43 protein-coding genes (1 of these 43 running past the window's edge) are annotated in these 57,671 nt (G+C 46.7%); 18 read left to right on the top strand and 25 right to left on the bottom strand.

Going from position 1 to position 57,671, the window contains the following annotated elements; all coding sequences use genetic code 11:
- Nucleotides 1-2,175, bottom strand: partial view of a response regulator gene (locus tag K4A83_RS01715; RefSeq protein WP_265262649.1) — the 5' portion only. It extends 1,404 nt beyond the left edge of the window; 2,175 of the gene's 3,579 nt are visible here — the first part of the coding sequence; its start codon is at nt 2,173-2,175; its stop codon lies beyond the left edge, outside the window.
- A 353-nt stretch (nt 2,176-2,528) separates the two neighbouring features.
- Between K4A83_RS01715 and K4A83_RS01710 the strand changes: the two genes are divergently transcribed.
- The gene (locus K4A83_RS01710) at nt 2,529-3,188 is read left to right on the top strand and encodes a GNAT family N-acetyltransferase (RefSeq protein WP_265262648.1); all 660 of its coding nucleotides are present in this window, start codon (nt 2,529-2,531) and stop codon (nt 3,186-3,188) included.
- Nucleotides 3,189-3,410: 222 nt separating this feature from the next.
- Nucleotides 3,411-3,887, top strand: a complete 477-nt coding sequence (locus K4A83_RS01705) for a hypothetical protein (protein WP_265262647.1) — start codon at nt 3,411-3,413, stop codon at nt 3,885-3,887.
- On the opposite strand, the gene K4A83_RS01700 is transcribed toward K4A83_RS01705, so the two are convergent.
- Nucleotides 3,850-5,013 (bottom strand): histidinol-phosphate transaminase, encoded by a 1,164-nt coding sequence (locus K4A83_RS01700; protein WP_265262646.1) that lies wholly within the window; start codon nt 5,011-5,013, stop codon nt 3,850-3,852. The two genes, K4A83_RS01705 and K4A83_RS01700, sit on opposite strands and share 38 nt — an antisense overlap.
- 375 nt (nt 5,014-5,388) lie before the next feature.
- Here K4A83_RS01700 and K4A83_RS01695 point away from each other — a divergent pair, with 375 nt between their 5' ends.
- Complete coding sequence (locus K4A83_RS01695; RefSeq protein ID WP_265262645.1) at nt 5,389-6,834, top strand: phosphoglucomutase/phosphomannomutase family protein; 1,446 nt, start codon at nt 5,389-5,391, stop codon at nt 6,832-6,834.
- A gap of 135 nt (nt 6,835-6,969) precedes the next feature.
- Here K4A83_RS01695 and psb34 read toward each other — a convergent pair whose 3' ends face one another.
- The gene (gene psb34, locus K4A83_RS01690; protein ID WP_265262644.1) at nt 6,970-7,140 is read right to left on the bottom strand and encodes a photosystem II assembly protein Psb34; all 171 of its coding nucleotides are present in this window, start codon (nt 7,138-7,140) and stop codon (nt 6,970-6,972) included.
- Nucleotides 7,141-7,231: 91 nt separating this feature from the next.
- A complete protein-coding gene (locus K4A83_RS01685) occupies nt 7,232-7,807 on the bottom strand; it encodes a 5-formyltetrahydrofolate cyclo-ligase (RefSeq protein WP_265262643.1) in 576 nt (191 codons plus the stop codon).
- Between the two features lie 18 nt (nt 7,808-7,825).
- Between K4A83_RS01685 and K4A83_RS01680 the strand changes: the two genes are divergently transcribed.
- On the top strand, nt 7,826-8,866 hold the full coding sequence (locus K4A83_RS01680; RefSeq protein ID WP_265262642.1) for a threonine aldolase family protein: 1,041 nt from the start codon (nt 7,826-7,828) through the stop codon (nt 8,864-8,866).
- Nucleotides 8,867-8,906: 40 nt separating this feature from the next.
- Here the strand turns inward: K4A83_RS01680 and K4A83_RS01675 are convergent, their stop codons facing one another.
- The 3 genes from K4A83_RS01675 to K4A83_RS01665 all read right to left on the bottom strand — a co-directional run bounded on the left by K4A83_RS01675 (nt 8,907) and on the right by K4A83_RS01665 (nt 11,987).
- The gene (locus tag K4A83_RS01675; RefSeq protein ID WP_265262641.1) at nt 8,907-10,523 is read right to left on the bottom strand and encodes an ArnT family glycosyltransferase; all 1,617 of its coding nucleotides are present in this window, start codon (nt 10,521-10,523) and stop codon (nt 8,907-8,909) included.
- 109 nt (nt 10,524-10,632) lie between these two features.
- Nucleotides 10,633-10,911, bottom strand: a complete 279-nt coding sequence (locus K4A83_RS01670) for a hypothetical protein (RefSeq protein WP_265262640.1) — start codon at nt 10,909-10,911, stop codon at nt 10,633-10,635.
- Between the two features lie 92 nt (nt 10,912-11,003).
- Nucleotides 11,004-11,987 carry an ABC transporter ATP-binding protein gene (locus K4A83_RS01665; RefSeq protein ID WP_265262639.1) on the bottom strand — a complete coding sequence of 328 codons (984 nt, stop codon included), beginning with the start codon at nt 11,985-11,987 and terminating at the stop codon, nt 11,004-11,006.
- 156 nt (nt 11,988-12,143) lie between these two features.
- Between K4A83_RS01665 and petJ the strand changes: the two genes are divergently transcribed.
- Both petJ and K4A83_RS01655 read left to right on the top strand, forming a co-directional pair.
- Nucleotides 12,144-12,479: a cytochrome c6 PetJ gene (gene petJ, locus K4A83_RS01660; protein ID WP_265262638.1), complete on the top strand. Its 336-nt coding sequence runs from the start codon at nt 12,144-12,146 to the stop codon at nt 12,477-12,479.
- A gap of 144 nt (nt 12,480-12,623) precedes the next feature.
- The gene (locus K4A83_RS01655) at nt 12,624-12,806 is read left to right on the top strand and encodes a hypothetical protein (protein WP_265262637.1); all 183 of its coding nucleotides are present in this window, start codon (nt 12,624-12,626) and stop codon (nt 12,804-12,806) included.
- Between the two features lie 69 nt (nt 12,807-12,875).
- Here the strand turns inward: K4A83_RS01655 and K4A83_RS01650 are convergent, their stop codons facing one another.
- The 6 genes from K4A83_RS01650 to K4A83_RS01625 all read right to left on the bottom strand — a co-directional run bounded on the left by K4A83_RS01650 (nt 12,876) and on the right by K4A83_RS01625 (nt 21,444).
- Entirely contained in the window at nt 12,876-13,061 is a 186-nt protein-coding gene (locus K4A83_RS01650) for a hypothetical protein (protein ID WP_265262636.1), read from the bottom strand.
- A gap of 180 nt (nt 13,062-13,241) precedes the next feature.
- Nucleotides 13,242-13,574 carry a DUF4926 domain-containing protein gene (locus K4A83_RS01645; protein WP_265262635.1) on the bottom strand — a complete coding sequence of 111 codons (333 nt, stop codon included), beginning with the start codon at nt 13,572-13,574 and terminating at the stop codon, nt 13,242-13,244.
- On the bottom strand, nt 13,571-13,903 hold the full coding sequence (locus tag K4A83_RS01640; protein ID WP_265262634.1) for a DUF6883 domain-containing protein: 333 nt from the start codon (nt 13,901-13,903) through the stop codon (nt 13,571-13,573). The genes K4A83_RS01645 and K4A83_RS01640 overlap by 4 nt, the downstream gene beginning before the upstream one ends.
- Before the next feature lie 140 nt (nt 13,904-14,043).
- The gene (locus tag K4A83_RS01635; protein ID WP_265262633.1) at nt 14,044-16,980 is read right to left on the bottom strand and encodes a tetratricopeptide repeat protein; all 2,937 of its coding nucleotides are present in this window, start codon (nt 16,978-16,980) and stop codon (nt 14,044-14,046) included.
- 131 nt (nt 16,981-17,111) lie between these two features.
- A complete protein-coding gene (locus tag K4A83_RS01630; protein WP_265262632.1) occupies nt 17,112-19,469 on the bottom strand; it encodes a response regulator in 2,358 nt (785 codons plus the stop codon).
- A gap of 67 nt (nt 19,470-19,536) precedes the next feature.
- The gene (locus K4A83_RS01625; protein ID WP_265262631.1) at nt 19,537-21,444 is read right to left on the bottom strand and encodes a response regulator; all 1,908 of its coding nucleotides are present in this window, start codon (nt 21,442-21,444) and stop codon (nt 19,537-19,539) included.
- Nucleotides 21,445-21,502: 58 nt separating this feature from the next.
- Here K4A83_RS01625 and K4A83_RS01620 point away from each other — a divergent pair, with 58 nt between their 5' ends.
- Nucleotides 21,503-22,066 (top strand): HD domain-containing protein, encoded by a 564-nt coding sequence (locus K4A83_RS01620; protein WP_265262630.1) that lies wholly within the window; start codon nt 21,503-21,505, stop codon nt 22,064-22,066.
- 10 nt (nt 22,067-22,076) lie between these two features.
- Here K4A83_RS01620 and K4A83_RS01615 read toward each other — a convergent pair whose 3' ends face one another.
- Genes K4A83_RS01615 through K4A83_RS01605 form a run of 3 tightly spaced genes read right to left on the bottom strand, consistent with a single transcriptional unit; the run spans nt 22,077 to nt 25,095 of the window.
- On the bottom strand, nt 22,077-23,405 hold the full coding sequence (locus K4A83_RS01615) for a TRAP transporter large permease (protein WP_265262629.1): 1,329 nt from the start codon (nt 23,403-23,405) through the stop codon (nt 22,077-22,079).
- Nucleotides 23,395-23,961, bottom strand: coding sequence for a TRAP transporter small permease subunit (locus K4A83_RS01610; protein ID WP_265262628.1), 567 nt, complete (start codon nt 23,959-23,961; stop codon nt 23,395-23,397). Before K4A83_RS01610 ends, K4A83_RS01615 begins: the two co-directional genes overlap by 11 nt.
- Before the next feature lie 24 nt (nt 23,962-23,985).
- Nucleotides 23,986-25,095 carry a TRAP transporter substrate-binding protein gene (locus tag K4A83_RS01605; RefSeq protein WP_265262627.1) on the bottom strand — a complete coding sequence of 370 codons (1,110 nt, stop codon included), beginning with the start codon at nt 25,093-25,095 and terminating at the stop codon, nt 23,986-23,988.
- Between the two features lie 1,307 nt (nt 25,096-26,402).
- On the opposite strand from K4A83_RS01605, the gene sbcC reads away from it, so the two are divergent.
- Nucleotides 26,403-29,429 carry an exonuclease subunit SbcC gene (gene sbcC, locus K4A83_RS01600; RefSeq protein ID WP_265262626.1) on the top strand — a complete coding sequence of 1,009 codons (3,027 nt, stop codon included), beginning with the start codon at nt 26,403-26,405 and terminating at the stop codon, nt 29,427-29,429.
- 159 nt (nt 29,430-29,588) lie between these two features.
- Here sbcC and truB read toward each other — a convergent pair whose 3' ends face one another.
- The gene (gene truB / locus K4A83_RS01595) at nt 29,589-30,518 is read right to left on the bottom strand and encodes a tRNA pseudouridine(55) synthase TruB (RefSeq protein WP_265262625.1); all 930 of its coding nucleotides are present in this window, start codon (nt 30,516-30,518) and stop codon (nt 29,589-29,591) included.
- 430 nt (nt 30,519-30,948) lie between these two features.
- On the opposite strand from truB, the gene rpaB reads away from it, so the two are divergent.
- Nucleotides 30,949-31,719, top strand: coding sequence for a response regulator transcription factor RpaB (gene rpaB / locus K4A83_RS01590; protein WP_265262624.1), 771 nt, complete (start codon nt 30,949-30,951; stop codon nt 31,717-31,719).
- A gap of 44 nt (nt 31,720-31,763) precedes the next feature.
- Entirely contained in the window at nt 31,764-32,804 is a 1,041-nt protein-coding gene (locus tag K4A83_RS01585; RefSeq protein WP_265262623.1) for an anthranilate phosphoribosyltransferase family protein, read from the top strand.
- Here the strand turns inward: K4A83_RS01585 and ygfZ are convergent.
- The 3 genes from ygfZ to bchI all read right to left on the bottom strand — a co-directional run bounded on the left by ygfZ (nt 32,791) and on the right by bchI (nt 36,175).
- The gene (ygfZ, locus tag K4A83_RS01580; RefSeq protein ID WP_265262622.1) at nt 32,791-33,780 is read right to left on the bottom strand and encodes a CAF17-like 4Fe-4S cluster assembly/insertion protein YgfZ; all 990 of its coding nucleotides are present in this window, start codon (nt 33,778-33,780) and stop codon (nt 32,791-32,793) included. The two genes, K4A83_RS01585 and ygfZ, sit on opposite strands and share 14 nt — an antisense overlap.
- 145 nt (nt 33,781-33,925) lie before the next feature.
- The gene (locus tag K4A83_RS01575) at nt 33,926-34,978 is read right to left on the bottom strand and encodes a YdcF family protein (protein WP_265262621.1); all 1,053 of its coding nucleotides are present in this window, start codon (nt 34,976-34,978) and stop codon (nt 33,926-33,928) included.
- Nucleotides 34,979-35,092: 114 nt separating this feature from the next.
- The gene (bchI, locus tag K4A83_RS01570) at nt 35,093-36,175 is read right to left on the bottom strand and encodes a magnesium chelatase ATPase subunit I (RefSeq protein WP_265262620.1); all 1,083 of its coding nucleotides are present in this window, start codon (nt 36,173-36,175) and stop codon (nt 35,093-35,095) included.
- Between the two features lie 373 nt (nt 36,176-36,548).
- On the opposite strand from bchI, the gene K4A83_RS01565 reads away from it, so the two are divergent.
- Nucleotides 36,549-37,340: a hypothetical protein gene (locus K4A83_RS01565; RefSeq protein WP_265262619.1), complete on the top strand. Its 792-nt coding sequence runs from the start codon at nt 36,549-36,551 to the stop codon at nt 37,338-37,340.
- 53 nt (nt 37,341-37,393) lie between these two features.
- On the opposite strand, the gene K4A83_RS01560 is transcribed toward K4A83_RS01565, so the two are convergent.
- The gene (locus K4A83_RS01560) at nt 37,394-39,220 is read right to left on the bottom strand and encodes a PAS domain-containing hybrid sensor histidine kinase/response regulator (protein ID WP_265262618.1); all 1,827 of its coding nucleotides are present in this window, start codon (nt 39,218-39,220) and stop codon (nt 37,394-37,396) included.
- Between the two features lie 11 nt (nt 39,221-39,231).
- On the bottom strand, nt 39,232-40,584 hold the full coding sequence (locus K4A83_RS01555; protein ID WP_265262617.1) for a hybrid sensor histidine kinase/response regulator: 1,353 nt from the start codon (nt 40,582-40,584) through the stop codon (nt 39,232-39,234).
- 552 nt (nt 40,585-41,136) lie between these two features.
- On the opposite strand from K4A83_RS01555, the gene K4A83_RS01550 reads away from it, so the two are divergent.
- A complete protein-coding gene (locus K4A83_RS01550; protein WP_265262616.1) occupies nt 41,137-43,839 on the top strand; it encodes a hybrid sensor histidine kinase/response regulator in 2,703 nt (900 codons plus the stop codon).
- Nucleotides 43,840-43,898: 59 nt separating this feature from the next.
- On the top strand, nt 43,899-45,392 hold the full coding sequence (locus tag K4A83_RS01545; RefSeq protein WP_265262615.1) for a hypothetical protein: 1,494 nt from the start codon (nt 43,899-43,901) through the stop codon (nt 45,390-45,392).
- Here K4A83_RS01545 and K4A83_RS01540 read toward each other — a convergent pair.
- Nucleotides 45,386-46,216: a CPBP family intramembrane glutamic endopeptidase gene (locus K4A83_RS01540; RefSeq protein ID WP_265262614.1), complete on the bottom strand. Its 831-nt coding sequence runs from the start codon at nt 46,214-46,216 to the stop codon at nt 45,386-45,388. The genes K4A83_RS01545 and K4A83_RS01540 overlap by 7 nt on opposite strands.
- A gap of 45 nt (nt 46,217-46,261) precedes the next feature.
- Nucleotides 46,262-47,164, bottom strand: a complete 903-nt coding sequence (locus K4A83_RS01535; protein WP_265262613.1) for a Sll0314/Alr1548 family TPR repeat-containing protein — start codon at nt 47,162-47,164, stop codon at nt 46,262-46,264.
- 145 nt (nt 47,165-47,309) lie between these two features.
- On the opposite strand from K4A83_RS01535, the gene K4A83_RS01530 reads away from it, so the two are divergent.
- Together K4A83_RS01530 and K4A83_RS01525 are read left to right on the top strand one after the other, a co-directional pair.
- The gene (locus K4A83_RS01530) at nt 47,310-47,936 is read left to right on the top strand and encodes an ABC transporter ATP-binding protein (RefSeq protein ID WP_265262612.1); all 627 of its coding nucleotides are present in this window, start codon (nt 47,310-47,312) and stop codon (nt 47,934-47,936) included.
- Between the two features lie 83 nt (nt 47,937-48,019).
- Entirely contained in the window at nt 48,020-48,946 is a 927-nt protein-coding gene (locus tag K4A83_RS01525; RefSeq protein WP_265262611.1) for an RpnC/YadD family protein, read from the top strand.
- Nucleotides 48,947-49,033: 87 nt separating this feature from the next.
- On the opposite strand, the gene pheT is transcribed toward K4A83_RS01525, so the two are convergent.
- Complete coding sequence (pheT, locus tag K4A83_RS01520; protein WP_407809779.1) at nt 49,034-51,469, bottom strand: phenylalanine--tRNA ligase subunit beta; 2,436 nt, start codon at nt 51,467-51,469, stop codon at nt 49,034-49,036.
- Nucleotides 51,470-51,869: 400 nt separating this feature from the next.
- Between pheT and K4A83_RS01515 the strand changes: the two genes are divergently transcribed.
- The 3 genes from K4A83_RS01515 (at nt 51,870) to K4A83_RS01505 (ending at nt 57,460) form a co-directional block, all read left to right on the top strand.
- Nucleotides 51,870-53,462 carry a serine/threonine-protein kinase gene (locus K4A83_RS01515; protein ID WP_265262609.1) on the top strand — a complete coding sequence of 531 codons (1,593 nt, stop codon included), beginning with the start codon at nt 51,870-51,872 and terminating at the stop codon, nt 53,460-53,462.
- An 84-nt stretch (nt 53,463-53,546) separates the two neighbouring features.
- Nucleotides 53,547-54,098 carry a zinc ribbon domain-containing protein gene (locus tag K4A83_RS01510; RefSeq protein ID WP_265262608.1) on the top strand — a complete coding sequence of 184 codons (552 nt, stop codon included), beginning with the start codon at nt 53,547-53,549 and terminating at the stop codon, nt 54,096-54,098.
- Nucleotides 54,099-54,322: 224 nt separating this feature from the next.
- Nucleotides 54,323-57,460 (top strand): transglutaminase family protein, encoded by a 3,138-nt coding sequence (locus K4A83_RS01505; protein WP_265262607.1) that lies wholly within the window; start codon nt 54,323-54,325, stop codon nt 57,458-57,460.
- Nucleotides 57,461-57,671: the final 211 nt, after the last annotated feature.

Here is a 57,671-nt window from a genome sequence, read left to right as displayed (position 1 = left end):
TTCATAGGAACGGTTGACGGAGCCTTCGGCTTGGCGGAAACGGTCGAAAAGGTAGGGGATTTGAGAGTTAGCAATGCCAATCCCAGTATCACTCACTTGTAAGTTGACATGATCCCCGGCTGGTTTGAGGGAAACGGTAATTTTGCCCCCGGGTTCTGTGAATTTCATGGCATTGGAGAGTAGGTTATAGAGTACCTTGTCGAATTTCTCACTATCCAAGTAAATGGCACGACAGGATTCTAGTTTAAGGTTTAACTGAATGCCTTTTTTTTCGCAGTAGGGGCGAAAGGTTTCTACAATTTGCTCAACAAATTCTTTTAAATCACAGGGGCGGAATTTGGGCTGCATCCGTCCGGCGTCTAATCGTTGGAGGTCGAGGAGTTGGTTGACTAAGCGTAAGAGACGGCGAGAGTTACGGAGGGCGATTTGGGCTTGATCGTAGGGTAAACCCTGCTGTTTGTTGATGGCTGATTCCAATGGGCCAATCATCAGGGTGAGGGGGGTGCGGAATTCGTGGGAGATGTTTTGGAAAAATTCGGTTTTTTGTCGATCGAGTTCGAGCAGGCGTTCGGCTTGTTGGCGGGTTTTTTGGTAGAGGCGGGATTGTTGCACGGCGATCGCCGCTTGAGAAGCCACAGCCTGAGATAATTCAATATCATCCCCCGACCAATGACGGGGGCGTTCGGTTTGGCGGAGGGAAATACTGCCAATAATGCGCCCATCCACCAACAGGGGAACAATCAGCAAAGCCCGAGCCGGGGCGCGAATGGGCAAATCTACCCCCTTCATGGAGTCTGGGGTAGCGACTACCATATCCTCCACCACAACGGGTTGTTTAGTCCGTAGAAGTTCTAGTAAAACGGGGTTTCCGACAATGGGGACGAGGGACTGGGGAAGGGAAACAGTCCCCGGACGATGGGGGGTGAGGGCGGGATCTACACTGGCATCGACTCGTTCTGAGTGGCGGTCATAGAGTCCCACACATTGTACAAACTCATCCTCTTCGGTCCACAAGGACAAGGCACAACCATCCACCCCCAAAGATGTCCCTAATTGTTCCGTAATGGCCATAAAAATCTCTTGGGGATCCAAAGTGGAACGGATGGCGGAGGTAATGGTATTGACGAGGGTTTCCCGTTTGGCCAAGGCCTGCACCTTCTCATAGGCTCTGGCTTGGGAAATGGCTAAGGCGGCTTGATCAGCTACCATGCGGGCCAGTTGGATCTCATCTTCCTCCCAGCCTTGATTTTTCCCACAACGGTGGAGTGCTAACACGGCCATTAAATCCCGTTGACAGATGAGCGGCACCATTAAGGTTGAGGTGATTTTGGCTCGGCCAAAGGCATCTAGACGATCTTGATATGGGGCGCTTGTTCCTTGAAGGTGGGGGTGAGATTGGATGTCGTTAATCACTTCCACCTGTTGGGTTTCCCAAACGGTCAGTTTTAACCAAGGGGGGGGGTCTGTAATGGTTAAGGACTGTGCATCTTCCTCACCCGAGGGGGCAATTTCTGTCCGGTGGAAGGCTTCACTCCCGCAAGGCCTCCCCAAGACTTTTTGATAAATAAAACACTCATCGACTAACTCATGATCAGCAAAGGAGCGCAATAAACAAATATCGACATTCAGGACATCCCCCACGGTATTGACTACAGTTTGTAACACCTCCCGTAGGGGAGAATCCCCCAAACGGTCAAACTGAGCATTGCGAATGGTATTGGTGACACTATTGAGCAAGGTTTCCCGCTTGAGGGAACGGGATAATTCTTCGGTGCGGATTTTGAGGACGTTGTGGGTGTCTAAGGCCTGTTTGACAATTTCCTTGAGGGTTGTGGCTTCCCAAGGTTTGGTGACATACTTAAATACCTTCCCACTGTTGATGGCTTCTACTAAGTCCTCAACATCGGTATACCCTGTTAGGAGGATCCGGATAATATCCGGATATTGCATGGCCGTTAGACTGAGGAATTCTGTCCCCGTCATGATGGGCATCCGTTGATCGGAAATAATGACCGAAATATTGGACTCTTGTTCCAATATTTCTAAGGCTGTTGGTCCACTGGTTGCCCGTAAAACCTTATACTCTCGATGGAAAGTCCGATAGAGCAAATCGAGATTATCCGGCTCATCATCCACCACCAGAATTTTAGGCTTCTTCTTTGCTTGGGACTTCATCCACCGCTCTCCTACCGTTGCTGACGGGACGCGCTAGGCACGTCCATAGCCATCGGGACAGTATAAGTCATTTACTCCTCTGGCTGGGCGCATTGATATCGCCTTGATCATAGTCGCTTTTGCACCCCCCAACATCAGTTACGACCTTTCTTCTTCTCTAGTCGTTGGCTGACAACGGACTTGTTTACAATCTTATCGGAAATTCTCGGTCTGAACTACTCCATCGGGCTAGAGGTCATAGCCAGTTTGCTCTGATTCTGCTAGAGTACGGCTAAGAGAAACAGGGAATAGGGTTTAGGGGTTCGGGTTTAGTCTATCCCCCATTTTCTATTCCCGCTTAAAGTGGGGTGGCCGTGGACTACTCTTTTTTGGGGTTTAAAAATCAACCCATTGTGCGGGAACGGTATCCAGAAAAATCACTCACTCAAGATTCAGATCCTCCTTGGGAGTTGACGGTTCGTTCGGCTCAATTCCGGGACTTGAAATCTTTGGCGGATATTTTGACCACTAGCTTTCATTCTTCTGAGGGCTGGTTGACGGGGTGGTTGTATCCGTTTTTGAGTTTTGGCATTTATGAAGACCTGCGCAGTCGCTTCCGTGGGGCTTCGCCTCACTATCATTGTTTTACGGCGATTCTCGTTCCGGGATGCTCGGCGATCGCATCAAATCCTACCCCCACTGGACTACAGGAGGAAATCACCGGAACGGTGGAAATTGCCCTGCGGTCTTTGCCCAGTGGGGGTAACAGTCCCCAATATCCCTACATTTCCAATTTGGCGGTCAGTCCGAATTTTCGACGGCGGGGGATTGGCCGCCAATTGCTCTTAAGTTGTGAACCGATTGCTCTAGAATGGGGGTTTAAGGAGATTTATCTCCATGTGTTAGAGAATAATGACCAGGCGAAACAACTCTATTGGTCTTTAGGTTATCGCATCAAACGAATAGAATCAGGGTGTTTCTTTGGGTTGTTTCAGCAGCCTAGACGGTTGTTGCTCCAGAAGTCTCTTCGTTGAGGGTGTGGGGCTTCTCTCGACCGACATTTAAGCTAAAATGTTGACACAACCTTTTAGGGAGTAAGATTTAGGGGCTAGGGTTTCGCCCAATCCCCCATCCCCGATCGACTTGACCTTCTCTTAATCTTAATTTTTGGTCTTCAGGACTGGTTCCCTTGGAGTTAAGAGACTTCTCAACCCATTGGATTAAATGGATTAAACAACGATATTCTGAATCAAGACGTGCCGAATCTGGATAAAGACGTGCCGAATTTGAATAAAGACGCGAATGATCAGGCTCAGTTACTGGCTCAACTCCAGAACAAGGAGCTTTTGATTGTCAATAGCCGTCGAAAAAATGGGCTAATTATTTATAAACGCTATCATGCTGAATTTGCTGGACCTGGCTCTGTGGTTGGCAGTGTGTTTGATTTAGATGCCATAGGGGTTTTGCCTGTGGGCAATTGGTCTTTAGTCCCCCCTAAAAATGCTGAGGAACGCCACCGGGCTTATTTAATCCGTCGCCAGTGGATTAAGTTAGTGCGTCAAATCACGGTGAATCCTGCCCCCCTCCAACGGGCGCAAATTATATTGAACCAGTTTGAGAACTGGTTTGATGAGGAGACGGTTTCCTGTGTTCCTGATGAGGCATTTGCCCGTTTGGTGGGGGTTCTTCCCCAAACTATGATAAGAGGTCGTCGGGCTGATGCTCGTTTGTAAGGAGGCCGTTAGTTAGGAGCATGATCATTCTCTGGCAGGTGCGTTGATTTTCTGGGGGACTGCCAACGGTAATGCGCAATCCGCCCCCGGTGTGCCGGATCAGGGTGCCTTGGGTTTTTAGGGTGGTGACGAGGTGGGCTAGGGCTTCCTCGCTTTCGGGGATGTCTTTTAAACGAGCATAGATGAAGTTAGCATCTGTGGGCCACAGTTTGAGGCGGGGGATTTGCTCTAAGTTGTGCCACAGTTGGGTTCGTTCTTGTAAGAGTTGGGGGATAACTTCGAGTAGGCTGTCTTGGTGGGCGAGGGCGAGTTGAGCGGCGGCTTGGGAAAATGTGGGGAGGTTGTAGGGGAGGCGGATTTTTTCGAGGGTGGTGATGAGTTGGGGATGGGCGATCGCATACCCTACCCGTAAGGCGGCTAAACGGAAGGCTTTAGAAAAGGTGCGCAGGACGACCCAATTGGGATGTTCTGCCAGTTCCCCGACCACTGAAGTGCGACTAAATTCAAAATAGGCCTCGTCAATCACCACTAACACCTGTTGGGGAATCTCCCGTAACCAGGCTAATTCTGCCTCGGTGAGGGCGTTGGCGGTGGGGGAGTTGGGATGGACGACAAACACTACCCGAATGGGGGGCTTTTGGGTTTGTTCTAGGGCCTGTTGGGCGGCGTTGAGGTCGATTTCAAAGGTATCTGGGGAGCGTCCGACGGAAACCACACCAATCCCTAGGGTTTTCGCCAAAATGCCGTACATGGAAAAGGTGGGATGGGCGACTAAAATCTGGCCTTCTTGACCTAAACAGGTGGCAATGAGTAGGGATCTAATCAGTTCATCTGAACCATTGCCCACGGAAATTTGATGGGGGTCAATGGGGGAGGTGGGGAGATGGGCGGAATGATTCACATATTGTGCGATCGCCTCTTTCAATGCGCTATGACTGCCATCGGGGTAGCGATTGGAGGCCATTTCCATCTGATAGAGACGCGCTAGTTTTCCCTTAATCCAAGGGGGGAGATCGTAGGGATTCTCATTGGTGTCTAACTGATCCACCGGAACAGTAATCTCCCCTCCGGGGTGGGGAGTATAGGCTTTTAACTGAGCCAAATCGGAGCGAATAAAATTAAACATAATTCACGGTCGGGCAATGGATCTAGTTTATCACTGGGGGGGAGTGGGGAGCAGAGGAGCAGGGGAGCGGGGAATTGACAATTGACAATTATCAATTCTCAATTCTCAATTCTCAATTATCAATTATCAATTCTCAGGGGAGCAGGGGAGCGGGGGAGGTCAGGAGTCGGGTGTAATGTCATTGACTAACTTGAGCCAGAAACCGGGTTGCGTTCATTGTCTAGTTTTCTCGATACACCCTAGCAAAAACCCGGTTTCTAATATCAATTATCAATTATCTATTCCCTATTCCCTGTTCCCTAGTCGAAATTACTGTGAACTGGTTGGGGAACAGCGCTAAGATTCAGACTAAGGGTTTCTGTCAAAAAAATATTCATGCCTGTTACCATAAATCCGATCAAATTTGGCACTGATGGCTGGCGCGGTTTGATTGCCGCCGACTTTACCTTTGAGCGCCTCGTGCAAGTCGCCCCCCTCGCTGCCCAAGTCCTCGCCCGTAATTATGCCCAGGTTTCCCAGAATAATTTGATTGTTGTGGGTTATGATCGCCGCTTCATGGCTGAGAATTTCGCCCAAGCTGCCGCCGAAGCTGTCCAGAATGCTGGGTTTGATGTCCTTTTAGCGGATACCTTTTCCCCCACTCCCGCCCTATCTTGGGAAGCTCATGCTCGCTCTGCTTTGGGGGCGCTGGTGATCACCGCCAGTCACAATCCGGCGGGGTATTTGGGCCTAAAAGTGAAAGGGGCTTTCGGGGGATCTGTCACGGGAGAGATTACCCAACAAATTGAAGCGCTGTTAGAACAAGAAAACTCATTTAACCGCCCCCCGGGTACCCTGACGATGTTTGATCCTTGGGCGAGTTATTGTCAAGAATTGCAGACTAAAGTCAATATTCCCGAGATTCAAGACGCTATTCGTGGGGGGAAAATCGAGGTTTTCGCCGATGTGATGCACGGGGCCGCCGCAACGGGGTTTAAACGGCTGTTAGGGCTAGAGATTCATGAGTTAAACGGAGAACGGGATCCCCTGTTTGGGGGGGGCGCACCGGAGCCACTCCCTAAGTATTTAGCCGATTTGTTCCGCACTATTCGGGAAGGGGCTAAAACGGGGGGGGATGCCTTGCGGGTGGGGTTTGTGTTTGATGGAGATAGCGATCGCATTGCCGCCGTCGATGGACAAGGAAACTTCCTCAGTTCCCAAATTCTCATCCCGATTTTGATTGAACATCTGGCAGAACGCAAACAGTTCACCGGAGAGATTATTAAAACCGTGAGCGGTTCTGATCTCATCCCCCGTGTAGCCGACTTCTATCATATCCCCCTCTATGAAACCCCCATTGGTTATAAATACATTGCCGAACGAATGTTAAGCCAAACGGTCCTGATTGGGGGCGAAGAATCCGGGGGGATTGGCTATGGGACTCATATCCCGGAACGGGATGCGCTCCTTTCGGCTTTATACGTCCTAGAAGCCATTGTGCAGTCGGGGAAAGACCTTAGCACCCTTTACGGGGAACTCCAAGCTAAAACGGGCTTTAACTTCAGCTACGATCGGGTTGATGTTCATTTAGCCAGTATGGAAATCCGAGGGAAGTTACTGGAGAAACTGGAAAAGGAAACCCCTCAAACCATCCTAGGAAAGGCTGTCACGGATTGTTTAGCCATTGATGGTTATAAGTTCCGGTTGGAGGATGGCAGTTGGTTACTGATTCGTTTTAGTGGTACTGAACCCGTTTTACGCCTCTATTGTGAGGCTCCCACACTCCTTGAGGTGAAGAAAACCCTAGACTGGGCTAAGGATTGGGCGGATTCTGTGGGCTAATTTCACCAATTAGAGGGCTGGCTGCATAACTCGGGGAGAGGGAGCAGGGGAGCAGGGGAGCAGGGGAGAAATTCCCTATTGCCTATTCCCTATTCCCTATTCCCTAGCCCCACGAGTACAGTTATTCAGCAAGCCCTAGCTCACTGCAAAAGCCATCAGGATTAAGCTCGTGACGAGGAGAATGGCTAACGCCCCTTGACGCACATAGCGTTTTTGCTGCGCTTGATTGGGGTACTGGGCATAATACATTTTGGGTTCGCTGGCGTAGTTGTTGAGTTGTCCTTCGGGGCTGATTGTGGTGTACATTCGCGTACCTCCGTTTGGGTGTGCTGTATTTCCTTTGTTGTTACTTAATGTAACGCAATGTAAAGATTTATTGCTGTGACTTGACAACCTTTTAGTCGTGATGATCATCACAGCAGGACAGGAATGCTTGTTCAGTACAGATAAACTGAAGGGGACGATCCCAACTGTCTCGGGGGAGTTGGGGGGAGAGGGCGAAGTGGAAAATAATGCCGATGGTGGGAATATTGCACCAAGGGGGATCTGCCAACAGCCGATCATAGAAGCCTCCCCCGTAGCCTAAACGGTAGCCAAGGCGATCGCATCCCACAGCCGGAACGAGGATTAAATCCACCTCCTCCCCCGATAAGCCCGTTGAATCGGGGTGAGGTTCAAAAATGCCATATTTTCCCTGAACTAAGCCTTCTGAGGGCTGCCAGCGATGCCAGATTAAAGATTTACCGACAGATCGAGGCAACCCCCATTGTTTTTCTGATTGTTGCCACAATAGAGTTAAATCCGGTTCTTGGCGAAAACTGCAATAACTTAAAATCGTAGTGGCGGCTTGAAAAGGGGGAGACGCGAGGAGATGTTGACAAAGGCGATCGCTTTTTTCTCGCCACACCTCCTGAGAGAGTGCTTTTCGTTGCCCTAAAAGTTGATGACGTAGGGTAGATTTTAACTCAGACACTATCTTTTAACTTTCCAGATGTTAGAACAATTAGAACAATTTGCCAGTGATAATTACTCAGGAATGTGTCCTGAAGTATTAGACGCTTTAATCAGTGCCAATCAAGGAAGTTCTCCTGCCTACGGCAATGATCAATGGACAGAAAAAGCCGCCAATGCCTTTCGAGAACTCTTTGAAATCGATTGTGAAGTGTTTTTTGTCTTCAATGGAACAGCCGCTAATTCCTTAGCGTTAGCCACCTTATGCCAATCCTATCATAGTGTGATTGCCCACGAAGTCGCCCATGTAGAAACCGACGAATGTGGCGCACCAGAATTTTTTTCTAACGGATCTAAATTATTATTAAGTCCGGGAGAAAATGGCAAATTAACCCCAGAAGGAATTGCCAAAATTGTCACCAAACGGCAGGATATTCACTACCCTAAACCCAAAGTCATTAGTTTAACCCAAGCCACAGAATTAGGAACAGTCTATCAAGTTGACGAACTCAAAGCCATCAAATCTGTTGCCGATCAATATCAGTTAAAAATTCACATGGATGGCGCTAGATTTGCCAACGCAGTTGTCGCACTAGGGAGAAGTCCGGCGGAGATTACATGGCGTTCTGGGGTAGATATTTTGTGTTTTAGCGGCACAAAAAACGGGATGGCAATGGGGGAAGCCGTGATATTTTTTGATAGAACTTTAGCGGAAGATTTTGCCTATCGGTGTAAACAAGCGGGACAATTAGCCTCTAAAATGCGCTTTATTGCCGCTCCTTGGTTAGGATTATTACATCAGGACACTTGGCTAAAAAATGCCCGCCATGCCAACGAGTGCGCCCGTTATTTAGCCACACAATTAGCGGCAATTCCCCAACTCCGGTTAATGTTCCCCACAGAAGTTAATGGGGTATTTGTCCAGATGCCAGAAGAGGTAATTTACCAGTTACGGGAGAAAGGTTGGTTGTTCTATAATTTTATCGGAGTGGGGGGCATTCGTTTGATGTGTAGTTGGGCAACAACAGGAGAAAGGATTGATGAATTGGTGGCGGATATTAAAGCAATCCTAGGGATTTAAAAGGATGGGTAGTCACGGAGAGAGAAGAGAAAAATTATCTCTATTCTGAATTATTTTTACAAAACCAAAGGGTAAAAAATTGGCTTTGTCTACGGGGTTCATAGTTCTCTAAAAAAGTTTGGCGAAACTCTTCACTAAATAATGGGGGATTGGGGAGATAGTAATTGAGTTGAGCAAAAGGTTCTCCATCCTGCTCTCCCTCTTTTGGAATAAGCCAAATTTGATTTCTACAGGACGACAAATCCTCTAAAGTTCTCTGAGGAATTTCAATCCCGTCCGTTTGCATATCCATTAAGGCCGCACCATCGATTAAAAGTGGGTTGCCTGCAAAAACTAATAAAGAGCGATAATGAGTCAGTGCATATTGTTCATGTTTGGCGTATCCCATGCCGATGGTTTGATTGGGATAACTTGATAAAATCCAGTGAAGATCATTGATTACTTCAGATACATCTGTGCTGTAATATTGCGCCACAAATACACCTTTAATCCCGGCGTGGTTGGCGGTAAAGACTATGAGCGTCAGAGCGATTATTATAGAGATAATCCGTGAGATACGGGTGTTAGGAAGGGTGACAGAGTTTTGGCTTAAGAGTTTGTGGTAATCTAAGGGGGTTTCAATTTTAAATAACAGCAAAAAAGGATATAAAATTCCCGGAATTAAAGGAATTAAATGATGGCTGCCTGCTCCCCCTTTAGACGCAATAACTATAGTTGCGGCTGTGCTGAATAATAAAACATAAAAGTAAAATTGCAGCGACTTAATCACTTTGTGAAATTGAGGCTTGTTTTCCATCCACAAAGAAACTGTAATCAATATAATGGGCAAAAATAGATAAAAAGTTGTTTTTAAATTATCAAGCAACAAATGGAAATAAAATCCGTGATTAGTTGTCACAATGAGCCATTTTATGTAATTAATCCATGAAATTTGTGGATGGAGAAAGGGCATTAATCCTAATATAATTCCAGCAAATCCTGAAACTAACGTTAAGGTTAAGCCATGCTGAGTAAAGAGTAGTAGATAAAAGGGCAAGAAATATAAGACTGCCGTTATTTTTAAGTTAAAACTAATGCCAAAACTGAGGGATAGTAAAATCAGAGCGTGAACTTTATTTTTCTGAATGACTGCCCATAACCCTAGACAGGTAAAGAGGAAGATTAAGGCATCTGAGCGAATTAAAAATAAAAGATGTCCGTAAACTGTGCCGAAACAGAGGATAATGAGTGAAATAAAGGCTGTCATCCGTAGTGCGGTTTTAGAATTTTGGATCTTTTGTATAACCGCAAAAAGACAGACAAGGCTAAATAGTAAAGCTAAAGCCGTGGGAAGTTTAAGGACCCAAATATTAGGACTGAAGAGCTTTAAAAATATTCCTGTGATTATATACAGGAGTGGACCGTAAACAATGGTGTAGCGTTCTGGATTGTCAAAGCTATGATAAAGGGGATAATTTTGGTCTATAAAAGCCCAAGAAACACTAGCAACTTGCCCTTCTACATGATCAATAATGACTTGACTAAAGGTTCGCTGGATGATTAAGGCACAGAAGGAACAGAGAATAACGATTGAGAGAGTATTTAGAAAAAGATTGGTATAATTTTTTATTTTATTGTTAAATTCTGGTGATGGATTAGAAGGTAATAAATTGAGCATATATAAAAGTATCCTGAGTCAGTTTGTGGGGATATATTTTAATAAATCTCCTTAGATTATTAGGCTTAAAAGGTTAGAGTTTTGGGTCAAAAGGGTTTAAAATGGCGGGTTACACAATTTCTTCTAAGGGAATAAAACGTTCTCTGGGCAGTAGGGCAGGTTTGAAATGAAAGACTAACGTTCCGCGACGATTGCGGGCATTAATGACTACTCCTAAGGGCACCCAAGGCACTGCTTTATGGACTTGATAGTAAGTGTAATAAATCACGCGGGCGGCTTCTAATAACTCAGGTTCAATCCAAGTGGCAAGACTAGACTGGCGCTGCATTTCAATGCGATGTTGTAAGGCCAGACGATATTGAGGATCACGCAGATTAAAGGAAACCATAGAGGGGGACTAAACCGAAGAGGTAAGATCAACCATTAGACTAGCAGGGGAAGGCGTGATTATCTCATGGGGACTTCCCCTGTGGCTAGTCGTCACCGACTGGTATCAATGCCCCGTTGTTGGAGTTGGTCGAGAAAATAGCTTTCTAGGGTATTTTGTAGGAGGGTCATGGTGATGAGTTGGGCATCCATAAGCTTTAAGGTGGCGAGGAATTCTTGAGGATTGCCTTGAAGTTGACCTTGCCATCCGGTTTCGTTGTATTCGAGGGGGTTTACCCAACGTTTGAGGATGTCTAGGTTGCCGCCGATGCCGCTTACTGTATAGTGGGGGGAACGCCCTAGAAGTTCGTCAATGGTGCCGATACAGAGGAGTTCCCCTTGAGCGAGGATGGCGACGCGATCGCAAATCTGTTCAACGTCGGCCAAAATATGGGAGTTGAAAAAGATGGTTTTCTGTTGGGCTTTTAAGGCGAGAATAATTTCTCGAATGCGATAACGTCCTGTGGGATCTAAACCGGACATAGGTTCATCTAAAAAGATTAAATCCGGGTCGTTGATTAACGCTTGGGCTAACCCAATCCGTTGTAACATCCCCTTAGAATATTGCCGTAATTCCTTCTTGCGGGCGGTGCTTTGAGCTAACCCTACCATATCCAAGAGTTCGGGAATCCGTTGCTTTTGTTCGTCTAGGGGGATGCTGAATAAATCCCCGGTGAAGCGTAGGAATTCCCATCCGGTGAGATAGTCGTAAAAGTAGGGGTTTTCGGGTAAATAGCCGATCTGTTGTTTGACGGTGCGATCGCCAATGGGTTTCCCCAACACTGTCGCCCGTCCCCCAGTCCGTCGTACAATCCCTAAGAGAATCTTTAACAGCGTGGTTTTCCCCGCCCCATTGGGTCCCAACAAACCAAAGGTTTCCCCTTGCTCTACCCGTAGCGTTAAGCTTTGTAACGAGGCAATTTTCTGACTCAACCAAAACCCACTGCGATAAACCTTGCTTAACTCCCAAGTCTGGACAGCAGCCATCGGTTCATTAGGGGGATTTTCGGCGATCGCATCCTCAACTAAAACATCCATCGTCCTCTCACATCGAAAACACTCACCCTTAACATAATGCACCCTTCCGCCCCCAATGCCCAACTTCGACAAGCTGTCTTTTGACAAAACCCCGGCCAACTTTCAACAATAACCCCTAATGCTCAACCATAGCTGTATTGAGAGGAGATTCATTCCATGAGAACATTACGTTGGGTGATTGCCCTGTTGCTGGCCATCACTACCTTATCCTTTGCCCATCCTGCCCTCGCTGAAGGCAATCCCGCCAAAGGTGCCAGCCTCTTCCAGGCCAACTGTGCCGCTTGTCACCTCGGCGGAAAAAACGTCGTCAATCCCGCCAAAACGCTACAAAAATCCGACCTTGAAAAATACGGGATGTTGTCCTTAGATGCCATTAAAACCCAGATCAGCAAAGGAAAGGCCGCCATGCCTGCTTTCCTCGGCAAACTCAACGAACAACAAATTGAAGACGTTGCCGCCTACGTTTTAGCACAAGCCGAAAAAGGCTGGTAGTTTTAACCTAGTTATCTTTTACAAGTGTCGTTATAATGAAGTACCCCGCCCTAAATGTAGTAGGGTGGGGTATTCTTTCCGAGATTTATCATAAATTGTCAACAGAGCGCAACGCTTGCCCCATCTTATTTTTCTTTAAAAACTATGGATCGAGGTAAAATTTTAGCCATCATTACCGGAGCAATTTCTATCTTTTTAGCCGTAATTTACTTAGTCCTAGTCCAAGTTTTAGATATGCGTGGGGAGATGATTCCCGCCCCCATTGACTTATCCCAAAATTTAAGCACCGCCTTTTTTTTAAAACTTTTGTTGAATATGTTCTGTTAGATAAGCAATCAGCTTGTCTTTGTTGATTTTGTGTTCAGCAACTTGAATCATTAGGTCAGGGGTACAAATTTAGGCATCTGCAAGGCGACGATAAACCTCCTCCCATTGCGGCAATGTATCTAAATAGGCTTGGAGGAAGGGGTCTTTTTCGACTTTTTCTTGGGATTTGATCTGGCGAATATTTTCTAAGATAACCTCTAGGGTTGAATCGGGTAAGGAGTCTAGTTCTTTGATAATTTGTTCTTTGATGGTCATATTTTTCCCTCGTTAATTCAGTGATAATATTGCCGAATGGTGAAATCTAGGGGGGTGAAAAATGCCTAGAGAAACAGGGGCAAGAATCGTAGGGTGCGTCAGAGGGGATCAATTATGATATTGACGATTGATTTGGGTCTGACGCACCCTACAATCTGAGTGCAGTTTGCACTTAGATTTTTAATGAGTGTGATTGATTGGGGTGGTTTGGTCTTTTTGCAACAAAAAGTCAAGGTATTCTTCTAGTTGGGTTTGTCGGTTTTGGGATAGGTTACGAAATTTACTTAAGATTGCTTCTTCCCTTAGGTAGTCGTTCATGGGCATGATTTGTGATGCTGCGACTTCAAGGGTAATGTGAGGCAAATCAAAGCCTTCTAAGCTATAACCATCTTCTTGAGGGTCTGGCATGGGGTAGTGTTCAACGATGGTTGCAATATCACCACGTTTGAGGTGATATTGGGGCAGGTCTTCGGTTAGGGCAACTTGGGAAAATAGAGGGTATTGGAGTTTCATGAATTTTCTCCTTTGTCGGGGACTAGAGTTACAAATCGGGTGGTATTATTGTTGACTATCCATATTGTTATAATTTTGAGTTTAATACCATTTTGACCTCGCAATGTTGCACGAATCCTGTATTTTTGACCATAGAGGGTAGTTTCGACGAGTTCAGCGGGTTGAGTGAGGATTTGGGTTCTTAAATCTTGTTCTAGCTGTTGCCAGTTTGTTAATGTGTACCCTGCTTGGGCTAAAAATTTAGATTTATCATCTTTAGGAAGTTCAATCAGTAAATATTGTGTCAGTTTTGATGGGTTGATTGTGGAGTCTTGTGGTAAGAGAACCATATTTTTGTTTGAGTTGATTTTGATTCATTAGGGTTAGGGGAAGGGGTTGCGAATGATCAATAGACTTTGTGGATAGAAACCGGGTTGCTTGGTTTGGCTTGTTTTTTGCTGAAGTTTTGACAAAAACCCGGTTTCTGGGTTTAGGGGTGGGGGAAGAGGTTGCGGATTATCCGGTAGAGCATTAGCAAGATAATCCAAAGGAGGAAGAAGGGAAAGGCAAAAATGCCGCCAATAAAACACGCAATTAAATGAAAGTTACTACGTTGGGCAAATTTAGCAACTGCTTTCGCCCAATTAGGAATTGGGTAAGCGGCAAGGGGTAAATCTAATTCTTGTAAAATGGCTTGTGCTTGTTGAGAAGCGGCAAATCCTTCTTTGATTTTGCCTGTTTTTTGGTACAAGTTACCCAATACTAACAAAGAAGTAGCTTCCCCCCGTCTGTCCTCAATCTCTCGTTTAATCTCCAGAGATTGCTGGAGAAAGGCGATCGCCTCCTCGTAGCGTCCGAGGGCATTGTAGGCATTGCCTAAATTGCCCAAAGAATTAGCTTCCCCCTGTCTGTCTCCAATCTCTCGTTTAATCTCCAGAGATTGCTGGAGAAAGGCGATCGCCTCCTGGTAGCGTCCTAGGGAATTGTAGGCATTGCCTAAATTGCCCAAAGAATTAGCTTCCCCCCCTCTGTTGCCAATCTCTCGTGCAATGTCCAGAGATTGCTGGAGAAAGGCGATCGCCTCCTGGTAGCGTCCTAGGGCATTGTAGGCATTGCCTAAGGAGGTTAACGATGCAGTGTATCGCCAGTCGTGGTGATCCGGGAGATGATTGACTAATTGCTGATAGAGTTCAACCCGGAGTTGATTATTACCGCGTAAATCAAGAAACTTATCAACATCTCGATCAATATTCCTACCATCATAAATTCCATCAAACGCCGCTTCATACTCTCCCAACTCACAACGATGATAAAACACCTCCAAATATTCCCGCACATCCTCAACCGTTTCCCATTCCCCACCGGACTTAAACCGACCCCGATAAAACGCGATCGCCCTTAAATGCGCCTCCCTTAAATCCCCCACCTTAAACTTCAAATACTCCCCAATAAACGGCTGAAACGTAAAAAATCCCCGCTGCTCCTCCACCAAAAACCCCCGCTTCATCAAATCCCGCAACACCTTCCCCGTCACCACCTCCCCCACAATGGCACTCGCCACCTCTGCATCAAACCCCCGACGCAACACCACCAACGACAACAACACCCCCTGCAACCCCTCCGACAAACGATTAAAACTCGCATCCAACACCGCCACCAACTGCACCGTTTCCCGACGGTGATACCCCTGCAAACTCCCCAACAACGAGCCAACGTCCGCTAATCCTAATCCCTCCAAATCCTCAATCGTCCCCCCTTCCCCCACTTCATCCCGCAATAACCCCGCCACCAACGCCAACGTCAACGGATGACCATTAACCTGTGCCACAAACCCCTCTAAACTCGCCTCACTTCCCCCCATCCCCAACGCCACCAACAGATTTTTCCCCTCCTGAAGAGAAAGACCCCCCAACGGCCACTCCGTCGGCCTCACCTGCTGTAAACGGGGAACCTCCTGCGTCGTCACCAAAATTTCCGTATGGCGACATTCCCCCACCCACTGCTGCAAAAACTCCACATAGCCCTCATCCTGAATCACAGACTCAAAATTATCCAACACCAACAAAAACCGCTGTTGCGCCAAACAATGAATCACCACCCGCGTTAACCGCGTCTCCTCAATTTGTTCTAAATCCTGCGGCGAAAGCTTCCCTAAATGCTGCAAAATCCCCCGCGCCACAATCGTATAACTGGGACGCTGCCCTAAATCCAGCCACAGCTTATCCACAAAATCCGTCCGCTCCCCAAACACCTTCGCCGCCAGCGTCGATTTTCCCATCCCCCCAATGGCAACAATCACCCCTAACTTCGTATTCTCATCATCCAACCACCCATTCACTATCGCTAAATCCTGCTCCCTCCCCTGCCAATGGGTCACGTTTGGGGGGGTTATATCCAAAAAGTAAGAAATTGCCTGCACCTTCGGCTGTTGTTGCGCCTTCAAAAAGCGAAGAATGGCTTGAGTATCCTCCTTAACACCCTCTACCGTCTCCTGTAACCGTTGATTGTCTTCGTTAACCCGGTCAAACCCTGCTATTACTGCTTCCTGTAAACTCTCTAACTCCCCCTCTAACCAATCCCGCACCCCCGCAATTTGCGCCTGAGTCACCCCCAACTCATCGAGAACAGCCGCAAACCCCGAATCAACCTGCTGGCCTAACTCCCGAAACCGTTCGCTATTCCCCTCCAACTCCCGCCGCAATTGAACCACAGCCTCTAGAGCTTCTGCCAACTCCCCAGAAACCGCTTCAGGACTGCTTTGCCGCAACTCCGCCAAAACCTCCCGCATTTCCCCCAACAGCGACAACGTTAACCCCGCAAACGCCTTCCCCCCCGCCTCAAAATCCGCTTTCAACACCTCCCGCAACGCCAAAGCAAACTTATCCCGTAACTGCGTCGCCACTTCCTCTAAAACATACTCTGGGAATGTTACTCCGGCTTTTGGACAAAGCCAATCTTGCATTAATTCCCGCCAATCTTCCACCTGCAAAACTTTCTGGTTCACATAGCCCGCCGTCCCCTGCTGAAATAACTCAGAAATCCCTGTTTCTTGGATTAGGTCAAATTTGACCTCTTCACCCTGTTTCAGGGCTTGGGCGACCTCTTCCCATGCTTTCAGGGTATTTTTAGCAAGGGCTGTAAGCTTCCCTATTGACTGGGGATAGGTGCCGGCCTCAGCAATGGCTTTGATGATTAAGGCAATGGCGAAACCTGTGGCAGCCGTTAGGTCATGATTGGCCAATTTTTCCCCACTACGCCGCAGCCGTACCCCAATATGGCTAAGGTGTTGGGGTATCATGTCATTGGCGACAATCCCCCCCGCGACTGAGGTGGCGATGGTTCCGAAGATGCCGCCACAGACAGCGCCTCCGGCTAGGATGGCTGTGGCGGTGGTTAAACGCTGCTGACGCTGGGTTAACAAGTCCATTGGCGTTGAGGAAAAGTGGGTTTATTGGGGAATTGTAGCGAAGTTGATGGGTTATCCGGTTTGGTTGGGTTGCGCTGGCGCTTCACCCAACCTACAGATCACTACAGATCACTGTTTAATTATTGATTCTTTTAGAGGGCGAGAACGATTCCTCCGCCTTGGTTTTGGGCTTGGTTGAGGGCGTTTTGGGCGATCGCATATAAACTCCCCACATCCTCCCCATCATCAGGATGGACGGCTAATCCAGCACTGACTTTAATCTTAATTTCTGTCTTACCTGTCCCCATGAAGCGTTCGGTTTCTAGACGAGACAATAAATGAGTCACTCGCTTGAGGCCATCTTCCTTGGACATGGCATAAATCCCGATCAGAAACTCATCCCCCTCCCAACGGGCAATAATATCCTCTAAGCGGAAATGTTGCTGTAAGACACTGCCTAACTGTTGCAAAATGCGATCGCCCATTTTGTACCCATAGGACTGATTAATCTGTTCCAAACGATCCACATCCAACAAAATCAGACACAAACTTTGATTATGACGTTGAGACAAGCGGAGATAGCGCTTTAGATCCTGTGTCGCACAGCGACGATTCGTTAATCCCGTTAACAAATCCGTATCCGACAGACTATTTAACAACTGACAGCGTTCCAAACGGTTAAAAATCCTAGTCGCTAACTCCCCTTCTGTAAACGGTTTAGCTAAATAATCATCAGCCCCACTTTGATAGATGCGCTGAATCACTGAGGGATCTTGACGCACCGTGACAAACAAAATCGGCAATCCTTGCCAGCGCCGATCTTGCCGCACCACCTGACATAACTGTAACCCGTCAAAATGGGGCATTTCCAAGTCTAAAATTAACAGATCCGGGGCCGTAGACTCCAACACCTCCCAGAAGCGTCGGGAGTCCAAGAGGGGCGTAAATTGTAGCCCCCACCCCCATAATAATGGCTCTAGAGAAGCCAAAAACACCGGATCATCATCCACCACCAACACCCTCGGGGCAACGGAATGAGAAGCCTGTAAAATGCCTAGAATGGACTCATAAACCTCTGCGGGGGAAGAGGCTTTAGAGAGGAAAGCTGTACCACTTTCGGCCACAGCGACGCGATCGCTTAATCCATCCCGCACCGAAAAGGCTAAAATCGGCAAATCTGGGAATCGTAAACGCAACTCTTGCAGGAACATCAACCCCTCATCGGGATGTTCGGGAAAGACCAAATCTAACAACACCAAATCAGGCAACTTTTCAATGATCAAATGGCGGGCTTCTTCAATACTTAAAGCCCCCTCAAGTCGAATCTGCCAATGCACCGCCTCTTGTTGCAATTGTTGCACTAATTCCGCATCATCATCCACCACCAAAATCCGCCAAATTTTTTGTTCTGGCACCCTCAATAAAGGGGACGATGAATTGACAATTTCCGCAGGTTTAAAGCCTAATTCTTCTTGTAATTGTTGCAATAAAATCTTTAACCCATTGACCCGATCTTCCCTCTGAGTCCTATCTAATTCCGGGGCTTTTAACATCATTAAATAATCTTCCATTTCTTGAGCCAGTTGATAGGCCATCTGCTTCCCAAATATCCCCAAAGAACCCGCTAATTTATGGGCGGTTATTTGACCTTGAGCGCGGTCTTCTTCTGCCATTTTTCCTTGAGTTGCTGCCTTTAACACCCGCTCTAATATGTCCAGACGCTCTTGAATTTGACCTTTAGATTTTTCCCACAATTGAGTTAAAGCGGTTGCTGGGCTTTTCTCTTCTGGGAGAGTAGACAAAGAGTAACTAGATTGACCAGAGTCAGAGGGGGATTCTGGCGCAGGCAGGAGACGATATCCTACCCCGTAAATCGTTTGAATAATCTCATCAATTCCCACATTTTTTAACTTCCGTCGTAGCCGTTTCATGTGGGCGCGAATGGTGGCCTCGGTGGGAGGGTCATCAAAAGACCATAAATGCTCTAAAATAGTGCTATGGGTTAGCACCCGTTTGGGATTACGCAAAAATAATTCTAATAGCCCATATTCTTTGGGGGAAAGAGATAAAAATTCCTCCTGATAGGTGACATTATGGGAACTCGGATCTAAACATAAATCCCCCCATTCTAAGAGTAACGCTCCCGCCACACTGCGCCGCCGGAGCAGGGCGCGTAAACGGGCAAAAAGTTCCGGTGGGGTGCAAGGTTTCACCACATAATCATCGGCTCCTGCGTCTAAACCTTGTACTTTATCTTGACTATCATCCCGGGCGGTTAAAAGCAGAATAGGAACAGTTAAATTTTGCTGACGAATCCGCCGACAAAGACTAATCCCATCGAGTTTAGGTAAGCTAATATCTAATAAAATTAAATCGTAGGTAAACGCCTGTACAAAATCCCATCCGGTTTCCCCATCTACGGCTAAATCCACCACATAACCTTGTTGTGTCAGGGCTTGGTGAATGGCTTGGGCTTGAATTTCGTCATCTTCGACTAGAAGTAATCTCATAGATCAATCCTACATAACCAAGTAATGCGGAAACATGAAAGCCCCGTCTAGGCAAGAGCGGGTATTGTCAATCTGGAGTTGTCAATTGACGTAAAGTATCTAGATCAAAATTATCTAAAAGTAATTTCAATTGAGTGCTGAGGGATTCTGCACTGGCTGGAATTTCAGTCATTAAGGTGCGGATTTGCTCAACATCTAAGGCTTGGGCGGCGTAATGGACTTTTGTCACCCACTCAGTAGGCATGACTTGTAAATCGGCCACGGACAACAGGCCATAGGAAGGGATTCCTGATCTTACACCGTCTGGAGAAGGGGAAGCGTAAACGTAAGAAAGTTGTAGTGCTTGTGCAATTCTTGTGAATAACTGTTGCTCATCAATGGGTTTGTAGAGGATGTCATTACAGCCCACTTGTTGGGTTAGGTCACGACTGGCGGGGGAAATGTCGGTGGTGAGGGCAAAAATGACCGTGGGGGCGGTTTCTTCCTGTTGACGGATTTGTTGGGTGGCTTCGTAACCGTCACAATTAGGCATGAGTAAGTCCATGAGGATTAAGTGGGGGTGCCAAGCGCGCCATTGTGCGATCGCCTCATAACCATCCTGGGCCTCTTCCACCTCAAACCCCAAACTCGTCAAGCGTTTCTCTAAAAAGGCGCGATTATCCGGGTAATCATCCACAATCAACACCCGGCACGGTTGACTGTCTGGGCATAAACTCACAATCGGACAGTGGAGTTCACCGGAGGAGGGTTTAGGGGAGGCCAAGGCTGTGGGGGTTTTCAAGGGGAGATTAAAGTGGAAACAACTGCCCTGTTGATAGCGGGATTCTACTTCAATTTTGCCCCCCAGTAAGCGCACAAAATTTTGACTAATCACGAGGCCTAATCCAGTCCCTTTGCTGCTCGATTTTCGACCAGCACGGGTTTGAGCAAAGGCTTCAAAGAGTTTATTGATTTCTTCGGGTGCAATGCCTTCCCCACTATCTTTTACGGCAAACTTTAAGGCAGTGGGGGGTTGATCTTCCTGCTCATAAATGGGAGTGACTTGTAGGCGGACTTTCCCCTGTTCGGTGAACTTCACCGCATTACTGAGCAAATTAATCAACACTTGCCGCAGTTTTACTTCATCGGTGTAGATCACCTTGGGAACGGCCGAGGCACAATCTACCTCAAATTCTAGCCCTTTTTCTTGGCTGGGTAGTAAAAATGCACTTCTTAAGTCATTGAGCAATACCGAAATGGTGACTTCGTTTTCTTCGAGGGTGACTCGTCCGGCCTCAATTTTGGCAAGGTCTAATACATCATTAATCAGTGCCAGTAAGTGTTCTCCATTGCGGATGATGGTATCGAGCCATTTTTCCTCCTCCGCACTGTGGGGGGAGTAGTGGCGCATAATGCGGGCAAATCCGAGGATAACAGACAGGGGGGTGCGGAGTTCGTGGTTGACTTGGGCTAGAAACTGGTTTTTGGCGTTTAAGGCACTGTGGGCGAGTTCTTCGGCGTTCCGTCGTTCGACAATTTCCCGTTGTAGCTCTTCATTTCTAGCTTTGAGTTCTTCCCGTTGGCTGATGACTTCTTGATGAAGGCGTTGCAATTTGAGATGATTTTCGACCCTTAGCAAGACTTCCTCAACTTGGAAGGGTTTGCTGATATAGTCTACTCCTCCCACGGCGAAGGCTTTTTGTTTGTCGAGAACTTCCTGATAGGCACTCAGGAAAATGACGGGAATATCAACAGTTTGGGGTTGAGATTTTAAGTAGCGACAGACTTCATAGCCATCCATCTGGGGCATATTGATGTCGAGGAGGATTAAATCGGGACGAAAGCGGGAGATACTGGCAAGGGCAAATTTTCCATCGGGGGCTAAACGGACTTCATAACCCTTCTGACTGAGAACTTCTGCTAATAAGCGAAGATTTTCGGGTAAATCATCCACTACCAAAATTTTACCTTTCGACGGTTCAGTATTCCCAGTCATAGTCTTCTCGTATCATGAGCCTTAGCAGTGATCCTAACGCAGACGAGGGGGTTTAAAGGTGGCAGTTTTAAGCGAACGTTTTGAGCAGGCATTCATTTATGCGACTCGTCTCCACCAAAACCAGAGACGAAAGGTGGGGCAAGTCCCCTATATTGCCCATTTGATGGCAGTGAGTGCTTTGGTTTTGGAAGCGGGGGGAAGTGAGGATGAGGCGATCGCCGCCCTACTCCATGATGCCATTGAAGACCAAGGAGGGGAACCCACCCGCCAAGAAATTTTAGAACGTTTTGGCCCCACGGTCGCCGCCATTGTCGAAGGTTGCACAGAATTCCACAGTCTCCCTAAACCCCCTTGGCAAGCGCGCAAGGTTCAGTATTTAAAACAAATTCAAGCCGGGAGTCCCTCGGTGCAGTTAGTGTCTTTAGCCGATAAACTCCATAATGGACGCTCGTTGCTCTGGTCTTTACGTCAACAAGGTTCAACCATTTGGAGTCATTTTGCCGGGGGGCGAGAGTTAAGTCTCTGGTTTTATCAATCGTTGTTAATGGTTTATACCCATCACAAGGAAACGGTTTTATGGCGAGAATTTGCCCAAGTTGTGGGGGAATTAGAGCGGTTTTAATGCTCTGACCCTACCCCAAAGAGGGCAAAAACGTTACCAAAGGGGGAAAGAGAATTAACACAACCAAAACCAAAACTTGTAACACAATAAAAGGAATTGCCCCCCGATAAATGTCCTCTGTGGTGATTTCGGGAGGAGCCACGCCACGCAGGAAAAATAGGGCAAAACCGAAGGGTGGGGTTAAAAAAGAAGTCTGTAAGTTTGCGCCCAAAATCACTCCATACCAAAGCATATCTAACCCCAAAGCCCGGGCGACGGGGGCGAAAATGGGGATGATAATGAAGGCAATCTCAAAAAAGTCGATAAAAAAGCCTAGGACAAAAATCACCAGCATATTGACCAAGAGAAAACCAACGGTTCCGCCGGGTAAGTTGGTGAGTAGATCAAACATAAAGCGATCGCCATTTAACCCCCGAAAGACCAAACTAAAGGCCGTAGACCCAAACAGGATAAAGATCACCATGCTACTAATCCGTAGGGTCGAATCACTCACCTCGGCCAAAGCAGACCCAGTTAATTTCCCATTCAAGGCCGCCAAAATAATCGCCCCTAAAGACCCCACAGCCCCCGCTTCGGTGGGGGTAGCAACACCAAAAAAAATACTCCCCAACACCAAGAAAATCAACAACAAGGGGGGAATCATCACACTTACCACCCGACGGGCTAATTCTCCCTTGCTGATGTTACGCACTGACTCCGGTAGGGCGGGGGCGACATCGGGACGCAAAAAAGCCACGATCAACACATGAAGGGCAAATGCACCAGCCATCAGGAGTCCGGGAATAAAAGCCCCGATGAATAAATCCCCCACGGAAATCCCCAACTGATCTCCTAAGACGACTAACACCAAACTGGGGGGGATAATTTGCCCCAAAGTCCCCGAGGCCACAATCACCCCTGTAGCCAGTTGTTTGTTGTACCCATAGCGCAACATCACGGGGAGGGAAATTAAGCCCATAGCGACTACTGTGGCGGCCACTACCCCCGTGGAGGCGGCCAGGAGAGCGCCCACGAGGACCACCGCTAGGGCGAGTCCTCCTCGCAGTCGTCCGAAGAGAATCCCCATGGTTTCCAGTAGGTTTTCGGCGAGTCCAGTTTTTTCTAACATCGCCCCTAAAAAGACGAAATAGGGGATGGCCAAGAGGGTATAGTTGGCCATGATGTTAAAGATGCGTTGGGGTAGGGCGGTGAGAAAGAGGGGATTAAAGATGTCTAAGGCGACTCCCACTAGACCAAAGAGAATGGCGACTCCGCCCAAGGAAAAGGCGACGGGGTAGCCCAAGGAAAGAAGGAGTAATGCCCCGGCAAACATGGCTGGGCCTAACCAGTCATAGCCCATGATTCTCCTCCTCGGGGATTAAATCGGTGGGTGCGGGGGGATGGTTTTTTAAACGGGCTAGGTTTTTAATCCCTTCGGAGATGCCCTGGAGGATGAGCAGACTAAAACTGACCAATACCATGGATTTTATGGGGTAGCGGGGCAGTCCGCCGGGGTCTGGGGACATTTCCCGGATCAGCCAAGATTGGAGGACGGTTTGCCAAGAAAAGTAGAGGACGAGAAAGCAGAAGGGGAGCAGAAAACAGGTGATGCCGATTAAGTTGGCGATCGCCTGTTTCCGTCTATCCCAATTTTTATAAAAAATATCTACCCGCACATGGCCGTTATGTTTGAGGGTATAGGCCGCCCCTAAAAAGAAAATCAGGGCGAAGAGATACCATTGAATTTCAATCAGGGCGTTAGAGGCGAGATTTTGCTGAATATACTGACCCAGATAGCGCGCCAACACATTCCAAACTCCAACGCCCACTAAAATTAAAACTAACCCTGTGCTGAGGCGACCAATTCCCTCATTAAGTCGATCAATCCAGCGCGCTACAGTTAACCAAAATTCCATCAAAACAAACCCAACCCTATTGATTTACAAGGTTTCCGCCACAAAATTGGTTAAACTCAACTCGTTAATTTTGTGCCACTGTAGGATTTTATCCCGGAACTCTCGCCACGGTTCATAGACTTCTTTAAATGTGGCATCACTGTTGGCGGTTTCGGCGTAAATCTCAAAGGCTACCCGTTGGGCGGCTGCCATAATTTCTGGGGAAAAACTCCGTAGTTGAGTCCCTCCGGCGAGTAAGCGCTCTAAGGCTTCTTGATTTAAACGGTCATAGCGGGCTAACATTTCCAGATTGACCTGATAACTGGCGGCCTTAAAAATGGCTTGGTATTCTTTGGGCAATCTCTCCCAAGCGGTTTTATTGACCTGGACTTCTAAGGCGGCTCCGGGTTCCCACCAACTAGGATAGTAGTAGTATTGGGCGGCATTGTGCAGACCTAGTTTTTCATCATCATAGGGGCCGACCCATTCGGCCGCATCAATGGTTCCCCGGTCTAAGGCTAGGAAGATTTCCCCCCCAGGCAACACTTGGGCATTGACTCCTAAGCGTTCCATTACTTTCCCCCCTAAGCCCGGAATGCGCATTTTTAGCCCTTGTAGGTCGCTGAGGGTGTTGACTTCCCGTTTAAACCAGCCCCCCATCTGGGCTCCGGTATTCCCGGCTGGAAAGTTGATGATGTTGAAGTCTGCGTAAATTTTCTGCATGGCTTCTAAACCACCACCACTATAGAGCCAAGCGTTATGTTGTTGGGCGTTGAGGCCAAAGGGGACGGTAGTCCCGAAGGCTAGGGCGGCACTTTTGCCGATGTAATAATAGGCGGCGGTATGACCACATTCTACGGCTCCACTTTGGACGGCATCGAGGACTTCTAACCCCCCGACAATTTCCCCGGCCGCAAAGGGGGTGATTGTAAAGCGACCTCCGGTCATGTCGCTAATTTTTTGACAAAAGGCCTCGGCGCTGCCGTAGATGGTATCTAAGGATTGGGGCCAACTGGTGGCCATGCGCCATTGTAACTGGGGGAGACTGGTGGAGTCGGTGGAGGGGGAACCCGAGGGGTTGGCCTGACAAGCCACTAGGGCGGCGGCTGTGGTTCCGGCGATCGCACTACTCTGAACAAACTGTCTACGCTTCATGATCTCTCTGGGTTTGGGCGAAGGGGCTGGAGCGAAGTCCTCACGTTAGGCTTGGCTTCAGTCTATCCCAAATCTTGCCCGAACTCACGAAAAAGGGGATAGGATTGAACGCTTCCTATCCCCTGTCCATCATCATTGGACGATATCATTGGACAATCAAGGTCTAACGCACCTCCCGTGTTGAGGTTTGGTTCATTTTGATTAAACGTTGCGCTAAACATAACAATATATAGATAAACATTAAGTAGCTTGTGGCCACTAACAGGATCATCATGGGTACACCTCCAAGGTTATGAGTGGGGGAAAGTCAAGGGCATTCAATCTTAAACAGTTATTCAGTTTTTTATTCAGTTTTTTATTCAATTTTTCCAGCAATGGCTAGTTTGGCGTTTTCAGGCAGGGCAAAGCAAGACGAGCGAAAGACAATCTCCACGGGAGACGTTTCGCGAACGCCTGAACTGTTCCCCTACAAGCTCACGGATTAACCCGTTTTTTTCAAGAACAAAATTGTTCGAGAACAAAACTTTCAGGGGTTTCTGTAACAGAGGCTTTGAAGCAGATGTAGGAGACTCGAACTTTTACTCTCGGACTGGAATTCTAGGGATCTCACTCTTAGAGCTTCTAGACTCTTAGAGGTTCTAGATTTAGAGGTTCTAGCTTGGCGCAATGGATTTAGGGTATAATTGAACTCCTCAAGAGTCAACCCTGAACCGGACGAGTCTCCAATTCCCGTCACAACTCCCCTCACCCTCAATACCCTATTCAAAGACTTTAGCCAAAATCTCTTTGGCTAAAACTCTTGATCTCCCAGAGCAAGGCTGTGTTGTATTCCATCCTACCCACTCGGCCAAGAGCCGCTTGTTGTGGTCTTGAGAACCCTTCTCAGTATTTTGTCTCGAATCCTTAGACCTGTCAATCTTGAAGTCTCACCTGAACAGGTTGGCCTGTTGACCACACCTGACTACTCCAAGACCAGCACTCACGACCAGCACTCAACTGATCATTAAAAACCGGGACAAAACCCCATAAGGGCAATCATAACAGGGTTATCAAACCCGAACCCAAGAAGCTCTAAACCCAAAAGGCGGAGGAGACAGTTCGGTATTGTAGAATACAAAGAATCGAACTGCAATTCATCAGACTGCTTCTCAGTTAAAAGAGCTTTGCACTCAGAACGAGTGTACAAAATCTTTAAAAGCCTTACTATTAGACTAACATAGGATTTGCTAATCTGGGAGTATTTAGGGAAAAATTTTCTCAATGATTGTGCTTAATGTTGCTCCGTATTTTCAGGGAGATCGAAAATTATGATTCCGTTACAACTCACCCTGAAAAATTTCCTGAGTTATCGCCAAGTCACCTTAGATTTTCGGGGCTTGCATACGGCTTGTATTTGTGGGGCGAATGGGGCGGGGAAGTCGTCGCTGTTGGAGGCGATTACTTGGGCGGTGTGGGGGCAAAGTCGGGCGGCAACGGAGGATGATGTGATTAATGCCGGAACGAAGGATGTCCGGGTTGATTTTACCTTTTGTAGTGATGACCAAACTTATCGCATTATTCGCAGTCGTTCAAGGGGGCGCAGTGGGAGTTTAGAGTTTCAGGTGATGATGGGGGAGGGGCGTTTCCGTTCGATTAGTGGGAAGGGAGTCAAGGGGACACAACAGCAGATTATTGAAACGTTGAAGCTGGATTATGATACGTTTGTCAATTCGGCGTATTTGCGTCAAGGTCGGGCGGATGAGTTTATGTTACGTCGTCCGAGGGAACGGAAACAGGTGTTGGCGGATTTGCTGAAACTGGATCATTATGAGGTGTTGGCCCAGAGGGCGAAGGATCAAGCGAAACAGTATAAGGCTGAGGTGGAGGTGTTGGAGGCGACTCTGGGACCGTTACAAAGCCGACTGGGGGAACGGGGGGGAATTGTTGAGCAACAGGAGCAGTTAGGGGTCCAGATTGAAGGATTGCGAGGGGAACAGGAGAAATTAAAGGGGGAACTGACCCATTTGCAGAAGGAGGAGCATCATCGCCAATACTGGGAGAATCAGGTCACGTGGCAGCAGAATCAGTATCAAAAGTTGGTGCAGGATTGCGATCGCCTCTACCAAGAAATTGAGCAGTCCCATCAACGTTCTGAGGGCTTACGGCAGTTGGTAGAACAGGGGTCTGAGATTAAAGCCCAGTATGAGCAGTTATTACAGTTACGCCAACAGGAGCAAAGTTTAGCCCAAAAGTTTCAGGCCTATCAGGAGTTACAACAGCAGCACCAAGAGTTACAGCAGCAGTTACTACAACGCAAGAATGAGTTAAGTCTCTCCCTTGGACAGCAACAAGCTCGTCTCACTGATTTGGACCAACAGGAACAGGAAGTTCTGGGAATTTTGAGTCAGGAGGGGGAGATTCGGGAGGCACTACAAGAATTACAGCGTTCTCGTCAACGATTACAGGAACTAGATGCGCTCCAGTTGGAGGTGTCGCCTCTGTTGGAGAGGCGTCACCGTTTGGAGATGGAAGTGGAACAGGTCCGCACCCGTTATCAAGTCCGTTTGGAACAGTTGCAAGTGACGAAAGGGAGGATTGAGCAGCAAATCGCGGCGATTCCTCCGTTACGACAACGGATTTTAAGTGTCGATGCTCAGGTGATGGCCTTAGATAAAAAAAAGGTGTATCAGGAACGAGTTCATGAAAAGGGACAAGAACGGAAGTTATTCCGCAGTCGTTTGGAAGAGCAGCAAAAGCAGAATGAACAGCAAATTGGGGAGTTACAGCAAAAGCTGGATTTATTGGCTGTGCCGGAGGCCGTCTGTCCATTGTGCGATCGCGCTCTAGATGAAGACCATCGTCGCCATGTGATTGAAAAAACCCAAGCGCAACAGGAACAACTGCAAAAACAAATCTGGGCGATTCGGGAAGATATGGCGATCTGTGAGCGAGAATTAACGAAACTGCGACAGGAATACAGCCAACTCCAGCAAGAGTTAACTGTACATTCAGCCTTGATTCAAGAACGGGGCCAGTTAGAAGCCCAGTTAGAACAAAGTTGTGAGCAGTACGAACGACTGCAAGAACTTGAAGAGGAGATGAGCGAGTTGGAACGCTCTCTGACGGTGGGGGGCTATGCGCTGGAACTCCATCAGGAACTCCACCAACTGAATGAAAAGATAGTGCAATTAAACTATGATGAAAAGACCCATGCGTTGATTCGGGGGGAGGTGAAAAATCGACAGTGGGCAGAAATTAAACAGTCGAAGATTGAGGATGCCAAGCGCAAACAAGGGGAGTTAGCCCGTCAACGGCCCCAATTGTGCGATCGCCTGCAAAACATCCAACAACAGATCGCCCAACTCGAACAAAACTCAGACCTGCAACGGCAGATTCAACAGGTTAAGGATCAGATCACCGCCTTGGGCTATGATCGTCAGGAACACAGCCAACTCACAGAAACCCTGCGCGCCATGCAGGGAGTGGAACTGCGCTATCATCAACTCGAACAAGCTCAAGCCCAACTACCCCAAGTCCAGGCCGACGAGCAGGAAAAACGGCAGTTACTACAGATGCGAGAACAAGAGCGCCAGAACATGGGGCAAGAGATTCAGCAGTTAAACACCCGCATGGCAGAAATGCCCGACTATCGCCCCCAAATCCAGACCTTAGAACAAACCCTACAACAAAATCGACAGGCCTTAGATCATCGGATTGCCGAACAAGGGCGTTTAGGGGAACAACTGCGCCAACTCGAACACTACGAGGGGGAATATGAACGGACTCAGGAGAAAATTCAAACCGTCCGCCAACAGTACCGAGTCTATCAGGAACTGAGTCAAGCCTTCGGGAAAAATGGCATTCAAGCGCTGATGATTGAGAATATTCTCCCCCAACTAGAGGCCGAAACTAACCAGATTCTCGCTCGACTCACGGGGAATCAACTGCACGTTCAATTTATTACCCAAAAGGTGGGCAAGAGTAATCAAGGGAAGAAAAACCCGAAAATGATTGATACCCTAGAGATTCTGATTGCCGATGTCCAAGGGACTCGCGCTTATGAGACCTATTCTGGGGGGGAGGCCTTTCGCATTAACTTTTCCATTCGTTTAGCCCTAGCGCGACTGTTAGCCCAACGCTCTGGGGCATCCTTGCAAATGTTAATCGTCGATGAAGGATTTGGGACTCAAGATGGGGAAGGATGCGATCGCCTCATTGCCGCCATTAACGCCATTGCCAGCGATTTCGCCTGTATTTTAGCCGTTACCCATATGCCCCAATTTAAAGAAGCCTTCCAGTATCGTATTGAAGTTCAGAAAACGGAACAAGGTTCCCAGTTGAGCGTGTTAAGTTAGGGTCTGTTGAATCAGGCTCTAATGCCGGGGGTGGGAAATTGATAATTGATAATTGACAATTGACAATTGATAATTGACAATTATTTCCGACTCCTGATTACTGATTGGGCGCCCAAGCGCAACTACGAACCTGATTCCCGATTTGGTGCCCAAGCGCAACTACGAACCTGACTCCCGATTGGGCGCCCAAGCGCAACTACGAACCTGATTACTGATGACTGTCTTAGGGACTAACTGCATTATCTCCCCCTCCCCTTGACCCAAACCTATCCCCAGAAAGCCCTGATCATTATACACTCGCAGAAAAAGCCCTGACTTCCCCAACGGACACAAAACCCCTTGACCCTGACACCAACGTTGCGCTTCCTCCTCCTGTAATACCACCTTGGGTAAATGACCTAAAGGCCCATCCACCCCCAAGGGCATAAAACACCCCTCCCCCACCTGTGCCGCCAACTCCTCCAACGTCACACTCTCCCCCAAGCTCATCCCACAACTCAATGTCCGCGTCAAGTGCGCCAGTGTCCCCCCTACTCCTAACTTTTCCCCCAAATCCCGGGCAATTGACCGGATATAAGTCCCGCCCCCACAATCAATATCAACCTCCAACTCCGCCAACTCCCCAGCCTGCCAACTCACTAAAGCCACCCGGTCAATCCGCACCACTCGCTTCGGCACTTCTACCACTTCCCCCGCCCTCGCCCTCGCATACAAAGGTTTCCCCCCCTGCTTAATGGCACTATAGACAGGCGGCACCTGTTCAATTTCCCCGACAAACTCCCTTAATAAGCCCTCTACTCCCTCCTGTGTCACCCCTTCGGCCGAAGTCGTCGCCAACACTTCTCCCTCTAAATCATCTGTACTGGTACACATCCCCAAATGAATGCGCGCCCGATAGGACTTGCCCTCTGGCAAGTATTGCAACAAACGAGTAGCATTGCCCAAAGCAATGGGCAACACCCCCGTTGCGGCAGGGTCTAAGGTTCCCCCATGTCCCACCCGCTTGAGTTTCAGCAATCGTCGCACCCGGGCAACACAGTCATGAGAAGTCATGCCAGCCGATTTGTTAAGATTTAGGAAGCCAAACACGGGAATCAATTATAAATTATCAATTATCAATTCTCAGGATATCAAAATTATGGGGGTTAAGCTCAATTATCCATTTTCCATGAGCAGCTTTCCATTAGGAGCTTTCCATTATGGGCTGCGCATTCGCCAAGGAGGTCAATAAGTAGGTCAATATCTTCCTTGAGTCAGAGTGCAGACCCAATTTTCCCCTTGATAATAACAGGCGGGGATCAGCAATGATAAAATTGTAAACATAATTTAAACTCCCCCGAGGTTCTCGCCCAGAGTCTAGGCGAGATAAATCGCCTGCATTATAACAAAATAAGTGTTAAAGGGATAATTTTTTTTACTTTTGAGTTAGTTTGCTTAAGTAAAAAGACTCATGCTATTATTTGAATAGTTATAATGTTGATAACAATTGGACAGACCCAAAGTTAGTCTGGAAGGGAACGTGGACAACCACAATGCAAAAATCTTAGTCGTAGATGACGAGCCTGCGGTGCGGCGAATTTTAGAAACTCGTCTTTCTATGGTGGGGTATGAAGTCGTCACCGCATCTGACGGAGAGGAGGCCTTGAAATTGTTTGATCAAGAGTCTCCTGATCTAGTCATTTTAGATGTTATGATTCCCAAAGGAGATGGCTATTATATCTGTCAAGAAATACGAAAATTTTCTGAAATTCCTATCATTATGCTCACGGCTTTATCTGATGTAGCAGACCGAATTACAGGGTTGCAAATTGGAGCAGATGATTATTTAGTAAAACCTTTTTCTCCAAAAGAACTAGAAGCCCGGATTAGTACCATTTTACGACGGGTTAAAAAAACAGAATACCGTTCTAATCCTGATGGGGGGGTGTTACGGATTGGTAAACTGACCGTAGACACGAACAAACGTAAGGTTTTTTCCGGGAATAGTATTGTGCGTTTGACAGAAATCGAGTTCAATGTGTTGCAACTGTTAATTCGCCAAGCTGGAGAACCGATTTCTCGGGCAGAGATTCTAGAGGCGATTTGGGGTTACACTCCTCGTCAAACTGGGGATTTACGCTTAGTAGATGTTCATATTTCCCGTTTACGGGGCAAGATTGAGAACGACCCCAAACAACCGGAATATATAATTACGGAACGGGGGATGGGTTATTCTTTCCAGCGCCTACTGGACTATCCCCAGGGTAGTGCTTCCTCTGAGCCGATGGGTGCGGGAATTGGCATGGATTAGGTTAGGATTCAAAAATATCTGAAGCGTTGATCCGTGATGGCTGTATGAGTGCTGTATTTCGCGAATTACTAAAAAAAATTGGGAGTGGCCCTCATACTGGGAGGGATTTAACTCGGGAGGAGGCCAAAACGGCTACCTTGATGATTTTGAGACAGGAGGCGACTCCTGCTCAAATTGGGGCGTTTATGATTGCTCATCGGATTAAGCGTCCGACGGGGGAAGAGTTGGCGGGGATGTTGGATGCTTATGATGAACTGTGTCCTCGTTTGAGTTCTCTGGGGGGAGAATCGGAGGTGGTGGTTTTGGGGACTCCCTATGATGGGCGATCGCGCACGGCTCCGGTTACAGTTCTCACGGCCTTGATTTTAGCGGCTTCGGGCTTGTCTGTGTTGCTACATGGTGCGGAAAAGATGCCCACCAAATACGGGCTACCCCTTGTTCAGATCGGACAAGATTTGGGGGTAGATTTTCCTGCGGCTACTCTGCCAAAAGTCCAACAGATGTTAGAACAAACGGGACTCGGTTTTTTTTATACCCCCTCCCATTTTCCTGATTTTACCTCCCTCATCACCTATCGGGACGAAATCGGCAAGCGCCCCCCCTTTGCCACCTTAGAGTTGATCTGGTCGCCCTATGGGGGGAACTATCATCTGCTGGCGGGATATGTGCATCCTCCCACGGAGCATTTTATTCAAGAAGCGTTGAGATTACGGGATGTGGAAAAATATACATTAATCAAGGGTTTAGAGGGAAGTTGTGATTTACCTCGCGATCGCACCGCCATTATAACCTGTCAAGATCCCGGTAATTTTGACCAACGAGAACGCCTAAAAATCCATGCCCGAGATTACGGTTTAGGCGGAACAGAAGTCCCCCTCACCTCCCGGGACGAGTTGCTGGCACAAATCAACACCACCCTGGAAGGCAAACCCTCGCCCCTATGGCCGGCTGTCTTGTGGAATGGGGGGTTTTATCTTTGGCGTTGTGGCAAAGTTGCCCATTTACCCGACGGCATCCAACAAGCTCAACGCTTACTAGAAGAAGGGCAAGTAGCCACAAAATTAGCAGAACTCAAGGGGCTGTAAAATACTGATGGCTCAAAAAAGGAGCTTCTACCACTTCCCCCGTAGCTTCCCCTACCTGCACCGTTAAACCTGCACCGCCCGCCTTAGTTTTAATGTAGGCTAAACCCCAAATGCCATCCGGGGTGCTGGTGCAACTGGTCAGAATACCAATTTTCTGCTCCCCTTGTTTAATATCTTGGCCCGGAGCAACCTCTTGATTCAATTTCACCCCCCAGAGGCGCTGTTTCACCCCCTGATAGGTGTTGAGACGGGCAATGGTTTCCTGACCAATGTAACAGCCCTTATTAAAGGAGATCGCCTGCCATAATCCTGCTTCTAGGGGGTTATAGTCCTCCGTGAGTTCTAAAATTGGGGCTGGACGGCCTTGGCGAATGCGCAGTTGCTCCCAAACCTGTTCCCCCATCGGTTGGATGTCCAAGTCTAGTAAAAACTGCCACAGGGAAGCACTATGCTCTTGATGCACCATGACGGTATAACCCGGCAAGCCTAAACCATTGCCCACGGCCACCCGCACCTCTACCCCCCCTAGATTAAAGAGGGCGTGAGAGGCTTCTGGCTGCCCTTGTAAGACCTCTAAACCCAAGGTTTTGACTTGTTCTTCACTGAACCGCCCAAACAGGCTAAAAACGGCAAATTCTGGGGAAATATCGCGAATTTTAACCCGATCCATTGGGAAGAGGTAGCGGTCTAACCAAAGGAGTAGATTTTCCCGTTGACTAGGGGACACGAGAGTGAGGACAGTATTTTCTGTGACGTAAACCGTGGCTAAATCTAATGTGCGGGCTGTGGAGGTAACAAAGACGGTCTGACACCCTTCTCCGGGTTTGAGGGTTTGGATTTGGTTAGTGGTTTGATTATGGAGGAATTGGCGACAGTCTTGGTCTGAAAGTTCTAATAGACCGCTACCGGAGCGATCGCAAATCCACACCCCGGAGCCTGAAAGTACAGCTAGATAGGCTTCTGAGTCATTGTTCAATCGATTGGGACTCCCCGACTCCAAAATAACTTCCTCCTGTTGTTGTGTTTCTTGGCACGTTGATCATTAACTATAGCTTTCCGGGCAGCATGGGGCAATCCAACAAAAGGAAGGAACCGAGGAAGGGGAATTCCGCAACATTTTGTTAAAACACAATGGGCGAAAGCCAACCCCGCAAGAAATAATAAATCGTGGCTAAATATTCTTCAATCACATTGGTCGTAATTTCTAAGGCCTGAATGGAGGGGATTAAATCGGCTAAGGTAATCCGTCGGCGCGCCCCTTCTTCCCCCTCAAAGGTTTGAAAATCGGTAGGTCGGGGAATAACCCGCATTCCCACTTCTCGGAAGGTTTGCGCCGCTCGACGAATTTGTAACGCCGAAGTGACTAATAAAATCGTCGGAGTATCTTCTCCCAATTGAGTGCTTAAAATTCGCTGAACTTCGAGGGCATTGGTGCGCAAATTTAAGCCTACCGTTTCAGGATAGATAGCACTTTCTGGCACGCCTAACCGTTCCAATACAATACTAATATCCCGCGCCTCATCAATCTGTTCCGCGCTGCCTTGAATATTACGTCTGGGACTAGCACAGACAATTACAATGGGAAAGCTCCCTAGTTCTCGCTGTTGTCGGAACAGTTGGGCGGTGTATAAAATGCGGCTTCCTGTGGCTGTCAGTTGAATTTGGGTTCGGTAGCCAAGATTCGGCTCCGTGCTACCTTGTCCTAATAAAACAATGGCTGGCCCGACTTGAAAGGGTTCGGGGGTGAGGGGTTCGGGACAATCTTGCACACAAGCTTCTCGTTTTTGTTGCTCGACTTGAATGGTTTCGAGTTCAATGGCTCGGGCAATTTGATAGGAAATGAGAGGATTACTAGAGAGGATTAAAATAATTAAAGCGGTCCAGAGTAAAGCAGGAGCAGGCTGTTTAATTTCCCCTTTTTTATTAATCTTGAAAACGCTGGATAAAATTAACAGTAAAGATAAACCCAAGGGGGTGAGGGGAATGGACATGACTTTCCACAACACCGCTACGGGGGTATAGGTGGGGCTGATAAAGGCGATCGCAATCACGGCCAAAATAAAGCCCACCCCAATCACCGTGAGGGCTGCCTTGGGGATAACTTTCGCCAGTAAGTAATAGAGAAAAACGCCGATCAGCAGGAGCAGCAGCGTACTGGTGAGTAGTTCAAACATGGTCTAGCGCAACACCTCCTGTAAGCCGAGAGGAGGGAGTGGGAGAAACCCCCTGAACTCCCCACGTTTAAGCGGCTAATTTCTCTCGTTTCTCCAGTGTTTTACTGAGATCCGTTAGGATGCTTCACCTTCGACCCCAAACACCCGGTTAAAGGCTTTTTCAACTTTATAACCGGAATCAATGGACTCTAGGGGATCTTTGCGCAGACGGTGACGCAGGCAGAGGGTGACAACACGACGAATATCATCAACGGTGACTTCGGTGCGACCTTCAAAGGCGGCTAAGGCTTTTGCGGCGCGGTTGGTGACAATATCACCCCGTAACCCATCTACGTCTAATTCTGCACAAACTTCGGAAATATTCACCCGCAAATCATATTCAATGGTGACATCTCCTAGGCGTTTTTGGGCTTCCACTAAACGCGCTTGTAGGGCCTCTTGTTCCACTTGATAGCGACTCATAAATCCTTGGGGGTCCCGGTCAAAGTCTGACCGTTGTTCCACAATTTGCACCCGTAAGGCTGGTTCTTTAACGGTGCGGATTTCGGCGTGCATCCCGAAACGGTCGAGGAGTTGGGGGCGTAATTCCCCTTCCTCGGGGTTGCCGGAACCGACAAGAACAAAGCGGGCGGGGTGGCGGATGGAAATGCCTTCTCGTTCCACTGTGTTCCAACCACTGGCGGCAGAATCTAACAGAACATCGACGAGGTGATCATCGAGTAAGTTTACCTCATCCACATATAAAATCCCTCGGTTGGCTTTGGCCAGTAGACCGGGTTCAAAGGCTTTCACTCCTTCGGAGAGGGCTTTTTCAATGTCAATGGTGCCACAGACCCGATCTTCTGTTGCTCCTAGAGGCAAGTCAATCATGGTGACTTTTTTCTGGGTAATGGTGAGAGGGAGATTTTGGGCGATCGCATTGCGCACCTCATCCCCCATTAAATCTGGATCTGTAGGGTGGGAATTAAACGGGTCATTGGCGACTACATCGATTTCCGGTAAGAGGTCAGCCAAGGCGCGAATCGTGGTGGATTTTCCCGTTCCGCGATCGCCCATGATCATCACCCCGCCAATTTTGGGGTCAATCACATTCAATAACAGGGCTAATTTCATTTCCTCTTGACCGACAATGGCCGTAAAGGGAAACACGAGGCGACGGGTTTGGGTGGGAGGGGTTTGGAGGGCGGTTGCAGTCATTAGATTTATATTTCTTCTTATTATTCTCACTCAGCAGACAGCAAAACGAGTCTCGACCATCAGGGAAGAGACTCCGTAAGACTTTAGCTCTTGTGACCTGTTACATTTTAATACAAAGTTGCACGACAAAAACGGTGTTGTCCCCATATCGAAAATCGGAACAAACCTGATTCTGATAATCCCCGATCGCAATTCGTCCCACGCTGCCTTATCGGGTCAGACGCGGGGCTGCTTGCGGAAAACGCTAAAGCTTGATATGGCGTTTCCATTTGAGTTTTGTAATCCACAAGGGAAAGTAACGGGAACAGGGAACAGTATACAAGGGTTACAATGTGCTTGAAGTATTACGAGAAACTGCTCTTAGAGTTTATCAATGACCGAAGAACTAAACCCCCTTGCTGAACGATTAGTTAATCTGGATCTAGAAATTCAACTCCTTAAAGCTAGTCTCAATCATGCCCGGGTCCAGTGTGAGCGAGATCCCCTACATCAGGAACAATGGCAAAAGCAAATCACCAAACTAGAAAACCGTCTCCAACGGATGGAACAAACTCGTCAACGTTGGTTAGATGAACTGAGTACCCCCCAATTAAAACAACGGATTCAAGCCTTAGAAACTCGGGTTTTAGTATTACAGCAACGGGTTGAACAGTTAGAGCAAGAAAATTTTGAGTTACGCGAAAAAGCTCAGGAATTCCAAGAGTTACAGGATGAACATGAGTTTTTAAATAAACTCTACAGAGAACAGTTAAAAAATGTAGCTTTACTCAGTATTCATCAAAAGCAAAATATTGAAAACTATAGTAAATTAGTGTTAGATATTGGACAACGATTAAAGGATGCGAATCTTTCTGTTATTGCTAAAGCAAGCAAATCCTCTTTAGATCCTAATGGTGAATATGTTCAACAAAGTGGCTTAAATAGTTATGGGATTAATCCTAAAATTGATCAAGTCTTATTTCCTCTATCTATCAAAAAAAATCGCTCTAAGTATCTACTTTTATTGATTATTAATGCAAACACATCGACCTTTTCTGAAGGAAACTTATCTGTTAAACTTTATGACACTTGTCAGAAAAAGCTGCTAGACTCCAAAGATTTTGAATTTTTTCAAAACCAAGAAGCTGTAGATTATTTTGTGAACCTTTATCATGAAATGAAATAATTTTTGTTAATGAGATTGAAAATATGTGTTGTAAAATTCAAACATACGATCATTTAACAAGCCTCCAAAAAGGTTAAAATTCCTTGGTCATCAAAATCTTGAGTGAGTTTTAAGAGTTTTGCACAAAAAGGCTCATATTTTTCATCTAAACTTTTTAGTTGTGTCGCTTCCATCTCAATGGCAGAAATATCCCCAATTTTAGCCGCTTGGTGCAGGCGATCTATCACCGGAGAAGGGGGAAAAATGAGAGGCAATTCCACAGCAGAAGGAGTTAGACTAATCTCAGGTGTTTCACAAATCCACTCGATTTGTAACAGTTGATGGAGGTCATGTAAAAGCTTTTGCAGATCAATCGGTTTAGGGATAAAACCATTACAACCCACCGCTAAACTTTTGGCGTGATCATTATTTAAAACACTGGCACTGAGGGCTAAAATAATGGTATCTTGAAAGGCCTCTTGTTCTCTTAAACGACGGGTCATTTCAAAGCCATCTAGATTCGGCATGACTAAATCGGTTAAAATCACATCAGGCTTGAATGTTTGTGCGATCGCCAACCCCTCCCTCCCATCCTCTGCCACTTGACATTCAAACCCCAGAGGGTGCAGGATATCCAGCAAAACAGCGCGGTTAACTTCCTTATCATCCACAATCAAAACTTTGCGTGTTGCACCAATATAACCCGTAATCAGTTGACCTTGTTGAACAACCGACAGTTTAGCCCATTCTTGAACAACGGGAAAGGTTAAATCAAACCAAAACTTACTCCCTTTTCCGACTTCACTAATGACCTCAATTCTACTCCCCATTGTCTCCGCAATATGTTGACTAATCGCTAACCCTAAACCCGTCCCTTCTGTATGATGGTGAGGGAATCCAGCTTGTTCAAAGGGGAGAAAAATTTGTTCTAAGTGACTCTTGGGAATGCCAATTCCCGTATCTTTGACCAGAAACCGGAGAGTGATTTGTTCCCCAGTTTGTTCTAAAATTATCACCTTAAATAAAACCGTCCCTTGCTCTGTAAACTTAATCGCATTAGTTAATAAATTAATTAACACCTGTCGCAGACGTTTTTCATCCCCTTGCACCCCCGGCGGCAAATCTAGGGGAATCTCATAACAAAATTGAATATCTTTCCCCTCAGCGCGAATGCGGGACATTTCCACCACACTGAGTAAAAAGGACGGCAGATGAAAATTAGTGGGGATAATTTCTAGTTTATTGGCCTCAATTTTGGCAAAATCTAACACATCTTCAATCAGAGTCAATAAATGAGTTGCACACTGATGAATAACACTTAACCCCTCGCGATGAATATTTAGATTATCGGTACGTTGTAGAATTTGGGTATAGCCAAGAATCCCATTGAGGGGAGTGCGTAACTCATGACTCATATTCGCCAGAAATTCGCTTTTCGCTTGATTCGCTACCTCAGCCGCTTCTTTGGCTGCCTGTAGTGCCGCTTCTCGTTGTTTGCGATCGCTAATATCCCGCACCACCGCCTGAATCACTTGTTTTTCCCCCAATGCCAACGTCGCTAACCACACCTCCGCCCAAAACTCCTCCCCATTGCATCGTCGGTGTTGCCACTCAAAGCGATATTCTCCCTGTGCGATCGCCTTTTCTACCGCCGCCAAAGCAGCCACTTGAGAATCTCGGCCATCTGGCTGTGTCGGTGGCGATAAATCTGACGGTAACTTACCCAACAATTCCGACTCCAACTCATAGCCAAACATCGCCAAAGTAGCCCGATTACAGCTAATAATCTTTTGATCATACAACAGGACAGCATCCTGCAATCCTTCATATAAAAGACGATATTTCGCTTCAGAAATTTGCAATTCTTGACTCATAGACTGCTCTTTGATTCCGTCACTCATTCACCTAAACCTCAACTCGCTGTAATGGAATTGTCCGGGGCAAAAGAAACCTCAACTGGCAACTTTAATCGGAAAGTTGTTCCCTGATTAGGAATAGATTCTACCTCAATTTTCCCTTGATGATGTTCCATAACCTCACGAGTAATGCTTAACCCTAGCCCCGTCCCCTTCCCGACTTTTTTCGTCGTGAATAGATAATCAAAAATCTGCTTTTGAATAGCCAGAGGAATCCCCACCCCATTATCTTGAATCGTGATCCAAACTTGCTGATCTGCCTCAGCATAACGGGTTTGAATAATAATACAGTTGCCCTGATTATCTCCTTGAAAAATTTCCCCTTGCTGGTAGGCTTCATCTAAAGCATCAATGGCATTGGCTAATACATTCATAAACACCTGATTCAACTGACCGGGAAAACAGGTAATCAGAGGTAATTGATCATAATCTTTAATCACCTGAATGGCCGGTCGTTGTTCATTTCTTTGTAGACGATGTTTAAGAATTAAAAGCGTACTATCTAGACCTTGATGCACGTCAAAAACCTCCGGCAGACTCTGATCTGAGCGGCAAAACGTCCGCATAGCTTGACTAATATAAGTCAGTCGTTTTGTGCCTTCTTCCAAAGACCGCAAAAGCTGGGGAAAATCTTCCGCCACATAGTCAAACTCAGTATTCACTAATCTTTCTCGAATTTCTGACACAGGTTGAGGATAATAGGTCTGATATAACTTCACCAGATCAATTAGATTTTCAGCGTAATCATAGGCAGGCTTAAGGTTGCTCTCAATAAAACCAATTGGATTCTTTATTTCATGGGCAATTCCAGCAATTAACTGTCCCAAAGATGACATTTTTTCTTGTAAAACTAACTGAGATTGCATCGATTTAATCTCAGATGTTTTCTCTTCTACTTTTTCCTCTAAGCACAAGTTAAGATTCAGCAATTCTCGATTTTTTTCTGCCAATTCTTGAGTCAGTTTACACAGTTTGAGATGAAGATTAACCCGCGCTAACACTTCATTCTGCTGAAACGGTTTGGTGATATAATCTACCGCCCCCAATTCAAAGCCTTTGATTTTATTCTCTGTATCAGCTAAGGCTGTCATAAAAATAACTGGGATGGCTTGTGTAGAAGGATTTTCTTTAATCAAATGACAAGTTTCAAAGCCACTAATCCCCGGCATCATCACATCTAATAAAATTAAATCTGGTAATACATCTTCCAGTTTCTTCAGCGCGCTTTCCCCATCTTTAGCAATTAAAACCCGTAACCCGACATCTCTCAGTAAATTAAACACAACCTTAATATTTGTTGGGTTATCTTCAACCACTAAAATGGTACTCGATTCTACTCCTTCAAACATGATTGACCTCTTAGCAAGTTACAAATCAATAGTCGATTATTATTTGGTCTGCAATTCCGTATTTTTTCGGTTGATTTTAGACCCAAAATAAACGTTAATTGAAGTTGGTTCAACAGCCAGTTAGAGATTTAAGGTTAGAGCTTTTGATTCGGGCTAAATACCCAAAGGGCAAAAAATAAAGTATCTAAATATACAAAAAGTCTTAAGAAATATTTAGGGGGTGAATCTTTTCCTAATAGTGCTATTATAGGTCTAAAATACACTCTCAGTTTTAAGTTATTGTAAAGATACGGTTAAGACTTATTCGATCAGTCCAAATTGCCCAATAATCCCCTCCGAGAATCACAAACTGAGTAGGTTAAAGAAGGTCAGAATCTGCTCAAATCAAACCTCTAGGAGATAACAGAATTAGCTCAAACTTCTGTTGACTCAAACTTCTGTTGACTCAAACTTCTGTTGACTCAAACTTCTGTTGACTCAAACTTCTGTTGACTCAAACTTCTGTTGACTCAAACTTCTGTTGACTCAAACTTCTTCCTTGGGACTACGGTAATGAAACTACATCTGCGCTTGGTCTTAATCCTACCATTTCTGTTGCAAATATTTACAATAGTAGGCTTAACTGGGTGGTTATCTTTCCGCAATGGACAAAAAGCAGTGAGTGATTTGGCAAGTCAGTTACACACCGAGTTAGCTAAACGCATTGAAGAGAGAGTTCACACTTATTTAGAGATTCCCCTATTAGTTAATGAAATTAATGCTGATGCTATCCGTTTAGGGTTATTAGATATTAATGATATTCCCCGTTTAGAACCATACTTTTTTGCCCAAATGCGGCAGTTTAAAACGGTGAGTTATATTTCCTTGGGAACAGAAGAACGAAACTATGTAGGGGTGGCACGTCGAGACGATAAGTCTCTAATTCTAGAAGTCTCCGATGAGAGAAATAACTATTTTCTTAATACTTGGTTATTGAATGAAGGGGGAGAACGGGTAGAATTATTAAATCCTGGTCCCAGTTACGATCCCCGACAGCGTGAATGGTATCAAACTGGAGTCAGTGCGGGGAAACCCATTTGGACAGAAATTTATCCTTATTTAGTCAGTCAAGAATTAGCCATTACAGCCAGTCGTCCTGTTTATGATGCTCAAGGACAGTTATTAGGTATTATTGGAGCAGATTTAATCCTCACTCAGATTGGGGATTTTTTAGAAAGTTTAGAAATTGGCAAGACGGGAGAAGCTTTCATTATAGAGCGTTCTGGCTTTTTAGTAGCGACTTCAACGGAGGAACTGTTATTTCGAGATAAAGAGGGAAAAAATGAGCGTTTACTGGGGGTAGAAAGCGATGATTTGTTAATCCAAAAAACCGCGCAATCTTTACAGGAAAAATTCGGAGATTTTAACCAGATTACCGCGACGGATCAATTGGATATTGAGATCGAAGGCGATCGCCTATTGCTCCATATTCTCCCCTATCAAGACGAAGGGGGGCTAGATTGGCTGATTGTCCTTGTAGTGCCAGAGCAGGATTTTATGGCACAAATTCACGCCAATACGCGCACCACGATTTTACTCTGTCTGGCGGCTTTAGGCATGGCTAGCCTTTTGGGGATTTATACCTCCCGTTGGATTAGCCAGCCGATTTTACGCTTAATTGAGTCCTCAGAAGCGATATCGGAAGGCAATTTACAGCAGGAGGTTTCGGGGGGTGCGATCGCCGAATTTCAAACCCTTGCTCAAGTCTTTAACCACATGGCAAACCAACTCAATACAGCCTTTACAAATCTAGAGCAAAAAGTTGCAGAACGCACATCAGAACTTGCAGAAGCCAAAGAAATTGCCGACGCAGCGAATCAAGCTAAAAGTGAATTTCTGGCCAACATGAGCCACGAATTACGCACCCCCCTCAATGGCATTTTAGGTTATGCGCAAATTCTCCATCGCGCTAAAGATTTAAACCACCATCGTCAAGGGGTAGAAGTCATTGCTCAAGCGGGTACTCATTTACTCAATCTGATTAATGATATTTTGGATCTGGCCAAAATAGAAGCACGAAAAATGGAACTCTACCCCACAGATTTTCATTTACCTGCTTTCCTCATTGGTGTAGCAGAAATCGCTAAAATTCGCGCTGAACACCAAGGAATTACCCTTTATTCGAGCTTTAATGAACACCTACCTAGTGCAATCCACGCTGATGAAAAACGGTTGCGTCAAGTCTTACTTAATTTACTGGGAAATGCCATCAAATTTACTGATATTGGTCAAGTTATTTTTAAAGTGGAGAGGGTAAAAAATCTTGCCAATCATCCTGATTTTTCGCCAGATGCAACGGCTACTCTGCGCTTCACCATTGAAGATACTGGAGTCGGAATGAGTCCCGAACAACTGACCCAGATTTTTCTTCCCTTTGAACAAGTGGGGAGTACAGCAAAACGCTCCGAGGGGACAGGTTTAGGCTTAACCATTTGCCGTCAAATTGTGGCAATGATGGGGAGTGAATTACAAGTTAAAAGTACGCTAGGCACGGGGAGTCAGTTCTGGTTTACCCTTGATGTACCAGTTTCTCAGAAATGGGTTAATAGGGTCACTCAATGCCAAAAAGGAAGGATCATTAGCTATACAGGAGAGCGAAAAAAAATCTTAATTGTCGATGATAAAGTAGTCAATAGAAGAGTGATTAACGAGATTTTAAACCCCTTGGGGTTTGAGATTCAAGAGGCAACCAATGGAGTCGAAGGATTGGCTGTTTTGGCGAAATGGCAAGCGGATTTAATCATTACAGACATTGCAATGCCTGAGATGAATGGTTATGAATTTGTTAGAAATTTGCGTCAGTCTTACTCTTGCACTGTGCCAATTATTGCCGCCAGTGCTAGTGTATCGTTATCCGATCAAAGTCTAGCCTTTAAGGCAGGATGTAACAGTTTTTTAGAAAAGCCACTCGACTTAGAAAAATTACTAAGTTATATTCAACAACATCTCAAGTTACAATGGATGTATGAGCAAGAAGCGCAACCCCTCACCAAAGAACAGCCTCTTGTCTTTCCCCCAGCTCAGAAATTGCAAGTTTTCTACCAAACTTTAAGAATTGGGGATATTGGCGGACTGGAAGAAGCAGCGAGACAACTGGGAGCAGAGAACAAAGACTATCGGGGATTTTGCGATCGCCTTCTCACCCTCAGCGCCGAGTTTGATGAGTCAGGCATCTTGCAATTACTCGATCAAGCCGTATCCGTTGACATCCTCTAAAACTGTGCTAGCTTAGGACAAACTTAATGATTTTTCCTTGCAGTAAGAGAGGATAATCCATGCAAGCATTGAATCAAAAAATTAGAGAAATTAGTCAAAATATCTTAAATAATTCTCAGAATTTTTTATGGAAAAACCTAGTCTTTTATGGATTCATAATTCTATTATCCGGCTATTTTATAAACTCTCTTGTGATTAAGCGTGAGTTTCACGATTATATTTTTGCTGAATGGTTCATTCACTATAGAAGTGGTTTTGTCCGACGGGGATTAGGTGGACATATTTTGCTATTTTTACAGGACAATTATAGCATTAATGCTGGTCTTGTTTTAACGGGTTTATCCTACTTCATATTTTTAATGTTTTCTATTTTCTATGTTCTTAAGGTCAAGCAATATAAAAAATACATCGATCTTGAATCGCTTCTCGTTTTGTTGTTTTTGCCTGTGCTGATTCTTTTCCCGGCAAATACAAGAGTCATTGTGGGTCGCAAAGAGTTTCTCTTTTTTTTGAGTTTACTTGCAAATTTATGGCTAGTTCATCAAGCATTAACGCCCATCATTCGGGACAATCTTGACATATCCAATCAGCGCAAATTCATTGATTCTTATTCCCTAAAGTTAGGGTTGATTTATAATTTAATTTCAGTACCAACAACCTTAACTCATGAAGCTATTTTATTTTTATCATTGCCCTTAAATCTGATTATTACGAGTAGTGTTCTGAGCCTACAATTTTTTCCTCTCAAATCATTAAAGCGTACAATCATGATTTACGCTCCTACCCTGGTCGTCTCAGTTATTTGTTTATTTTTTAAAGGTAATAAAAATATTGCATTAGCCATTTGTGAATCATGGCAAAAGTATAGTCATCTATACCCTGAGTTAATGGCAGACTGTAATCAAGAAATGTACGGTGTTTTAAAATTTTTCCAAATTTCTACATTGGAAGCTATCCAAGAAGTAATTGAGATGAACATTCTTCAAGATCATGGGATGTCCTTTGTCCTTTGGATTTTTGGATTTACCATTAATCTTATCCTGTTAATGCGTATGTCTTTTAGGGTTTTAGATTCTTTTATCAACCGATACTCTCGTCAAAACAACCCGATTGATCCATCTATTCATACTCAATCTAACTCAATTGAAGTCTTTACTCGTTTTAGTTTTAAATATATTCTTCTACCTTTCATTGGTACAGGTATTCTTTATGTTATTGCTCTGGATTGGGGGAGGTGGCTTTTTATCACTGCCATTAGTTATGTTTTGTGTTTGTTAACTCCTAGCTTAGTTCAGCTAGAAACCCTTCACAGTCATAGTACCCACTGGATGCTAACCTGCCTTTCTCCTTTATATCTTGTTTATAAAAAAGCCGTTTATTGGATTTATTCTCAAGCATTTGTTGAGAAATTTTATCCTGCTTATTTAAGCTTGTTTCTTTATACTCTGTTTTTTTTCAAATTCCCACACTTTGATATCAAAATTTATAATATTTACCCACCTTATCTTTGGGGAATTATAAAAAAAATGATTAAGTTTTCAATCAATTATTGAGTGTTTGAACCTCGGGGAGCATCACCCAACCAAACCATCAAGAAACCGAGGAAAATTAAGCCCAATAGACCCGCCAAGGGATTACGATCTACTCCAGTAATCCAAGGGGAAACTTTATCCGTATAGTGAATTAACTGGCCTACATTAATGATGTAATAGCCCCAAATTAAGCCCGCGTGGAGTCCGATAGCCATGCCCAAACCGCCATATTTCCAACGACTCCAAACGAGATTAAGACCCAGTAAAACGAGGCCAGGAAATTGGGGAAAAGTGCGAATCATTTCGCTGAGGGGTTTGATGAAGTGGAGGGCGGCGAAAATGAGGGCATTAACCCATAATACGGTGTTGGGTCGATAGTCTCGTTCTAGTTCATCTAAAAACCAACCCCGAAAGAATAATTCCTCGGCAAATCCTACACCTAACGCGGTGAAAATGCCCTCCGTGGCCGCTTGGAGGACTTGGGGGGAGGGGTGTAAGGTAGCCCAGCCAAAGATGACCATGAGGCCGAATAAGTCAAAGGTGATCACAACGCCGATGATTAATCCGGTGAGGCATTCTCGGCCGTTGGTGACAGTGGGGGAGAGGCCATAGTGAGAAAAGGGAGATGGGAGATGGTAAACTTTTTTCCCCCACAGGGGAAGGAGGATGAGGAATTCCACGAAGAGGATAGCCATGGTCACGATGGTGGCTAAGTTGGTATCGTGGCGTAAAAACCAGTGGAGGGGGAGGGCGAAGGGTGCCCAGAGGAGGCCGAGAGTGAGGATGAAAATACCCAGCCTCAGAGGTGCTGGGTATTGAGCAAGACGGGAGAAATTGAGTTTCACGGGAGAGCTTAGAAGGGTAATATTTTGTCTAAGCTATCACGGTTTTTAGGAGTTTTCATTCAGCCATTCTTGGGCAATGCGGCGTTCTCGTTCCATTTGGGGGATGAGGGCGGCCGGGAGTTGGTCTTTTTGGGCGATCGCACTATCAAAGAGTTGGACTGACTGCTGCACAACAGTGACTTGATTGTTCTGTTTCCCTTTTTCATGGAGAATCTGGGCTTGCAGATAAATCACTTCGGGGTTGTTGGGGGTTTCGCTGAGGGCTTTTTCAATGTAAGTTTGAGCTTTATCATATTCCCCCAAGTCACGGTAGGCTAAGGCAATCCCCCGATTGACGAGGTAGGAAGGGGCGGCGTTGCGTTGCAGGTTAGCGATCGCCTTATCCGCACTCACAAAGGGGACATTCACCGCCAACAATAAATCCATGTAGCCTTTAATGATGTTTAATTCCGGATCATTGGGGTCCACTCGTTCAGCCGCTTGTAGGTAGCGTAACACCTCTTGAAGTTTAGACACCGCACCAATCGGACCGCGAGTTTTAAAGGTGTGAGTGCCTTCGAGAAAATGGCCAATCGCCGTGTAGAGATTCCCCCGTAAGGGATCTTGACTCATCAAACTTTGAGCCGCCGCTAGGGTTTGATCTGCATAGCTTTTGAAAGCGGCGAGATCATCCCGTTGGAAAGCTAAGGCAGCGCGGAGAGACAGCGCGAGGGGATCATTAGTTCCTTCGGCAATGGCGGCCTCGATTTGTCGCGCTGCTTCGGGATAGTTGCCATATTTAAAGTAAGCTTCAAAAGCTGCCTCAGTCGTGTCAGAAATATTGCGGGGGTTATTGGTGCGGAAGGGATCCCCCGCTAAAGCAGGATTGCCCCAGAGCGTTAAACTGAGGGCGATCGCAGAAGAAAAAGTGAGTGAGAGTCGTTGAATTGCTGTTAAGGAAACGTTCATGATAGTTTCTCGCAGAGTAAGCTACAAGAGAGCATAAGATTTGAGTAGGTAGGGAGACGGAATCCTTAAAAGCTTAGTTCCACCCCCACCCTGAAGCCATCCTAACCTAGTCCTCTTGTCACAGCCATCTAACGATTCAACCTCAATGCTCTATATCAAAAACCTGAGTTATCACCCCCCCGCCACCCCTACACCCATTTTGAGTAATATTTCCCTAGAACTCGCCCCCCAACAGTTAGGTTTAGTCGTCGGTCCCAGTGGTTCAGGCAAATCCACCTTTTTGGAAATGGTATCAGGCCTCGCAGAACGCACCAGTGGAGAGATTGGCTGGGGGAGTCAGGTATTAGAGGCTTACGAATTACAGTATTTAGCCGGTTTAGTCTTCCAGTTTCCAGAACGCCATTTTTGCGGCAGTAACCTACTCGAAGAATTACGACTTGGACACCCAGAATTAACCTCAGAACAAGTCAAAAGGGCGCTAGAGGAGGTCGGTTTAGACCATTTACCCCTCTCCACCTCTCCCCATGATTTAAGCGGCGGACAACAGCGCCGTCTCGCCTTAGCCGTTCAATTGATCCGTCAACCGAATATTTTATTGTTGGATGAACCAACGGCGGGTTTAGACTGGTCAATGCGGCAACAATTAGCGAAATTACTGGCGAAGTTAAAGCAACATTGGACCCTGCTAGTTGTTACCCATGATGCAGGAGAATTATTACCCATTGCCGATCAGTGTTGGCAGATTGAACAGGGACAAATTCGTAAAGTTTAGAGCTACCCTTTAAGCTCTACCAAAAAGAGAGACTCCAGAAAACATCTGATAAAATACCCCTGTCCCTTGTTCTGTAACCCCTTGTGACTCGTTTCATCCACGACCAATTCGCCAAACAGTACCTCACTGAACTGCTCTCCCCCCTTGGTACAGTAGAAAGCAACAAAGAAATTGCCCCGGAAGTCCGTTATATTGATATTTTCTTCACCCCTAACACCTCCAACAACAGCCACCGAGAACGTTTAGGATTGTTAGGGGAAATGACCCGCACCCCCGCCTTATTTGAACCCTTCCGCAATGCCATTACCCGCACCGAAATGCGGACTTGTTTGATTAAACTTTTTACCTTACAGGGAGAATTAGAACGTCAAGCCAACCGCCAGAATACCCCCGTTAATGAGGACGAACTCCCCAGACTGTGGATTTTCACTCCAACAGCTTCCGTAGACTTTCTGAACAGTTTTAATGCTAGTACAGATGAGGAAAACTGGGGGAGTGGGATTTACTTCTGCGGGGAAGGATTCAAAGCCGCCTTCATTGTGATTCATCAGTTACCTCGAACCCCAGAAACGCTATGGTTAAGAGTATTAGGACGGGGGAATGTCCAAAAACAAGCGGTGGAGGAATTGGATAATCTACCGGAGAATGACCCCCTACGGGAAAATATTCTAGAATTAGTACAAGCGATGATTGCCATTTTGGAAAAGCGGCAAAGAAAAGCCGAAGCCTTAAATGTAGAAGAGCAGGAGTTGATAATGAATTTATTAGAAATGTACGCGGAAATTAAGGCGGAAGTGCGGGAAGAAGGGAAGGCTGAAGGTTTGCGGGAAGGAGAACAACAAGCGACCCGGGAATTTGTTCAAACCTTGCTCCGGACACGCTTTGGGACAGTGGATGAGCAACTGATGGCACGGGTGAATACCATCGCCTCCCTTTCCTCGGAAGAGTTTACCCCCCTCCTCATTCAACTCTCCCGGGAGGAAATCCTTGCTCGTTTTCCGCTTGACTGATAGGTTTCAGCCTTAACGGGTTAACAATCCCCCACAGGTCACAAGCTTTAGAATCCGGAGGATGGCTCATGCTCCCCCGGTGTCTTCTTAAGATCGTAAGGTGACGGTGAATTGCTCTACTAAGGCATCCCGTACCTTTTGGTGAACGGGTTCTACTTCTTCGTCGGTTAATGTGCGATCGCCTGCTCGGTAGGCCAAACTAAAGGCTAAACTCCGTTGACCTTCTGGCACCCCCTTCCCTTGATACTCGTCGAAGAGTTCCACCTGCTCTAGGAGGGCTTTTCCAGCTTCCTCCATGGTCTGGGCAAGGGTTCCCACGGCTAAATCTACCGGGGCGAAGAAGGCTAAATCCCGCTCTACGGCCGGATAGGGGGAATAGACCTTAAATTTGGTGGGTTCGTCGTGTTTCATTTGAGACAGCAGAACCTCGGCCTGGAGTTGAAACACATAAACGGCTTCGGGAAAGTTGCGATCGCGCTGAACTTGAGGATGCAACTGGCCAAAAATCCCCAGTTCCTGTTCTCCTAGCCACAGGGAAGCCGTGCGACCTGGGTGAAAGAGTGCCTCAGTGCTACAGGGTTGATAGTTCACCGTCACCCCCAAACGACTGAAAGCACTCTCTAACAACCCTTTCGCCTCATACCACGTCATGGGCGACCCCTTCCCGCTCGTAGTCCAGCGTCCCGAGGTGAAGTAAGACCCCCCTAAAATCCCGGCAATTTCATCGGCTTCCCCCAGTTTCCCATCTTCCAGCTTGTGGAAAATGCGCCCAATTTCAAAGGCATTTAAAGCCCCATTCCCTTGGGATTGATTATATTCAAAGGCATCTAACAACCCATTGACCAACTCATAACGTAGGGCTGAATATTCACTCAGTAACGGGTTAGCAATCACCACCTGCGCCATTTCTGGTTTCACGAGGGAATAGTGAACCACCTCCGTTAAACCAATCCCTCGCAACGCCGACCGAATCTCATTGTAGGCCTTGCGTTTGGGAGGCAAAATCCCCGGTTCTGTTTTGCGGGGTAAGGTATCACAAAAACGGTCATAACCGTATAATCGCGCCACCTCTTCAATCAAGTCAATTTCCCGTTCTAGGTCGCGGTAACGGTAGGGGGGAATCGTCACCTGCCAGACCGTTTCTGAACCGGAAACCGCTTTAAGTTTACAGCCCAAGGCGCTGAGAATCCCTTCCACTTCCGACGCTTCAATTTCTCCCAACACCTCCCCTTTCTTCACCTGACCCAGAACCCCTTGAAGACGAGATAAACGCAATTCAAGGGTGCGAGTCCAGTCTTGAACTGGGGGACGGCTATCATCGGCTTGTTGGCTCACTACCTGCCCCCCAGCTAACTTGGTAATCAGGGCAATCGCCCGCCCACAGGCGAGATCCAATTCTACTGGGTTCACCCCCCGTTCATAGCGGGCCGAGGACTCGGTTCTGAGGCCTTGACACCGGGAGGAACGGCGAATGGCTACGGGGTCAAATAACGCCGCTTCTAGGAGGAGGTTAGTGGTTTGGTCATGAACCTCGCTTTCCTCGCCCCCCATCACCCCAGCGAGAGCTACAGGACGATCATTCACTGTGATTAACAGGTTTTGGGGTTGGAGGGTGCGGGTTTGTCCGTCGAGGGTGGGTAAAGACTCTTCCCCCTGAGCAAACCGCACGCCTACGGCCAATTCTGGGTTGTTGGTCAGGGTTTGCAGGCGATCGCGATCAAAAGCGTGCAGAGGCTGCCCCCACTCCAACAACACATAATTCGTCACATCCACCACATTATTAATCGGGCGAATGCCAGCCCCTTGGAGACGGAACTTTAACCAATCCGGTGACGGACCAATTTTCACCCCTTCAATCACCGTCCCAATATAAACCGGACAAGCTTGTTTTTCCGTCACCCGCACCGTCAGCCCCCCCTTCCCCGCCACCTTGGGCGTAGAAGCTTGGGGTAACTTCACCTCCCCTTGGGTCAATGCCGCCACTTCCCGCGCTACCCCCACCATACTCAGGGCATCAGCACGATTTGCTGTCGATGTCAAGTCTAAAATTACATCATCCAGACCTAAATAGGGGCGCACATCACTGCCCACAGTCATCCCCTCATCGGGGAAAATATGAATTCCTTCCGACTCCTTAGCCAGTCCCAACTCTGCCAAAGAGCAGATCATCCCTTCGGACTTCACCCCGCGCAGTTTGGTCGGCTTCAACTTGAGATCAATCGCGGGTAAATAGGTTTTAGGGGGGGCCACCGGGACAAAAATCCCCGCTTTCACATTGGGCGCCCCGCAGACAATCGTAGAGGGAGACGCTTGCCCCAAATCTACCGTACAGACACTTAATTTATCCGCATTGGGGTGACGCTGGCAGTCGAGAACCTTACCGACAACAACACCCTCTGCGAAGGCGCGACGATCGATAATCTCTTCCACTTCAAAACCTGCCAGCGTTAGCACTTCCGCCAATTGTTCCGGCGGGAGTTCCACTGTAACTAACTCCCGTAACCAGTTCAAAGAAATCAGCATTAAATCGTCGCTTCCTGCTAACTTAACAACTTCCCGTTTTAGAAGGACGGGACTTGTACCCATTTTGGGGTTCAAAGTTTCATCGTAGCAAAAAACTAGGGTCTACAACCCTGCCCTGTGTTAAAAATCCGTCGTCTAACAAGAAGATTGGGAAAAATTAGTATATCCTAGTGATAAGAGCCGAAGGGACAACCTTATTTTTGAAATCCTTGAATAAATCCCTAAATACGAATAACTCCCAGAGATTCTAAAATTAGAAGCGATTAAAAAATTGCGTATTTTCCGCAGTGTGTTTTCCTTTCTTTGAGTAATGAACACCTCCCCCTTTCCCTAGCCGGATTTAGTACAGCCCCCCAAAGGGCATTTCTACAGATTGGTATTTCTACATTGGTGATGCTGAATGAGTTACTGCCTCAATCCCACCTGTCCTCAACCCAAAAACCCTGATCATGTGTCCGTGTGCCAAGCCTGTGGCAGTAAACTTATTCTGCGCGATCGCTACCGTGTCGTCAAAGGACTAGGACAGGGCGGATTCGGTGCAACCTTTCTCGCCGTTGACCTACAGCTACCCGGAAACCCCCTCTGCGTCATTAAACAACTGCGCCCCTCCACCAATGATCCCAACGTTTTCCAGATGGCGCGAGAACTCTTTGAACGAGAAGCCACTACCTTGGGAAAAATTGGCAATCATCCCCAAGTTCCTCGCCTATTAGACTACTTTGAAGACAACAAGATTTTCTATCTCGTTCAGGAGTACGTTAAGGGGAATAATCTCCAGCAAGAAATTAAACGCAATGGTCCAGTCAGTGAAGCCGGAGCCAGACAGTTTTTAAGTGAAATTCTGCCCATGCTCCAGTATATTCACTCACAAAAAGTCATTCACCGCGATATCAAACCCGCTAATTTAATTCGACGAGAGCAAGATAAAAAGTTAGTTCTCATTGACTTTGGGGCGGTGAAAAATCAAGTGACCCCCCAAACCCCAGCCAGCGCTTCCGACCAAACCGCCTTAACCTCCTTTGCCGTAGGGACTCCGGGCTTTGCCCCCCCCGAACAAATGGCCCTGCGTCCTGTCTTTGCTAGTGATATCTACGCCCTCGGGGTGACTTGTATTTATCTCCTCACCGGGAAATCCCCCAAAGATTTAGACTATGACCCCAAAACTGGGGAAATGATGTGGCAGAAAAATGTGGATATCTCGGAGAACTTCGCCAATGTATTAAGCAAAATGTTAGAAGTCTCCGTCCGTCATCGCTACCAAACAGCCGACGAGGTGTTAAAAGCCTTGGATATGGAACCCTATCTCGAAAGTTTAGCCGAGGGATTAGTGGCAAAACCCACCGGAGGCAGTGGGAATAACCTGCCTAACTCGGGACGGGATATGTATGACTCCTCGCCCTCGGGAAAACCCCTCTCGGCGACGGAACGCTTGGCGATGGCCATTCGCAACAAGCGCAATAATCCTAATGTGGGGTCGCCCTTGGGTCGGAGTGGACGGGGGGCTTTTGATACAACCAGCACCCTACAAACCTCTGGTCGTCCGGCTAAACGCAAAGTTCAGCGACTGGATGAAGAATCCCTTTTAAATGCTTATGTCAAGGGGCGGCGGGATTTTGCCCAACAAAATTTGAGTAATTTAAACTTGCCGGAAGCCAACTTAGCAGGGGGAATTTTCCACCAGTCCAAGTTAAAACGGACAAATTTGCAGGGGGCAAACTTGAATCATGCGGATTTTGGTCGGGCGAGTTTAGTGAGTAGCAATTTCCGGGATGCTAACTTGGGACGGGCTTATTTAGTAGGGGCCGATTTGGAAGGGGCCGATTTACGGGGGGCTGACTTGAGTTATGCCAACTTCCGGGGGGCAAACTTGCGCGGGACGAATTTGTGCGGGGCGAATTTAGCCAATGCCACCATTACGGATGAGCAGTTAGGGGTGGCTAAAACCAGTTGGACGACGATTTTACCCAACGGGAAACGGGGTTTTTGGGGCTAGAGAGTTTATTAAATGTTAAGAATGGGCGATCGCATCTCCCCCCAGTCTTAAAATAACAGCAGAGCGAATGAGGCAAATGCAATCATGGCTTATCTCTGCGAGTTAGGGGCCAATCGAACCGTTTATCTAGACAATCAAGGGGCGCAAACGGTTGTCACCACGTTTACAGGAAGTTCAGGGCAGCAACAACAGTCCAGCAGTGGTTTCACCACCGGACCCTGGACTGCTCCCCCGGAAGTCTTCCAAACTCCCCAAGGGGTTGTGATTCAAATTCACACCGAACGAGGGGAACAGTTGATACAAGTTCAGGGGGGAAGCATGAGTACCATGGGCAGTTTCCCCGCTTCGGGCCAAGCGCAACAGATGCAAGTTTCCTCCGGGGTATCCATGCCCCAAGCACCCGAAATGAAACCCATGCAGCCCATGCAACCCATGCAGCCCATGCAACCCATGCAGCCCATGAAAATGGGCAATATGGAGATGAACACCAACCCCATGCAAATGCGCATGGGCAACATGGAAATGAATATGGGGTCATCTTCCCCCACGGCACAACGTCGTTTTTGTAGTCAGTGTGGCAGTCCTGTACAACCGAGTGACCGTTTTTGTGCCAATTGCGGTCATTCTTTACAGTAAACAGTAATCAGACAGCCGTTTAAAGATGGTGCGTCAAGATTACAGGAATTCCTGTTCCAACTAAGTCAAATCTGACCCACTACCATCACCCCATTCCTAACATGGGGGTTTTAGGAGGTGTCTAGTAAACAGTGATTAATTATCAATTATCAATTGCCTTGACAAGAGGACAAAGGGCTTAACTTGTCACAATACTATTCCCCATTTCCTATTCCCTATCATCCATGACCCTTAAAGTTAGCCTGCATCATAAATTACACTACCACTATTCTCAACCCGTCTTTCTCGGTCCTCATACCTTGGGTTTGCGTCCTTCTCCTCACTGTCGCACTCCCATTCAAAGCTATAACATCACCATCCAACCGAGCAACTATAGCATTACTTGGCAACAAGATCCCTACGGAAATTATCTCTCGCGCTTAAATTTTCCGCAAAAAACGCAATACTTATCAATTGATGTAGATTTAATCGCGGAAATGCGACCGATTAATCCCTTTAATTTTGTTTTAGAACAATACGCCATCAATTATCCTTTTGCCTACGAATATCAATTAGCCAAAGAACTTGAACCTTTTTTAGCAACCATTGAAGCGGGAGATTTACTGCAAAGCTGGATACAAAACAATCAATATTCTAATATTTATACTCCCAATTTTATCATTGACTTAAATCAAAAACTTGCCCAAGAAATTACCCACATTATTCGATTAGAAGAAGGAATACAAACCTGCGAAGAAACCTTAGATAAAAAAGTAGGATCTTGTCGAGATACGGCTTGGTTATTCGTGCAAATTTTGCGTCATTATGGATTAGCTGCCCGCTTTGTTTCTGGCTATTTAATTCAACTCCAAGAGGACATTCCTCCCCTTGATGATTCCCCCAGTATTAAAGAAGATTGTGGGGATTTACACGCTTGGACCGAGGTTTATTTACCGGGTGCGGGGTGGATTGGATTTGACCCTACATCAGGATATTTAGCTGCCGAGGGACATATTCCCCTCGTTTGTACCGCAGAACCAGGGGCCGCGAGTCCCGTCCAAGGGACAACAGAACCTTGTGAGTCGAGTTTAGATTTTGCGGTGACAGTAACGCGCCATGAAGAAACTCCTCGGGTGACAAAACCTTACAGCGAACAAGTTTGGAAAAAAATTGATCAATTGGGGCAAAATATTGAGGATAAGTTAGACTATTTAGGGGTTGGTTTAACCATGGGAGGTGAACCAACTTTTGTTTCGGTGAAAGACTTAGAATCTGCCCAGTGGCAGGTGGAAGCCTTGGGAGAAGATAAGTATAAATTAGCCAAAAAATTATTAGAACGGCTGGAAACTTGTTTTTCTCAAGGGGGCGGATTGCTCCATTATGGCTCGGGTAAATGGTATCCGGGGGAAATATTACCCCGTTGGGCATTAGGTTGTTATTGGCGAAAAGATGGCGTTCCGTTATGGCAGAATAGCTTGTTACGGGCGGATGAGGATAAAGACTATAAATATGGGGTCAAAGATGCCCATAAATTTATTCATCAGTTAGGGCATTTTTTGGGGGTTGATGCGTCAGGAATTCTCCCGGTTTATGAGGTAGAAAAAGACGAGGCGGCGGGTTATATTTTACCAATTTTATCTACTGTAGAACAAGAAACGTTAATCTGGACAACTTGTAAGTGGTCATTAAAGCAGGAACGCTTAGAACTTTTAGTGGGGGATTCAACCCTAGGCTTTCGCTTGCCGTTGGAACAGAAAGATTGGGCGGAGGAGTTAGTTTCTGAGGCGATTTTTTCCTTAGATCATGATCCGGTTCAAGTCTGTACTGAACCCAGTCTCTCACCGGATGATTCCATTCGCATTGCTTTGGGGGTGCAAGTGCGGGGTGGGGTGATGTATGTTTTTATTCCGCCGTTTAGTTCGGTGCGGGGATTTGTGGATTTAATGGCGACGATTGAAAAGACGGCAGAAACGTTAAAAATTCCGGTGATTTTGGAAGGTTACACGCCGCCGGGTGGGGGGGGAATTGTGGGGTTTCAAATTACACCAGATCCCGGTGTAATTGAGGTGAATATTCACCCCGCAAGCTGTTGGGATGAGTTGGTAAAGATTCAAACGGCTTTGTATGAACAGGCGCGTTTGTGTGGCTTAGGCAGTGAAAAGTATATGCGAGATGGGCGACGGGTGAGTACAGGGGGGGGATCTCATATTACTATTGGGGGGCAACGGGTAGAGGAGAGTCCTTTGTTGCGTCGTCCTGATTTGTTAAGGAGTTTGATTAGTTATTTTCAAAATCACCCCAGTTTGTCTTATTTATTTTCGGGTTTGTTTGTGGGGCCAACGAGTCAATCGCCGAGGGTGGATGAGGCGAGACATGAGAGTTTATATGAGTTGGAATTGGCGTTTCAGTCGTTTAAACCGTTTGAGGAGTTGCCTGCTTGGTTGGTGGATCGATTGTTGCGAAATTTGTTGATTGATGTGACGGGAAATACTCACCGGACGGCGTTTTGTATTGATAAGTTATATCCGGTGGACAATTTCCGCAATCAGTTGGGATTGTTGGAGTTTCGTTCTTTTGCGATGGCTCCCCATGCTCAGATGAGTTTGTTGCAAATGTTACTGATTCGGGGGTTAGTGGCGTGGTTTTGGGATTGTCCCTATGAACGGCCTCTGGTGCGTTGGGGGACGATGTTACAGGATCGGTTTTTGTTACCCCATTTTATTGGGGAGGATCTCAACGGGGTGATAGTGGAGTTGCGGGAGGCGGGTTTTTTATTTGAGTGGGATTGGTTTGCGCCGTTTTTCGAATTTCGTTTTCCGTTTTATGGGGAGATTGTGCGGGAGGGGATGCGTTTGGAGTTACGTCACGGGATTGAACCTTGGTTGGTGTTGGGGGAGGAAATCAGTCGAGGAGGAACGGCGCGCTATGTGGATGATTCGATGGAACGGTTGCAGGTGAAGTTAGAGGGTGCGATCGCCTATTCCCCGAATGCTGATAGTGATTCGGGGCGCTATGCGGTGACTTGTAACGGTTTGCCGGTACCATTAAGGTCTACAGGGAAGGTGGGGGAATATGTGGCCGGGGTACGTTATCGCGCTCGTCAATATGCCTCACAACTCCATCCGGCGATCGCACCCCACAGTCCTTTATTATTCGACATTGTAGACACTTGGACCAGGCGTTCTATTGGAGGCTGTACCTATCATGTCACCCCCCCTAATGGGATGCTCTACGAGACGTTCCCCATTAATCCTCGGGAAGCGGAATCCCGGATGATGGAGCGTTTTGTGCCGATGGGCCACAGTCCGGGGGTGATTGAATTGCCTCCTGTACAACGGAGTCCGGAGTTTCCCTTAACTTTAGATTTGCGTTTAGGGGTCTAAAAGCCTCTGGAGTCCTAAGCCAGAGTCCCAGATTGACATCCTCCCCGGCCTAAAGGCACGGGGATTCCCAGTCTGTCCACATTAAGTGGACTCCTGATGGGTAGACAGACAAGCAACCGCCCCAGATTGGGGTCTAACACTGCTTAACGCCTGTCCATTCAGGTCGGCAAGCCCTGCCGCCATAATATTTACACTGGCATTCACATCCCGG

Origin of the sequence: Spirulina subsalsa FACHB-351, assembly GCF_026130165.1 — a bacterium.
GTDB lineage: Bacteria > Cyanobacteriota > Cyanobacteriia > Cyanobacteriales > Spirulinaceae > Spirulina_A > Spirulina_A subsalsa_A.
Note: the sequence above shows the minus strand (reverse complement) of the source record. Positions and strands in the feature narration are given on the sequence as shown.

Coding starts and splice junctions, on each gene's coding strand:
- psb34 (WP_265262644.1), bottom strand. CDS start 7,140: ATGTACACCACAATCAGCCCCGAAGGACAACTCAACAACTACGCCAGC.
- K4A83_RS01665 (WP_265262639.1), bottom strand. CDS start 11,987: ATGGATGTTTTAGTTGAGGATGCGATCGCCGAAAATCCCCCTAATGAA.
- K4A83_RS01575 (WP_265262621.1), bottom strand. CDS start 34,978: ATGTTTGAACTACTCACCAGTACGCTGCTGCTCCTGCTGATCGGCGTT.
- bchI (WP_265262620.1), bottom strand. CDS start 36,175: ATGACTGCAACCGCCCTCCAAACCCCTCCCACCCAAACCCGTCGCCTC.
- K4A83_RS01680 (WP_265262642.1), top strand. CDS start 7,826: ATGTTAGAACAATTAGAACAATTTGCCAGTGATAATTACTCAGGAATG.
- K4A83_RS01695 (WP_265262645.1), top strand. CDS start 5,389: ATGCCTGTTACCATAAATCCGATCAAATTTGGCACTGATGGCTGGCGC.
- K4A83_RS01645 (WP_265262635.1), bottom strand. CDS start 13,574: ATGAAACTCCAATACCCTCTATTTTCCCAAGTTGCCCTAACCGAAGAC.
- petJ (WP_265262638.1), top strand. CDS start 12,144: ATGAGAACATTACGTTGGGTGATTGCCCTGTTGCTGGCCATCACTACC.
- K4A83_RS01530 (WP_265262612.1), top strand. CDS start 47,310: ATGCTCTATATCAAAAACCTGAGTTATCACCCCCCCGCCACCCCTACA.
- sbcC (WP_265262626.1), top strand. CDS start 26,403: ATGATTCCGTTACAACTCACCCTGAAAAATTTCCTGAGTTATCGCCAA.
- K4A83_RS01655 (WP_265262637.1), top strand. CDS start 12,624: ATGGATCGAGGTAAAATTTTAGCCATCATTACCGGAGCAATTTCTATC.
- K4A83_RS01640 (WP_265262634.1), bottom strand. CDS start 13,903: ATGGTTCTCTTACCACAAGACTCCACAATCAACCCATCAAAACTGACA.
- K4A83_RS01700 (WP_265262646.1), bottom strand. CDS start 5,013: ATGTTTAATTTTATTCGCTCCGATTTGGCTCAGTTAAAAGCCTATACT.
- K4A83_RS01565 (WP_265262619.1), top strand. CDS start 36,549: ATGACCGAAGAACTAAACCCCCTTGCTGAACGATTAGTTAATCTGGAT.
- K4A83_RS01550 (WP_265262616.1), top strand. CDS start 41,137: ATGAAACTACATCTGCGCTTGGTCTTAATCCTACCATTTCTGTTGCAA.
- K4A83_RS01635 (WP_265262633.1), bottom strand. CDS start 16,980: ATGGACTTGTTAACCCAGCGTCAGCAGCGTTTAACCACCGCCACAGCC.
- K4A83_RS01560 (WP_265262618.1), bottom strand. CDS start 39,220: ATGAGTGACGGAATCAAAGAGCAGTCTATGAGTCAAGAATTGCAAATT.
- K4A83_RS01535 (WP_265262613.1), bottom strand. CDS start 47,164: ATGAACGTTTCCTTAACAGCAATTCAACGACTCTCACTCACTTTTTCT.
- K4A83_RS01545 (WP_265262615.1), top strand. CDS start 43,899: ATGCAAGCATTGAATCAAAAAATTAGAGAAATTAGTCAAAATATCTTA.
- K4A83_RS01585 (WP_265262623.1), top strand. CDS start 31,764: ATGAGTGCTGTATTTCGCGAATTACTAAAAAAAATTGGGAGTGGCCCT.
- K4A83_RS01670 (WP_265262640.1), bottom strand. CDS start 10,911: ATGGTTTCCTTTAATCTGCGTGATCCTCAATATCGTCTGGCCTTACAA.
- K4A83_RS01650 (WP_265262636.1), bottom strand. CDS start 13,061: ATGACCATCAAAGAACAAATTATCAAAGAACTAGACTCCTTACCCGAT.
- K4A83_RS01630 (WP_265262632.1), bottom strand. CDS start 19,469: ATGAGATTACTTCTAGTCGAAGATGACGAAATTCAAGCCCAAGCCATT.
- K4A83_RS01505 (WP_265262607.1), top strand. CDS start 54,323: ATGACCCTTAAAGTTAGCCTGCATCATAAATTACACTACCACTATTCT.
- K4A83_RS01515 (WP_265262609.1), top strand. CDS start 51,870: ATGAGTTACTGCCTCAATCCCACCTGTCCTCAACCCAAAAACCCTGAT.
- K4A83_RS01675 (WP_265262641.1), bottom strand. CDS start 10,523: ATGCTCAATTTATTACCTTCTAATCCATCACCAGAATTTAACAATAAA.
- pheT (WP_407809779.1), bottom strand. CDS start 51,469: ATGCTGATTTCTTTGAACTGGTTACGGGAGTTAGTTACAGTGGAACTC.
- K4A83_RS01625 (WP_265262631.1), bottom strand. CDS start 21,444: ATGACTGGGAATACTGAACCGTCGAAAGGTAAAATTTTGGTAGTGGAT.
- K4A83_RS01510 (WP_265262608.1), top strand. CDS start 53,547: ATGGCTTATCTCTGCGAGTTAGGGGCCAATCGAACCGTTTATCTAGAC.
- K4A83_RS01610 (WP_265262628.1), bottom strand. CDS start 23,961: ATGGAATTTTGGTTAACTGTAGCGCGCTGGATTGATCGACTTAATGAG.
- K4A83_RS01605 (WP_265262627.1), bottom strand. CDS start 25,095: ATGAAGCGTAGACAGTTTGTTCAGAGTAGTGCGATCGCCGGAACCACA.
- K4A83_RS01615 (WP_265262629.1), bottom strand. CDS start 23,405: ATGGGCTATGACTGGTTAGGCCCAGCCATGTTTGCCGGGGCATTACTC.
- K4A83_RS01555 (WP_265262617.1), bottom strand. CDS start 40,584: ATGTTTGAAGGAGTAGAATCGAGTACCATTTTAGTGGTTGAAGATAAC.